The organism is Bacillus sp. 5w2 (assembly GCF_054353775.1).
In genome coordinates this window covers 1-57,671 of record NZ_JBTIWT010000014.1, presented here as the reverse complement: position 1 = coordinate 57,671, position 57,671 = coordinate 1, and the positions used below count along the sequence as shown (strand labels likewise).

Annotated in this window: 55 protein-coding genes and 5 other annotated features (1 of these 60 running past the window's edge); of the genes, 44 read left to right on the top strand and 11 right to left on the bottom strand. The window is 36.6% G+C overall.

Annotation, left to right across the window (positions count from 1 at the left end):
• The 3 genes from pfkA to ACXY7N_RS20815 form a co-directional block, all read left to right on the top strand.
• Positions 1-658, top strand: partial view of a 6-phosphofructokinase gene (gene pfkA / locus ACXY7N_RS20825; protein ID WP_000821161.1) — the 3' portion only. The gene continues 302 nt to the left of window position 1, outside the view; the window shows 658 of its 960 coding nt (coding positions 303-960); the start codon falls outside the window, past its left edge; it ends in the stop codon at positions 656-658.
• Positions 659-711: 53 nt separating this feature from the next.
• Positions 712-2,469, top strand: a complete 1,758-nt coding sequence (gene pyk, locus ACXY7N_RS20820) for a pyruvate kinase (RefSeq protein ID WP_016085997.1) — start codon at positions 712-714, stop codon at positions 2,467-2,469.
• Between the two features lie 196 nt (positions 2,470-2,665).
• Positions 2,666-3,055 (top strand): FxsA family protein, encoded by a 390-nt coding sequence (locus ACXY7N_RS20815; RefSeq protein ID WP_016085998.1) that lies wholly within the window; start codon positions 2,666-2,668, stop codon positions 3,053-3,055.
• 667 nt (positions 3,056-3,722) lie between these two features.
• Here ACXY7N_RS20815 and ytvI read toward each other — a convergent pair.
• Positions 3,723-4,841: a sporulation integral membrane protein YtvI gene (ytvI, locus tag ACXY7N_RS20810; RefSeq protein WP_088084407.1), complete on the bottom strand. Its 1,119-nt coding sequence runs from the start codon at positions 4,839-4,841 to the stop codon at positions 3,723-3,725.
• Positions 4,842-5,405: 564 nt separating this feature from the next.
• Here ytvI and ACXY7N_RS20805 point away from each other — a divergent pair.
• The 5 genes from ACXY7N_RS20805 to ACXY7N_RS20785 all read left to right on the top strand — a co-directional run bounded on the left by ACXY7N_RS20805 (position 5,406) and on the right by ACXY7N_RS20785 (position 10,504).
• The gene (locus ACXY7N_RS20805) at positions 5,406-5,867 is read left to right on the top strand and encodes a DUF441 domain-containing protein (RefSeq protein ID WP_016086000.1); all 462 of its coding nucleotides are present in this window, start codon (positions 5,406-5,408) and stop codon (positions 5,865-5,867) included.
• Between the two features lie 387 nt (positions 5,868-6,254).
• On the top strand, positions 6,255-7,403 hold the full coding sequence (gene citZ / locus ACXY7N_RS20800; protein ID WP_016086001.1) for a citrate synthase: 1,149 nt from the start codon (positions 6,255-6,257) through the stop codon (positions 7,401-7,403).
• A 160-nt stretch (positions 7,404-7,563) separates the two neighbouring features.
• On the top strand, positions 7,564-8,856 hold the full coding sequence (gene icd / locus ACXY7N_RS20795; RefSeq protein WP_016086002.1) for an NADP-dependent isocitrate dehydrogenase: 1,293 nt from the start codon (positions 7,564-7,566) through the stop codon (positions 8,854-8,856).
• 19 nt (positions 8,857-8,875) lie between these two features.
• Complete coding sequence (gene mdh, locus ACXY7N_RS20790) at positions 8,876-9,814, top strand: malate dehydrogenase (protein WP_000153232.1); 939 nt, start codon at positions 8,876-8,878, stop codon at positions 9,812-9,814.
• A gap of 216 nt (positions 9,815-10,030) precedes the next feature.
• Positions 10,031-10,504: a MaoC family dehydratase gene (locus ACXY7N_RS20785; protein WP_016086003.1), complete on the top strand. Its 474-nt coding sequence runs from the start codon at positions 10,031-10,033 to the stop codon at positions 10,502-10,504.
• A gap of 56 nt (positions 10,505-10,560) precedes the next feature.
• Here the strand turns inward: ACXY7N_RS20785 and ACXY7N_RS20780 are convergent, their stop codons facing one another.
• Positions 10,561-10,692 carry a hypothetical protein gene (locus ACXY7N_RS20780; RefSeq protein WP_016086004.1) on the bottom strand — a complete coding sequence of 44 codons (132 nt, stop codon included), beginning with the start codon at positions 10,690-10,692 and terminating at the stop codon, positions 10,561-10,563.
• Between the two features lie 88 nt (positions 10,693-10,780).
• Between ACXY7N_RS20780 and ACXY7N_RS20775 the strand changes: the two genes are divergently transcribed.
• The 19 genes from ACXY7N_RS20775 (at position 10,781) to ACXY7N_RS20685 (ending at position 30,983) form a co-directional block, all read left to right on the top strand.
• Positions 10,781-11,017: a hypothetical protein gene (locus ACXY7N_RS20775; RefSeq protein WP_033659780.1), complete on the top strand. Its 237-nt coding sequence runs from the start codon at positions 10,781-10,783 to the stop codon at positions 11,015-11,017.
• Positions 11,018-11,165: 148 nt separating this feature from the next.
• A complete protein-coding gene (phoP, locus tag ACXY7N_RS20770; RefSeq protein ID WP_016086006.1) occupies positions 11,166-11,885 on the top strand; it encodes a two-component system response regulator PhoP in 720 nt (239 codons plus the stop codon).
• Positions 11,878-13,641 carry a sensory box histidine kinase PhoR gene (gene phoR, locus ACXY7N_RS20765; protein ID WP_016086007.1) on the top strand — a complete coding sequence of 588 codons (1,764 nt, stop codon included), beginning with the start codon at positions 11,878-11,880 and terminating at the stop codon, positions 13,639-13,641. Before phoP ends, phoR begins: the two co-directional genes overlap by 8 nt.
• Before the next feature lie 283 nt (positions 13,642-13,924).
• Positions 13,925-16,558 (top strand): DNA polymerase I, encoded by a 2,634-nt coding sequence (gene polA, locus ACXY7N_RS20760; RefSeq protein WP_488592592.1) that lies wholly within the window; start codon positions 13,925-13,927, stop codon positions 16,556-16,558.
• A 12-nt stretch (positions 16,559-16,570) separates the two neighbouring features.
• Positions 16,571-17,401 (top strand): DNA-formamidopyrimidine glycosylase, encoded by an 831-nt coding sequence (gene mutM, locus ACXY7N_RS20755; protein WP_016135432.1) that lies wholly within the window; start codon positions 16,571-16,573, stop codon positions 17,399-17,401.
• 72 nt (positions 17,402-17,473) lie between these two features.
• Positions 17,474-18,106, top strand: coding sequence for a sporulation membrane protein YtaF (gene ytaF, locus ACXY7N_RS20750; protein WP_016135431.1), 633 nt, complete (start codon positions 17,474-17,476; stop codon positions 18,104-18,106).
• A gap of 53 nt (positions 18,107-18,159) precedes the next feature.
• On the top strand, positions 18,160-18,762 hold the full coding sequence (gene coaE / locus ACXY7N_RS20745) for a dephospho-CoA kinase (RefSeq protein WP_016086010.1): 603 nt from the start codon (positions 18,160-18,162) through the stop codon (positions 18,760-18,762).
• 109 nt (positions 18,763-18,871) lie between these two features.
• Positions 18,872-19,900 (top strand): glyceraldehyde-3-phosphate dehydrogenase, encoded by a 1,029-nt coding sequence (locus ACXY7N_RS20740; protein WP_000198979.1) that lies wholly within the window; start codon positions 18,872-18,874, stop codon positions 19,898-19,900.
• A gap of 387 nt (positions 19,901-20,287) precedes the next feature.
• Positions 20,288-20,671 carry an adenosylmethionine decarboxylase gene (gene speD / locus ACXY7N_RS20735; RefSeq protein WP_002003660.1) on the top strand — a complete coding sequence of 128 codons (384 nt, stop codon included), beginning with the start codon at positions 20,288-20,290 and terminating at the stop codon, positions 20,669-20,671.
• A gap of 284 nt (positions 20,672-20,955) precedes the next feature.
• The gene (nrdR, locus tag ACXY7N_RS20730; RefSeq protein WP_001203687.1) at positions 20,956-21,417 is read left to right on the top strand and encodes a transcriptional regulator NrdR; all 462 of its coding nucleotides are present in this window, start codon (positions 20,956-20,958) and stop codon (positions 21,415-21,417) included.
• Positions 21,418-21,568: 151 nt separating this feature from the next.
• Positions 21,569-22,975, top strand: a complete 1,407-nt coding sequence (locus tag ACXY7N_RS20725) for a replication initiation and membrane attachment family protein (protein ID WP_016135430.1) — start codon at positions 21,569-21,571, stop codon at positions 22,973-22,975.
• 33 nt (positions 22,976-23,008) lie between these two features.
• The gene (gene dnaI, locus ACXY7N_RS20720; RefSeq protein ID WP_016086012.1) at positions 23,009-23,947 is read left to right on the top strand and encodes a primosomal protein DnaI; all 939 of its coding nucleotides are present in this window, start codon (positions 23,009-23,011) and stop codon (positions 23,945-23,947) included.
• Between the two features lie 277 nt (positions 23,948-24,224).
• Complete coding sequence (gene ytxC / locus ACXY7N_RS20715) at positions 24,225-25,106, top strand: putative sporulation protein YtxC (RefSeq protein ID WP_016136839.1); 882 nt, start codon at positions 24,225-24,227, stop codon at positions 25,104-25,106.
• 31 nt (positions 25,107-25,137) lie between these two features.
• Positions 25,138-25,366, top strand: a binding site (T-box leader).
• A gap of 48 nt (positions 25,367-25,414) precedes the next feature.
• Positions 25,415-27,352: a threonine--tRNA ligase gene (gene thrS / locus ACXY7N_RS20710; RefSeq protein ID WP_000786076.1), complete on the top strand. Its 1,938-nt coding sequence runs from the start codon at positions 25,415-25,417 to the stop codon at positions 27,350-27,352.
• A gap of 210 nt (positions 27,353-27,562) precedes the next feature.
• Positions 27,563-27,683: a sequence feature (ribosomal protein L20 leader region), on the top strand.
• A 62-nt stretch (positions 27,684-27,745) separates the two neighbouring features.
• The gene (gene infC / locus ACXY7N_RS20705) at positions 27,746-28,252 is read left to right on the top strand and encodes a translation initiation factor IF-3 (RefSeq protein ID WP_170959974.1); all 507 of its coding nucleotides are present in this window, start codon (positions 27,746-27,748) and stop codon (positions 28,250-28,252) included.
• 18 nt (positions 28,253-28,270) lie between these two features.
• On the top strand, positions 28,271-28,471 hold the full coding sequence (gene rpmI, locus ACXY7N_RS20700; RefSeq protein WP_001125946.1) for a 50S ribosomal protein L35: 201 nt from the start codon (positions 28,271-28,273) through the stop codon (positions 28,469-28,471).
• A 37-nt stretch (positions 28,472-28,508) separates the two neighbouring features.
• On the top strand, positions 28,509-28,865 hold the full coding sequence (gene rplT, locus ACXY7N_RS20695) for a 50S ribosomal protein L20 (protein WP_001138362.1): 357 nt from the start codon (positions 28,509-28,511) through the stop codon (positions 28,863-28,865).
• A 470-nt stretch (positions 28,866-29,335) separates the two neighbouring features.
• On the top strand, positions 29,336-29,827 hold the full coding sequence (locus tag ACXY7N_RS20690; protein WP_000365057.1) for a dUTP diphosphatase: 492 nt from the start codon (positions 29,336-29,338) through the stop codon (positions 29,825-29,827).
• A gap of 70 nt (positions 29,828-29,897) precedes the next feature.
• Positions 29,898-30,983, top strand: a complete 1,086-nt coding sequence (locus tag ACXY7N_RS20685) for a M42 family metallopeptidase (protein WP_016086015.1) — start codon at positions 29,898-29,900, stop codon at positions 30,981-30,983.
• A 40-nt stretch (positions 30,984-31,023) separates the two neighbouring features.
• On the opposite strand, the gene ACXY7N_RS20680 is transcribed toward ACXY7N_RS20685, so the two are convergent.
• Positions 31,024-31,641: a TetR/AcrR family transcriptional regulator gene (locus ACXY7N_RS20680; protein ID WP_000023656.1), complete on the bottom strand. Its 618-nt coding sequence runs from the start codon at positions 31,639-31,641 to the stop codon at positions 31,024-31,026.
• Between the two features lie 297 nt (positions 31,642-31,938).
• Between ACXY7N_RS20680 and ACXY7N_RS20675 the strand changes: the two genes are divergently transcribed.
• Both ACXY7N_RS20675 and ACXY7N_RS20670 read left to right on the top strand, forming a co-directional pair.
• Positions 31,939-32,592, top strand: coding sequence for an HlyD family secretion protein (locus ACXY7N_RS20675; protein WP_016086016.1), 654 nt, complete (start codon positions 31,939-31,941; stop codon positions 32,590-32,592).
• Positions 32,593-32,604: 12 nt separating this feature from the next.
• Positions 32,605-34,404 (top strand): DHA2 family efflux MFS transporter permease subunit, encoded by a 1,800-nt coding sequence (locus ACXY7N_RS20670; protein WP_016136838.1) that lies wholly within the window; start codon positions 32,605-32,607, stop codon positions 34,402-34,404.
• A 39-nt stretch (positions 34,405-34,443) separates the two neighbouring features.
• Here ACXY7N_RS20670 and ACXY7N_RS20665 read toward each other — a convergent pair whose 3' ends face one another.
• Positions 34,444-34,821 (bottom strand): hypothetical protein, encoded by a 378-nt coding sequence (locus ACXY7N_RS20665; RefSeq protein WP_016136837.1) that lies wholly within the window; start codon positions 34,819-34,821, stop codon positions 34,444-34,446.
• 145 nt (positions 34,822-34,966) lie between these two features.
• Between ACXY7N_RS20665 and ACXY7N_RS20660 the strand changes: the two genes are divergently transcribed.
• Both ACXY7N_RS20660 and ACXY7N_RS20655 read left to right on the top strand, forming a co-directional pair.
• Positions 34,967-35,509, top strand: coding sequence for a sigma-70 family RNA polymerase sigma factor (locus ACXY7N_RS20660; RefSeq protein WP_016135429.1), 543 nt, complete (start codon positions 34,967-34,969; stop codon positions 35,507-35,509).
• A gap of 21 nt (positions 35,510-35,530) precedes the next feature.
• Entirely contained in the window at positions 35,531-36,556 is a 1,026-nt protein-coding gene (locus ACXY7N_RS20655; RefSeq protein ID WP_016135428.1) for a DUF4179 domain-containing protein, read from the top strand.
• A 27-nt stretch (positions 36,557-36,583) separates the two neighbouring features.
• Here the strand turns inward: ACXY7N_RS20655 and ACXY7N_RS20650 are convergent, their stop codons facing one another.
• The 4 genes from ACXY7N_RS20650 to sspI form a co-directional block, all read right to left on the bottom strand.
• Positions 36,584-37,258 carry a CPBP family intramembrane glutamic endopeptidase gene (locus tag ACXY7N_RS20650; RefSeq protein ID WP_016086021.1) on the bottom strand — a complete coding sequence of 225 codons (675 nt, stop codon included), beginning with the start codon at positions 37,256-37,258 and terminating at the stop codon, positions 36,584-36,586.
• 247 nt (positions 37,259-37,505) lie between these two features.
• A complete protein-coding gene (locus ACXY7N_RS20645; RefSeq protein ID WP_488592591.1) occupies positions 37,506-38,219 on the bottom strand; it encodes a CPBP family intramembrane glutamic endopeptidase in 714 nt (237 codons plus the stop codon).
• 140 nt (positions 38,220-38,359) lie between these two features.
• On the bottom strand, positions 38,360-38,917 hold the full coding sequence (locus ACXY7N_RS20640; protein ID WP_016086023.1) for an HD domain-containing protein: 558 nt from the start codon (positions 38,915-38,917) through the stop codon (positions 38,360-38,362).
• A gap of 176 nt (positions 38,918-39,093) precedes the next feature.
• Positions 39,094-39,303, bottom strand: a complete 210-nt coding sequence (sspI, locus tag ACXY7N_RS20635; protein ID WP_000009509.1) for a small acid-soluble spore protein SspI — start codon at positions 39,301-39,303, stop codon at positions 39,094-39,096.
• 82 nt (positions 39,304-39,385) lie between these two features.
• On the opposite strand from sspI, the gene ACXY7N_RS20630 reads away from it, so the two are divergent.
• The 5 genes from ACXY7N_RS20630 (at position 39,386) to ACXY7N_RS20610 (ending at position 46,053) form a co-directional block, all read left to right on the top strand.
• Positions 39,386-40,183: a TrmH family RNA methyltransferase gene (locus ACXY7N_RS20630; protein WP_016086024.1), complete on the top strand. Its 798-nt coding sequence runs from the start codon at positions 39,386-39,388 to the stop codon at positions 40,181-40,183.
• Between the two features lie 48 nt (positions 40,184-40,231).
• Positions 40,232-40,460: a binding site (T-box leader), on the top strand.
• A 43-nt stretch (positions 40,461-40,503) separates the two neighbouring features.
• Positions 40,504-41,538, top strand: a complete 1,035-nt coding sequence (gene pheS, locus ACXY7N_RS20625; RefSeq protein WP_000388217.1) for a phenylalanine--tRNA ligase subunit alpha — start codon at positions 40,504-40,506, stop codon at positions 41,536-41,538.
• Between the two features lie 18 nt (positions 41,539-41,556).
• Entirely contained in the window at positions 41,557-43,977 is a 2,421-nt protein-coding gene (pheT, locus tag ACXY7N_RS20620) for a phenylalanine--tRNA ligase subunit beta (protein ID WP_016135427.1), read from the top strand.
• Between the two features lie 153 nt (positions 43,978-44,130).
• Positions 44,131-44,382: a binding site (T-box leader), on the top strand.
• A gap of 52 nt (positions 44,383-44,434) precedes the next feature.
• Positions 44,435-45,826, top strand: coding sequence for an asparagine--tRNA ligase (gene asnS, locus ACXY7N_RS20615; protein ID WP_016086026.1), 1,392 nt, complete (start codon positions 44,435-44,437; stop codon positions 45,824-45,826).
• Positions 45,827-45,918: 92 nt separating this feature from the next.
• Positions 45,919-46,053: a YuzL family protein gene (locus ACXY7N_RS20610; RefSeq protein ID WP_016086027.1), complete on the top strand. Its 135-nt coding sequence runs from the start codon at positions 45,919-45,921 to the stop codon at positions 46,051-46,053.
• Between the two features lie 40 nt (positions 46,054-46,093).
• Here ACXY7N_RS20610 and ACXY7N_RS20605 read toward each other — a convergent pair whose 3' ends face one another.
• The 3 genes from ACXY7N_RS20605 to rnhC all read right to left on the bottom strand — a co-directional run bounded on the left by ACXY7N_RS20605 (position 46,094) and on the right by rnhC (position 47,664).
• Positions 46,094-46,345: a hypothetical protein gene (locus ACXY7N_RS20605; RefSeq protein WP_016086028.1), complete on the bottom strand. Its 252-nt coding sequence runs from the start codon at positions 46,343-46,345 to the stop codon at positions 46,094-46,096.
• Positions 46,342-46,596, bottom strand: coding sequence for a hypothetical protein (locus ACXY7N_RS20600; protein WP_033659778.1), 255 nt, complete (start codon positions 46,594-46,596; stop codon positions 46,342-46,344). The genes ACXY7N_RS20605 and ACXY7N_RS20600 overlap by 4 nt, the downstream gene beginning before the upstream one ends.
• 132 nt (positions 46,597-46,728) lie before the next feature.
• Positions 46,729-47,664: a ribonuclease HIII gene (gene rnhC, locus ACXY7N_RS20595; RefSeq protein ID WP_016135426.1), complete on the bottom strand. Its 936-nt coding sequence runs from the start codon at positions 47,662-47,664 to the stop codon at positions 46,729-46,731.
• 124 nt (positions 47,665-47,788) lie between these two features.
• On the opposite strand from rnhC, the gene zapA reads away from it, so the two are divergent.
• The 8 genes from zapA to ACXY7N_RS20555 all read left to right on the top strand — a co-directional run.
• Entirely contained in the window at positions 47,789-48,058 is a 270-nt protein-coding gene (gene zapA, locus ACXY7N_RS20590; RefSeq protein ID WP_000082701.1) for a cell division protein ZapA, read from the top strand.
• 1 nt (position 48,059) lies between these two features.
• On the top strand, positions 48,060-48,599 hold the full coding sequence (locus ACXY7N_RS20585; protein WP_000565409.1) for a CvpA family protein: 540 nt from the start codon (positions 48,060-48,062) through the stop codon (positions 48,597-48,599).
• 55 nt (positions 48,600-48,654) lie between these two features.
• A complete protein-coding gene (gene polX, locus ACXY7N_RS20580; RefSeq protein ID WP_098486255.1) occupies positions 48,655-50,373 on the top strand; it encodes a DNA polymerase/3'-5' exonuclease PolX in 1,719 nt (572 codons plus the stop codon).
• A 19-nt stretch (positions 50,374-50,392) separates the two neighbouring features.
• Positions 50,393-52,753 (top strand): endonuclease MutS2, encoded by a 2,361-nt coding sequence (locus tag ACXY7N_RS20575; protein ID WP_016086032.1) that lies wholly within the window; start codon positions 50,393-50,395, stop codon positions 52,751-52,753.
• 195 nt (positions 52,754-52,948) lie between these two features.
• Positions 52,949-53,638 (top strand): 23S rRNA pseudouridine(2604) synthase RluF, encoded by a 690-nt coding sequence (locus tag ACXY7N_RS20570; protein ID WP_016086033.1) that lies wholly within the window; start codon positions 52,949-52,951, stop codon positions 53,636-53,638.
• A 108-nt stretch (positions 53,639-53,746) separates the two neighbouring features.
• Positions 53,747-54,002 (top strand) — a binding site (T-box leader).
• A gap of 114 nt (positions 54,003-54,116) precedes the next feature.
• Positions 54,117-55,442, top strand: coding sequence for a branched-chain amino acid transport system II carrier protein BrnQ6 (gene brnQ6, locus ACXY7N_RS20565; RefSeq protein WP_098560936.1), 1,326 nt, complete (start codon positions 54,117-54,119; stop codon positions 55,440-55,442).
• A gap of 500 nt (positions 55,443-55,942) precedes the next feature.
• Entirely contained in the window at positions 55,943-56,653 is a 711-nt protein-coding gene (gene isdC / locus ACXY7N_RS20560; protein WP_488592590.1) for a heme uptake protein IsdC, read from the top strand.
• A gap of 19 nt (positions 56,654-56,672) precedes the next feature.
• Positions 56,673-57,671 (top strand): NEAT domain-containing protein (locus ACXY7N_RS20555; RefSeq protein WP_488592589.1); only part of this gene is annotated, 999 nt, incomplete at its 3' end.

The window sequence follows — 57,671 nt, the reverse complement described above, 5'->3', positions numbered from 1 at the left end:
TGGAGATGGCTCTTACCAAGGTGCTAAAAAATTAACTGAACAAGGATTCCCATGTGTTGGTGTACCAGGTACAATCGACAATGATATTCCTGGAACAGACTTCACAATTGGTTTCGATACAGCTTTAAATACTGTTATTGATGCAATTGATAAAATTCGTGACACAGCTACATCTCATGAACGTACATATGTTATCGAAGTAATGGGGCGTCATGCTGGAGATATCGCATTATGGGCTGGTTTAGCTGATGGTGCTGAAACAATCTTAATTCCAGAAGAAGAGTATGACATGGAAGATGTTATTGCTCGTCTGAAGCGCGGTAGTGAACGTGGTAAAAAACACAGTATTATCATTGTGGCTGAAGGTGTTGGAAGTGCAATTGACATCGGTAAGCACATTGAAGAAGCAACAAACTTTGATACTCGTGTAACTGTATTAGGTCACGTACAACGTGGTGGATCACCAAGTGCGCAAGACCGCGTATTAGCGAGTCGTCTTGGCGCAAGAGCAGTTGAATTATTAATTGCTGGTAAAGGTGGACGTTGTGTAGGTATTCAAGATAATAAACTTGTTGATCATGATATTATCGAAGCGTTAGCTCAAAAGCATACAATCGATAAAGATATGTATCAATTATCTAAAGAATTATCCATCTAATCGGCTTAATGTCGGATATTTGGGAACGGTTTCATAATTTTCGGAGGTGCAATATGCGTAAAACTAAAATTGTATGTACTATAGGTCCTGCTAGTGAAAGTATTGAGAAATTAGAACAATTAATCGAAGCGGGTATGAACGTTGCTCGTTTAAACTTCTCTCATGGTAGCCATGAAGAGCACGGCGCTCGTATTAAAAACATTCGTGAAGCTTCAAAGAAAACTGGTAAAACAGTTGGTATCTTACTTGATACAAAAGGTCCAGAAATTCGTACTCACGACTTCGTAGACGGACAAGCTGAGCTTGTTACAGGTGCAGAAGTAGTTCTTTCTACTGAGCAAGTATTAGGTACTGCAGAGAAGTTCTCTGTATCTTATGCTGGTCTTTATGACGATGTAGACCCAGGTTCTCGTATTCTAATCGATGACGGTCTTATCGAACTAGAAGTAATCGAAAAAGCTGACGGAAACATCCGTACAAAAGTTCTTAACAGCGGAACTGTAAAAAATAAAAAAGGTGTTAACGTACCAAACGTAAGCATTAAGCTTCCTGGTATCACTGAAAAAGACGTAAAAGATATCATCTTCGGTATCGAGCAAAAAGTTGATTTCATCGCAGCTTCATTCGTACGTAAAGCATCTGACGTATTAGAAATCCGTGAATTATTAGAAGGGCATAACGCTCAATACATCCAAATCGTACCAAAAATCGAAAACCAAGAGGGTATCGACAACATCGATTCAATCTTAGAAGTTTCTGACGGTTTAATGGTAGCTCGTGGTGATATGGGTGTAGAAATTCCACCAGAAGAAGTACCATTAGTACAAAAACGTCTAATCAAAAAATGTAACGTGTTAGGTAAACCAGTTATTACTGCGACACAAATGTTAGATTCTATGCAACGTAACCCACGTCCAACTCGTGCGGAAGCAAGTGACGTAGCGAACGCAATCTTCGATGGTACAGATGCAATCATGCTTTCAGGTGAAACAGCTGCTGGTCAATACCCAGTAGAAGCAGTAACAATGATGGCTAACATTGCAGTACGTGTTGAAAAATCATTACAATATGAAGATATGTTCAAAAAACGTATTAAAGAGTTCACGCCAACAATCACAGATGCAATTAGCCAATCTGTTGCGCATACAGCACTTGCTCTTGATGTAGCTGCAATCGTAGCTCCAACAGAAAGTGGACATACTGCGAAAATGATCTCTAAATACCGTCCAAAATCTCCAATCGTAGCTGTAACATCTGACGAGCAAGTAGGACGTCGTCTTGCACTTGTTTGGGGTGTACAAGCATTTATGGCTGGAAAACGTGCAGCGTCTACTGACGAAATGTTAGATACTGCAATTCAAACAGGTATGGATGCAGGTCTAATCGGACTTGGAGACACTGTAGTAATCACTGCTGGTGTACCAGTTGCTGAAACTGGCACAACAAACTTAATGAAAATCCATGTTGTTGGTGAAGAAGTTGCTAAAGGACAAGGAATCGGTCGTAAAGCTGCAAAAGGTAAAGTAGTTGTAGCAAAAACAGCTGCTGAAGCTGTAGCGAACGTAAACGAAGGTGATATCCTTGTTACAACAAGCACTGATAAAGATATGATTCCTGCAATCGAAAAAGCTGCTGCTCTAGTTGTAGAAGAAGGCGGTCTAACAAGCCATGCGGCTGTTGTAGGTGTATCAATCGGTATTCCTGTTATCGTTGGTGTAAACGGCGTAACAGCAACTTTAAAAAATGGCCAAGAAGTAACAGTTGATGCGGCACGCGGAATTGTTTATAATGGACATGCGGAAGTGCTATAAGTAATACGGAGAGAAGGATCGGAGTCCTTCTCTTTTTTTTTACACAAAAACGAGGTAAAACTAGCTTAAAACGCCTGAAATTGCTTCTAAAAGCTGTTTGTTATGAGCTTTAATAGGAAAAGATGTTTAGTTTTTGTATGATGTATATGGGCGCCGTGAGGGCGTTTAAAGTGATGTGTGAGAGGAGTGTGGAACTATGAAGTGGTTACTATTCTTGTTTATTTTAATACCAGCGATTGAGATTACAGTCTTAATTGGATCGAGTCATGTAATAGGTTTATGGTCTACGTTCGCAATGATTATATTTACGGGTATTGTTGGCGTCTATTTGGCGAAAAGGCAAGGATTTAAAGTGCTTGGAGAGATTCAATCTAAGTTAAATAGAGGAGAAATGCCAGGAGGGGCAGTACTGGATGGTATTTTTATCTTTGTAGGAGGTATTCTTTTGGTACTTCCTGGATATGTAACGGATATAATAGGTTTTATCTTTGTTATCCCTATGACGAGGGCTTTGTTGAAGCCGTTTGTTATGAAGTGGATGGAATGGAAGTTTAGAAAGAACTCTACTATTATTGTGCAGAAATAGTGCTTAGATTATAGCGATCTAAGTACTATTTTTTTTGCCTGTAAAAGGATGAGAGGGGGTGGTTAAAGAGCGGTTAATTAAAGTTTTGCTTTACTCTGGCTATTTGAAGGTAAGAAGACGTCTGCCTTGGGATTTGCTGAGTGTGAAGGGGGGGGAATCGGACTACCTATAAAAGTCTGGTTGGTGAAGGGTAATGATCAGTAGTGGACAAATCCCTGCGGATTAAAGTTTTACTTTAATGTATTTGCTGTGTATTTTTCGATTGGATATGTGATTTGAGGAGTTGGTAGCTCTTAATGAGTGTGCTGTAGAAAAATTCTTCTGAGCTCAAGCCTGTTTTTGTATATAAAAAGAATCAATTGGTATGGAATAGCTTAGATAAGAGTAGGAAAATTGTTAGTTTAAGTCTCGTTTTATGTTATTTTGCATATTTATTCATTTACATAAAAAGTAATAAATGTAAGTAATAATTATAAAAATAATAGAATAAATATGTAAAAATACCTCGAAATATGCGTTTTCTATGCAAAAAAATAAGAGAACTATCCTTTTGGGGGGCAATTCTCTTGTTGTATGTAATGAGTGTGAAAAATAAGTACAAGGAATAATCAGTGGGAAATTCCCACTGATTACATGTAAGTTTTTGTTGTATATGAGTTAGAAACTATTATTTTGAAGGTGAGCCTTTAATATATTTCCACAAATCATGGAATACACGAGCTTTGTGCAATGTATTAAGTAGTACTAAGGTGACTGGACCGATGATTAATCCTAAAAAGCCAAAAAGCTTAAAGCCGACAAATAGAGCGATCAGTGTTGCTAATGGATCAAGACCGATATTAGAGGAAAGTACTTTTGGCTCCATAATTTGTCTTTGGACAATCACGACGATGTATAAGATGAGAAGACCGATGGCGAAAGCGGTGTCGCCAGTGAAAAATACGTATATAACCCAAGGAACGAAGACGGCGCCTGTTCCTAAATATGGGAGTAAATCTACAACCCCTGTAATAATCGCGATAGTAATGGCGTAAGGTACGCGTAATATTAACAGCCCGATTAGTACAATAACAGTTGTCATAGATACGAGTGTAAGTTGCGCTTTAACAAAACCAAATAAAGCTTTTCTTAAATCGACAAAAATAGTTTTTCCATAGCCATGAACACGATTGGGCAAAAGATTTCTTACTTTCTGAGCAAGGCGGTGCCAGTCGTAACTAATGAAGAAAGTCGCTAATAAAACGAATACAAGGACAGTTAAAGTTGTTGGTAGTGCACTAATGAAATTTGTTAACCCGCTTATAATAGCTGTTAAAAGTTCTTTCATTTGCGTCGTTGCTTCAGTTCCTAAGTTTTGAATGTTTTGTGTGATCGTATAGCGCTGTGGTTCCCCAAGATGATTAAATTTAGAAATTAAATCATCATAGAGAGGCATAATATGATTAAGTGCAAATTGTTGCGCGAATGTAACGATATCTGGAAACTTTATTGTAACAAGTTGAAGTAAGTATGTTGTGGCAGATATTGCTTCCGTTACAAGATATGTAACAAGTCCAACGATAGCTCCGAATACGAGAATTAAGCTAACGAGTACTGCTAGTGCACGAGGGAATTGTAGTTTTTGGTTAAGGAAATTGACGACAGGATTAATCAAATAAGCAAATGCGAAAGCAATAATAAAAGGGTAGATAAGTCCTGACATATATAGTAATGCATAGAACCCTGCTACCGTCGCTACAATGACGAATATGAGTCGCAATATCATATATAGTAAGTTTCGATTCAAAGATGTATACCTCCCATTCCAATATGGATTATCCTAATTCGTTCAACTTATAACGAGTGTGCTGCACTGATTAAAGTTTCACTTTATCCCGTATTAACGGGCAGTAAATCTCCTACCTGAAGTGCGGCTGGATCAAAGGAGTTAGGTGGAGATAAACTGCCCGTAAATGCCCGATTGGTTCAACTAATAATCAGTGAAAAATGCCCCACTGATTAAAGTTTCACTTTATGTTATAGTGGAATGATGGATTTTTCCTGCTTTTTCAGTACATGAGTGACTGGAAAAGCTTGGTGTTGATGCTTCTACTATATGGTAAAAACTTCATTTTCTCTTCTTTTTATTTTACCTGTTTCTTATTAGAAAAGAAAGGAGAGACAATTGTTTTAAAAAAATGTATACATGCTTAAATTTTTGATGGTAAAAGTCTCAGTTTTTCATTTTAAAATACATAAAAAAATGAAGTGGTTACTGTTGAATATACATCGATATAGCATGTATAACGATAAGTTTAAAGGTATTTTTGTTTGGAAATGAGTTCATTATTTTCAGAAAGGAAGTGCAAACATGATTAGTCAGTCAACGTTATTTTTATTCATACTACTTATTATCGGACTTATTGCGAAAAACCAATCGCTTACTGTAGCTATTGGTGTGTTATTTTTATTGAAGTTTACGTTTCTAGGAGATAAAGTCTTTCCTTATCTACAAACGAAAGGGATTAACCTCGGTGTTACAGTTATTACAATAGCAGTGCTCGTACCGATTGCGACGGGGGAAATAGGTTTTAAACAACTTGGAGAAGCGGCGAAATCGTATTATGCATGGATTGCTTTAGCCTCAGGGGTAGCGGTTGCTTTGTTAGCGAAAGGCGGCGTGCAATTATTGACGACGGATCCTCATATTACAACTGCGCTCGTTTTCGGGACAATTATAGCGGTTGCTTTATTTAATGGAGTTGCTGTCGGTCCATTAATTGGGGCTGGAATTGCCTATGCGATTATGAGTATTATACAGATGTTTAAATAAGGAATTTTATAGTAATATAAAAATTTTGAATTCTTTCTGTTCACAAAAGTCAGATAATTGTTTATAATAGGATTAGAAACTTTGAAAAGTTACATAACAGCAGAGACTTTACACCAGATAAAATAAAAACAACATAAAACAATTTTATAATGATATTGTTTTATGTTGTTTTTATCATAAAACTCTTCGGAATTTATTTTCCTCACTAACTTGTTTTTTTGAGCGTGAGGATTCGGGGAGACATTCACGCTCATGCTTTCCATGTAGACAATGGACAATAAGAGGGGAACATCGCAACAAATTTGCATGATCGTGCATTTTGCTTGCCTAAAGAGTGAACGGGCGTTCATAATTCAAAAGGGGAGCAAATAGATATAAGGAGCAAGGTTGGGAGAATTTTCAGGAAAAGGAGAGAATGTCATGACTGTTATTCGAGGTTTAGAAGGGGTAGTAGCAACAACATCATCTGTGAGCTCTATTATTGATGATACATTAACTTATGTTGGGTATAATATTGATGATTTAGCGGAGAATGCTACATTTGAAGAAGTAGTGTACTTATTATGGCATCGCAAGCTTCCTAACGAACAAGAATTAGCGAAATTTAAAGAAACTGTATCGGAATACTATAAAGTTCCAGGTGAGATTTTAACATATTTGAAACAAGTAGATTTAAAGATCGCACATCCGATGTCTGTTTTACGAACTGCAATTTCCATGCTATCATTATACGATGAGAGCGCTGAAATTATGGATGAAAAGTCCAATTATTTGAAAGCGGTTAAATTGCAGGCTCAAGTGGGAACTTTAGTTGCTGCTTATGCAAGAATTCGTAAAGGTTTAGATGTTGTTGAGCCTAGAAACGATTTATCATTAGCTGCAAACTTCTTGTACATGTTAAATGATCGCGAGCCAAATGAAGTTGAAATTGAAGCTTTTGATAAGGCACTTGTCCTTCACGCAGATCATGAGTTAAACGCTTCTACATTTACTGCACGCGTTTGTGTAGCTACACTTTCAGATGTATATTCTGGTATTACAGCAGCAATCGGTGCGTTAAAAGGTCCTCTTCACGGCGGGGCAAATGAAAATGTAATGAAGATGTTAACTGAAATTGGCGAAGAAGAAAATGTAGAATCATATATTCATAATGCTCTTCAAAATAAAGTGAAAATCATGGGCTTTGGCCACCGTGTATATGAGCAGGGTGATCCGCGAGCAAAACATTTACGCGAAATGTCTAAGAGATTATGCGTGCTTTTAGGAGAAGACAAATGGTATAATATGTCTATCAAAATTGAAGACATTGTAACAAAAGAAAAAGGTCTTCCACCAAATGTTGATTTCTATTCAGCTTCTGTATACCATTGTTTAGGAATTGACCATGACTTATTTACACCTATCTTTGCAATTAGCCGTATGTCAGGCTGGTTAGCTCATATTCTAGAACAATATGAAAACAACCGTTTAATCCGTCCGCGTGCTGATTATAATGGACCAACACATCAAGTGTACGTTCCAATTGCACAACGATAAGCGAAAAACACTATTTCGATAGTGAAAATACGCTTTCAAAAGTCTGATTTTTTTGGGAAGATGTAATGATTAGAATATTTTAATTTGACTAACGGTTTGAACTGAGGGGTTATTCCCTCAGTTTCATACATATGAAATTTCAAACATGGGGGTTATCACATTGACGACAGGTGAAAAAATTACTGTAACTAATGGTGTTATGAATGTACCAAACAATCCGATTATTCCATTTATCGAAGGAGATGGAATTGGTCCTGATATTTGGGCAGCTGCATCTCGTGTACTAGAAGCAGCAGTTGAAAAAGCTTATGATGGTGAGAAGAAAATCGTTTGGAAAGAAGTGCTTGCAGGGGAAAAAGCATTCAACCAAACAGGCGAGTGGTTACCAGAAGAAACTTTAAATTTAATCCGTGAATATTTAATCGCGATTAAAGGTCCACTTACAACTCCAGTTGGCGGTGGTATTCGTTCTCTAAACGTAGCACTTCGTCAAGAATTAGATTTATATGTATGTCTACGTCCAGTTCGTTATTTTGAAGGCGTTCCTTCACCTGTAAAACGTCCGGAAGATACTGATATGGTTATTTTCCGTGAGAATACAGAAGACATTTATGCTGGAATTGAATACGCACAAGGATCTCCAGAAGCAGAAAAAGTTCTTGCTTTCTTAAAAGAAGCAATGGGTGTTAATAAAATCCGCTTCCCAGAAACATCTGGTATTGGTATTAAACCAATCTCAGAAGAAGGGACAAAGCGTCTTGTTCGTGCTGCAATTCAATATGCAATTAACGAAAAACGCTCTTCTGTTACATTAGTTCATAAAGGAAACATTATGAAATTTACAGAAGGTGCTTTCAAAAACTGGGGTTACGAAGTAGCGGAACAAGAATTCGGCGACAAAGTATTCACTTGGGCTGAATATGACCGCATCGTTGAGAAAGATGGCAAAGATGTAGCGAATAAAGCGATGGCAGACGCTGAAGTGGCTGGAAAAATCATCGTAAAAGATTCTATTGCAGACATCTTCTTACAACAAATTTTAACTCGTCCACGTGAGTTCGATGTTGTTGCAACAATGAACTTAAATGGAGACTATATCTCTGATGCACTTGCTGCACAAGTAGGTGGAATTGGTATTGCACCTGGTGCAAACATTAACTATGTAACTGGACATGCTATCTTTGAAGCTACACATGGTACAGCTCCAAAATATGCAGGTTTAGATAAAGTAAACCCATCTTCAGTTCTTCTTTCTGGTGTATTATTATTAGAGCACTTAGGATGGAACGAAGCTGCGAAATTAGTAACTGCTTCAGTTGAGAAAACAATTGCTTCAAAAGTAGTAACTTATGATTTCGCACGCTTAATGGAAGGTGCAACAGAAGTGAAATGTTCTGAGTTCGCTAATGAACTTATTAAAAACATGGATGTAGCGATAATCAAAAACGCATAATTAAAGCGGGGGGTAAATTATGACAATCAAACGCAAGAAAGTTTCAGTCATCGGTGCAGGATTTACAGGAGCAACAACAGCATTCTTATTAGCGCAAAAAGAACTTGCAGATGTTGTATTAGTGGACATTCCACAACTGGAAAATCCAACAAAAGGGAAAGCGTTAGATATGTTAGAAGCGAGCCCAGTACAAGGTTTTGATGCTAACATTATTGGAACATCTGATTACGCAGATACTGCTGATTCTGACGTTGTCGTTATTACAGCAGGTATTGCGCGTAAGCCTGGTATGAGCCGTGATGACTTAGTAGCAACAAACTCTAAAATTATGAAAAGTATTACGCGCGACATTGCAAAACATTCACCAAATGCGATTATTGTTGTATTAACAAATCCAGTTGATGCAATGACATATTCTGTATTTAAAGAAGCTGGATTCCCGAAAGAGCGTGTTATCGGTCAATCGGGCGTATTAGATACAGCTCGTTTCCGTACATTCATCGCGCAAGAATTAAATCTTTCTGTGAAAGACATTACAGGATTTGTTCTTGGTGGACACGGTGACGATATGGTACCTCTTGTACGTTATTCTTATGCAGGTGGCATTCCGTTAGAAACGTTAATTCCGAAAGAGCGTTTAGAAGCAATCGTAGAACGTACCCGTAAAGGTGGCGGCGAGATTGTAGGCTTACTAGGAAACGGTAGTGCATATTACGCACCAGCTGCTTCTTTAGTTGAAATGACAGAAGCAATCTTAAAAGATCAACGCCGTGTATTACCGGCTATTGCGTACCTTGAAGGTGAATACGGTTATAGCGACCTTTACTTAGGGGTACCAGTAATTCTAGGTGGTAACGGAATTGAAAAAATTATTGAATTAGAACTTCTTGCAGATGAAAAAGAAGCGTTAGATCGTTCTGTAGAATCTGTACGTAATGTTATGAAGGTTCTTGTTTAATAATTAAATATAATTGGAAAAAGATTCGGGGCCCCGAATCTTTTTCTACTATTTACTCAAATGTTTTTTTGAAATAACATGAAAACGCTATCATTTAATGTATCCTATAATGAAACTATAGATTTATACTATACATTGCCCTCATCATAGTAAATTTCGGATAAGGTATCGCTTTTAGTAGGATAATAAGGTGAAAAAATCGGAGGGGGTTGTAACATGTTAAAGAAAAAAGTTCAAATTGGTCGTAGAATGGATGAAATTACAGTAGGAGAGAAATTATCTATCACTGAAAAAATTGAGGATAAAGATTTGTTATTGTACTTAGGGTTAACGAATGATGCCAATCCATTATATATTCAGCATGATTACGCATCCCAAACTCCGTATGAAAAGCCGATTGTACCAAGCATTATGCTAACTGGAATGATTACAACGGCAGTTACGAAATATTTACCAGGTCCAGGTAGCCATATTACGAGGAAGGACCTTACGTTCGTGAAGCATGTTCACCATTATGAAACGTTACAAATCCACTTTGAAGTTGTGGCTGTTTCTGAGGAGGAACATACAATTGATATGCTTGTATCTGCTCATGATGAAAAAGGGGAAACGGTTGTAAAAGGTGCTTTAACAGTAACGCCGCCTTTTAAATCAGTTTCTATTATGGAAAAAGCATTAGATAATTTTTAAAACATGAAAATATGAATAGCGCTAGCATACCTTATTATAAGGGGCTAGCGCTATTTTTAGTTGAAAAATCCTTCTTTAAAACCTTCGACAAATTCTGAACAACCTGTTTTAATCGTATCCCAGCTTGGTACGTTAAAAGTAAGGAAACATGTTACTACTAAAGTTAAAATAGGTAGTAATACTCGCATAATAGCCCTCGAATCGTATTTATTTATATATTTAAATTAATAATATATTCATCGGTAATTGAAGTCAATGAAAGAAGTGGTTTTTAAGGTGAGATGGAAAAGAGAGGACGTTTTCTTTGATACGATAAGAGAAGCTGAAGTGTGGGCAGACGGGGTCGTGAATGAAATGTATGGAAGAGTATTTGATGGATATGAAACACTAGATTATAAAATAGCGTATGCTCTTGCGTTTTTTCTAGCGAAAAATCGAGAATTCAATATTCATACGGAAGTAGAATTTAATGAAAATATAGAGGTGTATAAAGTATGGATAACAACACGTTAATTGGAGTGAATGAGTAATAACGATAGAACAATCTGAATCCATGAATAGACAATTATATTGAGAGGGACCTTGTTTTCTAGTATGATGAGAATAACGGGGAAAATACTAGGATGAAGAAGGTTTCAAGTCTATAACTTGGAGGAAAAGAATGAACAATCGTATTTTAGTAGTTGATGATGAGGAGTTTATCTTAACTTTAATTGAATTTAATTTACAACAAGCTGGGTTTGAAGTGATAACAGCTATGGATGGAGAAATGGCGCTTCAAAAAGCGACAACAGAACGCCCAGATTTAATTATATTAGATTTAATGCTTCCGAAAATGGATGGTATGGAAGTGTGTAAAGAATTACGATTGCAGCGCGTTATGACGCCAATTCTAATGTTAACAGCAAAAGATGATGAATTTGATAAGGTGCTAGGTCTTGAACTTGGGGCAGATGATTATATGACGAAGCCATTTAGCCCAAGGGAAGTTGTTGCACGTGTGAAGGCAATTTTGCGCCGCACGAAATTACAACAAGAAGAACAAGTTGCAGAAACGTCAGATGAAGAGAGCATCACACTTGCTGAACTTAAAATTTTGCCGGAATTTTATGAGGCTTATTTCCAAGGAAGAAAGCTTGAATTAACACCAAAAGAATTTGAATTACTTGTTTATCTTGCGAAAAATAAAAGTCGCGTGTTGACACGTGATCAATTATTAAGTGCTGTATGGAACTATGATTTTGCTGGTGATACACGAATTGTTGACGTTCATATTAGCCATTTGCGCGATAAAATTGAACAAAATACGAAAAAACCGACGTACATTAAAACGATACGTGGTTTAGGATATAAATTAGAGGAGCCAAAAGGGGATGAATAAATTTCGTTCCAGGCTTCTTTTTACATTTGTTTCTCTTATTGTGTTTATTTTAGTCGGACTCGGTTTATTGCTGGAAACCGTGTTTGAAAACTACTATATTGATCATGCAAAAGAGAGAATGATAAAAGAGACAGAGTATGTTGCGGTATTAGCAGAAGAACAAGGTTTTGATGATGTTTTAAAAAATCCATATGTATTTGAAAAGTTAGAAGAAAAAATACAGGCTTCTATTGCATTTGTAGATGAAAAAAAGAAAGTTCAATATAGCGGCGGAGAACAGTCTGCGTTTAGCCAAGAGATAATTAAAGAACTTTCTTCTGAAACAATGAAACAAAGGAATAAAGTCATTACGAAAGAAACAGATCAGAATAATGAATTTTACCATGCGGTGTTCGTTCAAGATGTAGCAGGGAAACAAGGGTATATTTTGGTGAAAAGTACAATTGAGCCTTTGAAAGCCGTTCATCAAAAAACGTGGGGATTATTAATTATCGGATTTGTTATCGCGTGTCTCGTCGTCGTATTTTTAGGTATGAAAATTACAGGGCAATATATTAGGCCGATTGAATCGGTTACGAAAGTGGCTATTGAATTAGCGAAGGGCAATTATAAAGCACGCGCTTATGAAAGTCATTCTGATGAAACGGGAATGTTAAGTAAAGCGATTAATATTTTAGCTCGTAATTTACAAGAGATGACACTTGAACAAGAAATGCAACAAGATCGTCTACATACGTTAATTGAAAATATGGGAAGCGGAATGATTTTAATTGATAGCCGCGGTTATATAAACCTTGTAAACCGTTCGTATAAGGAGACTTTCCACGTAACAGATGAAGAATATTTAGATCGTTTATATTATGAGTCGTTTCATCATACAGAAATTATAGAGCTCGTGGAAGAAATCTTTATGACAGAAGTGAAAGTGCGTAAACAAATGTTATTGCCGCTTGGGATTGAGCGAAAGCATTTCGAAGTATATGGAGCACCGATTATTGGGACGAACCATGAATGGAAAGGAATTGTCCTTGTATTCCATGACATTACTGAGCTAAAGAAATTAGAACAAATGAGAAAAGACTTTTTAGCGAATGTTTCTCATGAACTAAAGACACCGATTACTTCTATTAAAGGTTTTTCAGAAACGCTCTTGGATGGAGCGATGGATAATAAGAAATTCTGCGAACATTTCTTACACATTATTTTAAAAGAAAGTGAACGCATGCAAGGATTAATTGAAGATTTATTAGATTTATCAAAGATTGAGCAACAAGGATTTAAATTGAGTATGGGGACCGTTGATATGAAGGGACTTCTTGAAGACATTCATATGGTGCTTGATAACAAAGCGGGAGAAAAAGAAATCTCTTTACAAGTAAATGCGCTAAAACGTGTCTCTGTCATTGGAGATCCAAGTCGTTTGAAGCAAATCTTTATTAATTTAATGAATAACGCAATCGTATATACGCCGGCTGGAGGCGTTGTTTCTGTAGAATTAGCAGAAGATAAATATAATGCTTATATAAAAGTGTCAGATACTGGAATTGGTATTAGTAAAGATGAAATTCCACGTATTTTTGAACGCTTTTACCGAGTGGATAAAGCGAGAAGTAGAAATACTGGTGGTACAGGTCTTGGATTATCGATTGTAAAGCATTTAGTTGAGGCGCATCACGGTATGATTACAGTAGATAGTGAAGTTGGGGAAGGGACAACATTTACAGTTGTTTTACCGAAATCAGCAACTGAAAAATAGGATGAAGGATGTTTACAATATATTAACAATGGCTTAATTAAATATTAATAAAGCTCTGTTAATATAATACATGAAAACCCCTTCATCCAAGGAGTAATTTTGGACGAGAATAGTTATGCTGTTCTCGTCACTTCCCTTTTATGTTAGTAAACGTTTTTATATATGATAGAAAATAGCCGTTATTTTTCTTCTCTCTATTAGTCATGTTAATATAGAGAAAGGAAAGGAACGGTTTTTTTCTGTGAAAAAAACCATTTCAAATTTGTATGGGGAGGTTTCTGATTTGGAAAAAAAAGTCGTATTAGTAGATGGTAATAATATCGCGTATCGTGCTTTCTTTGCACTACCGCTTTTAAATAACGACAAAGGTATACATACGAACGCAATTTACGGTTTTACAATGATGTTAATGAGAATATTAGAGGAAGAAAAACCGACGCATATGTTAGTAGCGTTTGATGCGGGTAAAACAACGTTCCGTCATAAAACGTATAGTGATTATAAAGGAGGACGTCAAAAGACTCCGCCTGAATTATCAGAACAATTCCCGTTTATTCGTGAGATGCTTGATGCATTCAATGTACCGCGTTATGAATTAGAAAATTATGAAGCGGATGACATTATGGGAACGTTAGCGAAAGAAGCGAGTGAACAAGGGGCAAATGTAAAAGTTATTTCAGGAGATAAGGATTTACTTCAACTGGTTTCTGATAACACGCTTGTATGTATTCCTCGAAAAGGGATTACAGAAGTGGATGAATATACGACGGAAGCTTTATTTGAGAAATACAGCTTATCACCAAAGCAAATTATCGATATGAAAGGTTTAATGGGAGACCAGTCAGATAATATTCCGGGTGTACCAGGAGTTGGTGAAAAAACTGCGATTAAATTGTTAACACAGTTTGGAACGGTTGAAGCAGTGTATGAAAATATAGATCAAGTGAGTGGGAAGAAATTAAAAGAAAAACTGGAAGCAAATAAAGACCAAGCTCTTATGAGTAAAGATCTTGCAACGATTATTACAGATGCACCAATTACTGTGCATGTGGATGATATGGAGTATAAAGGGTATGAAGCAAGTGATGTGATTCCAATGTTCGAGAATTTAGGATTTACATCTCTTTTAAATAAATTAGGTGTTACGCCAGAAGAAACGGCTCCAGCGGAATTAGATGATATTACATTTGATATTGTGGAAGAAGTTACAGAAGAAATGCTTCAGCAAGATAGTGCGCTTATTGTTGAAGTACAAGAAGATAACTATCATAAAGCAGATATTCAAGGTTTTGGTATTCAAAATGAAAACGGCTGTTACTTTATTCAGAAGGATATTGCATTTGCATCGGATGCTTTCAAAGCATGGCTTGCAAATGGAGAAATGAGAAAGCATACATTTGATGCGAAGCGTGCGATTGTTGCGCTTAAATGGAATGGGATAGATATGCAAGGGATTGACTTTGATCTATTAATCGCTGCTTATTTACTTGACCCGGCTGACACAGATAAAGATTTCCGTACTGTAGCGAAAATGAAAGAAACGCATGCTGTGAAATCGGATGAAGAAGTTTACGGAAAAGGCGCGAAGCGTGCTGTTCCAGAGTTAGAAGTAGTAGCGGAGCATGTAGCTCGTAAAGTGCATGTATTATATGATGTAAAGCAAACATTCGTTGAAGAGTTAGAAAAGAATGAGCAATATGAACTGTTTACAGAGTTAGAATTACCACTTGCACGTGTATTAGCTGATATGGAAGTAAAAGGTGTAAAAGTTGATACAGAGCGTCTTCGTAATATGGGAGAAGAACTTGCAGGTAGATTAAAGGAAATGGAACAGGAAATTTATAAGCTTGCAGGAACAGAATTTAATATTAATTCACCGAAGCAGCTTGGTGTTATTCTGTTTGAGAACTTAAACTTACCAGTTATTAAAAAGACGAAAACAGGTTATTCTACGTCAGCTGATGTACTAGAAAAGCTTATGGATCGCCATGAAATCATTCCAAACATTTTACATTATCGTCAATTAGGGAAACTAAATTCAACTTATATTGAAGGTTTATTAAAAGTTGTACATGAAGATTCATCTAAAATCCATACTCGTTTCAATCAAGTATTAACGCAAACGGGTCGATTAAGTTCAACGGATCCGAACTTACAAAATATCCCGATTCGATTAGAAGAAGGAAAAAAGATTCGTCAGGCATTTGTTCCATCAGAAGAAGGATGGATTATGTACGCGGCAGATTATTCACAAATTGAACTTCGCGTATTAGCTCATATTGCAAATGATAAAGGGCTAGTTGAAGCGTTCCAACATGATATGGATATTCATACGAAAACAGCGATGGATGTATTTGGCGTTGAAAAAGATGAAGTAACGTCGAATATGAGACGACAAGCGAAAGCTGTTAATTTCGGAATTGTGTATGGTATTAGTGATTATGGTCTTTCAAAAAACTTAGGAATTACAAGAAAAGCAGCAGCGGAATTTATTGAAAAGTATTTAGAAAGTTTCCCTGGTGTACAAGAATACATGAGTGACATCGTAAAAGATGCGAAACAAAAAGGATATGTGGCTACATTATTAAATCGCCGCCGTTATATTCCGGAAATTACGAGTCGTAATTTCAATTTACGAAGCTTTGCTGAGCGTACGGCTATGAATACACCAATTCAAGGGACTGCGGCAGATATTATTAAAAAAGCGATGATTATTATGGCAGACCGTCTAGAAGAAGAAGGATTACAGGCGCGTCTACTTCTGCAAGTACACGATGAATTGATATTTGAAGCACCAAAAGAAGAGATTGAAAAATTAGAGAAGCTTGTACCAGAAGTAATGGAGCATGCGATTGAACTCGTAGTTCCGCTGAAAGTTGATTATTCTTACGGTCCAACTTGGTACGACGCAAAATAAGGAAGTGATGAAATGCCTGAATTACCAGAGGTTGAAAACGTCAGACGGACACTTGAAAATCTTGTGACAGGAAAAACAATTGAAGATGTCATTGTTACTTATCCGAAAATAGTAAAACGACCGGATGATGCAGAAATTTTTAAAGAAATGCTAAGAGGCGAGAAGATTGAAAGTATAAAGCGAAGAGGAAAGTTTTTGCTTTTATATGTAACGAATTATGTTATTGTTTCACACTTGCGTATGGAAGGTAAGTTTTTACTGCATCAAGAGGGTGAACCAATTGATAAGCATACGCACGTCCGTTTCTTATTTACAGATGGAACTGAATTACATTATAAAGATGTGAGAAAGTTTGGTACGATGCATCTCTTTAAGAAAGGTGAAGAGTTGAATCAAATGCCTCTTGCTGACTTAGGTCCGGAGCCGTTTGATGCTGAATTGACACCACAGTATTTACAAGAAAGATTGCAAAAGACGAATCGTAAAATAAAAGTCGTATTATTAGACCAGCGACTTTTAGTAGGGCTTGGAAATATATATGTAGATGAAGTTTTATTCCGTTCTCAAATTCATCCGGAACGAGAAGCTTCGTCTTTAACAGCAGAAGAAATTGAACGAATTTACGAGGCGACTGTTACAACGTTAGGTGAAGCAGTGAAGCGAGGCGGAAGTACAATTCGAACGTATATCAACTCGCAAGGGCAAATTGGTTCGTTCCAAGAACTTCTAAATGTATATGGAAAAAAGGGAGAACCGTGTGTAACTTGCGGTACGATATTAGAAAAAACAGTTGTTGGCGGAAGAGGAACGCATTACTGTCCAATTTGTCAGCCGAGAATATAGAAAAGAGATAACATCGGATAGGCATTTGTCATATACATACAGCAGGGCTATGTATAAGGGAGGAGCTTACCGATGTACCTTTATTTATCTCTTATTTTATTAGCTTTTACATTAAGCTTAGATAGCTGTAGTGTAGGGCTAACATATGGTTTAAGAAGCGTAAGAATTCCACTAAGATCAATTATAATTATCGGAATGTGTTCAGCGGCTGTTATGCTTGTTTCAATGGGAATTGGACATATGATCGCGAAAATATTTTCACCTGCTATCGCAACGCGTATCGGTGGGCTTGTTCTTATTGGAATTGGAATTTGGGTGTTATACCAATTTTTTCGAAGTGAAAAAAAAGAAGAACCGAAGCAAGAGGAGAAGGTTTGGAAATTAGAAATTGCTTCACTCGGGCTAGTGATTCAAATTTTACGGAAACCGACTGTTGCAGATTTTGATAAATCAGGCACCATTTCTGCAGGAGAAGCGTTACTTCTTGGTATCGCTCTTTCTATAGATTCGTTCGGTGCTGGAATTGGTGCATCTTTATTAGGGTATGCACCTGCTATGATGGCGATATTAGTTGCAGTGATGAGTTCTTTGTTTTTATTTATTGGAATGAAACTTGGAACGGTTTTATCAAATATGAAATGGTTACAAAAATTTACATTCCTGCCTGGGGTATTACTCATTATTATTGGAATTTGGAAAATGTAAGTATGGGCGTGGAACATTAGTTTCGCGCCTTTTATATTGTGAGGAGGATTATGATGACAGTAGTAATTGGATTAACGGGAGGCATTGCAAGTGGAAAAAGTACAGTGTCTCAAATGTTTCGTGAACTGAGTATACCAGTTATTGATGCAGATATTATTGCGCGAGAAGTTGTAGAACGAGGAAAACCAGCATATAACAAAATTGTAGAAGTGTTTGGAACGGAAGTATTACAAGAAGATGGAGAACTGGATCGTCCAAAATTAGGAAGTGTCGTTTTCTATAATGAAGAAAAACGATTGCAGTTAAACAAAATTGTTCATCCTGCAGTGCGTGAAGAAATGAATAGGCAAAAGGAAATGTACATAAAAGAAGGTGCGCAAGCGGTTGTTTTAGATATTCCTCTCTTATTTGAAAGTAAATTAACAAGTCTCGTTGACCGCGTTTTAGTTGTAGCAGTTAAGTCGCATACGCAATTAGAACGTTTAATGAAACGAAATAATTTTTCGGAAGAAGAAGCAACAGCTCGTATTCAATCTCAGATGCCATTAGAAGAAAAAGTGAAAAATGCAGATGAAGTGATAAATAATGATGGCACAATTATGGGAACGAAAACACAATTACAGGTGATTTTAAAGAATTGGAACATTATTGACTAAAAAATTGTGAAATTAATGAAAATGCTTAGTGACATATCCTCTTTTTGTGTTATACTATTATTGGGATTGGAGATAAATAGTATAACGCATTCAAGGGGGATAACATATTATGACTCGTGTGGCAATTAATGGATTTGGACGTATTGGGAGAATGGTATTTCGTCAGGCAATAAAAGAAAGCGCATTCGAAATTGTAGCAATCAATGCAAGCTATCCATCTGAAACGTTAGCACATTTAATTAAATATGATACAGTTCACGGCAAGTTTGACGGAACAGTAGAAGCATTTGAAGATCACTTATTAGTTGATGGGAAAATGATTCGCCTTTTAAACAACCGCGATCCAAAGGAATTGCCTTGGACAGATTTAGGTGTTGAAGTTGTAATTGAAGCAACTGGTAAATTTAATTCAAAAGAAAAAGCAATTCTTCATGTTGAAGCTGGAGCGAAAAAAGTTATTTTAACAGCGCCTGGTAAGAATGAAGATGTAACAATTGTAGTTGGTGTGAACGAAGACCAATTAGATATTACAAAACATACTGTTATTTCAAATGCATCTTGTACAACAAACTGTTTAGCGCCTGTTGTTAAGGTGTTAGATGAGCAGTTTGGCATTGAAAACGGTTTAATGACAACTGTTCACGCTTATACAAATGACCAAAAAAATATTGATAACCCACATAAAGATTTAAGAAGAGCACGTGCTTGCGGACAATCAATCATTCCGACAACGACAGGTGCCGCGAAAGCGCTTGCAAAAGTTCTTCCGCACTTAAACGGAAAACTTCATGGTATGGCACTTCGTGTACCAACACCAAACGTGTCTCTTGTTGACTTAGTAGTAGATGTAAAACGTGATGTGACAGTTGAAGCTATTAATGAAGCATTCAAAACTGTTGCAAACGGTGCGTTAAAAGGTATTGTAGAATTCAGTGAAGAACCTTTAGTATCTATTGACTTTAATACAAATACACACTCAGCTATTATTGATGGTTTATCTACAATGGTAATGGGTGATCGTAAAGTGAAAGTACTTGCTTGGTATGATAACGAGTGGGGCTACTCTCGTCGTGTTGTAGATCTTGTAACGCTAGTTGTTGAAGAATTAGCGAAACAAGAAAATGTGCAACATATTTAAGTGAATAAGGGAGAGGGCAAGGGAATATTTGCCCTCTTTTTTTATTTTTTTCTGAAAAGGAAAAAAATTATATAAGTATATTTTTGAAAGTGGACATACCACGAAACGTTGTGATTACTGTATTTGTGAATCGTTTATTTTTTTTAGGGAAAAGTAAAGAGGAAAATATGACAGAAAATCGAAAAAACTGTTGTTGCAAAATGAAAATAAACAAAGTATACTAACACTCGTAAACTTAAGAGCTGAGGTACGTAGTCACTACTTAAAGGGTTAGGACCTCTCTGGACTAACTTTCCCCCGTGGTAGTGGAGCAAGCCAAATTGCAAATTAGTTTTCAATTCGAACAGTTAGAATAAATTTACAAGGGGGAACTGTAGAATGGATACTATGGATACGATGGGTCGTCACGTGATCGCTGAACTTTGGGATTGCGATTTCGACAAGCTTAATGACATGCCGTATATTGAACAATTATTTGTGGATGCAGCACTAAGAGCTGGTGCTGAAGTGCGTGAGGTTGCTTTCCATAAATTTGCACCACAAGGTGTAAGTGGAGTAGTAATTATCTCGGAATCACATTTAACAATTCATAGCTTTCCGGAGCACGGTTACGCAAGTATTGATGTTTATACTTGTGGGGATCGTATTGATCCAAATGTTGCTGCAGAATATATTGCAGAAGGTTTAAACGCGAAAACGCGTGAGAGCATCGAGCTTCCTCGAGGCACTGGTAGCTTCGAAATTAAGCAGAGAGAAACAAAAGCTCTTTAAAAAAGAACATAATTGATTTAAAATGTAAAGAGGTGTATAATGCACCTCTTTTTTAGTTTATAAAAAAGGAAACATATAACGTACTCGTTAGTGAGATAAATTGAGCTCTTACGAATAAGTTATCACCCCATCTACCATCTTATTTTTAAAAACGAGATGTTAAAGTAATGTGCTGAAACTTAAAGTGGTAAGAGAGTTAGAATGAGTTATATAATACTGTATATATATTGTAGATGAAGTAAGTAGAGAAAAAATAAAGAGTATAGTGTAAAGGAGTGAATATATTGCGTTGTCCATCCTGTTCTCATAATGGTACAAGAGTGTTAGATTCGCGTCCGGTAGACGAGGGGCGCTCTATTCGAAGAAGGAGAGAGTGTGAAAGTTGTTTAAGTCGCTTTACGACATTTGAAAGAGTAGAAGAGTCACCTCTTATCGTTGTAAAAAAAGAAGGCACACGAGAAGAGTTTAATAAAGAAAAGATTTTGCGCGGCTTAATTAAAGCGTGTGAAAAAAGACCAGTATCTTTAAGGCAATTAGAAGAAGTAACTCAAAGTGTGGAACGTGAACTTCGTAATTTAGGTATATCAGAAGTGAAAAGTGATATGATTGGTGAAATTGTTATGGAAGAACTGCGTGATATCGACGATGTTGCTTACGTACGTTTTGCTTCTGTATATCGCCAATTTAAAGATTTAAATGTATTTATTGAAGAATTAAAAGATATACTGCAAAAAGAAAGAGAATAGAAGCTGTATTTTATTCTCTTACATACCGTAAGTAATGAGATAAGAGAGCTAGAAGCGAAAGCTAATAGCTCTTTTTCGCTAAGAAATTATATAATGAAGATAGAACGAATGAAGTAGAGTATAGATTGGATGAGAGAAAGGAAAAGCAAGAATGGAAAAACAGTCATGGATGGAGCTATTGCCAATTGATCGTTATAAAGTAAGTGCGAAAGGGTTACTGCATAATTACGACCGAAAAGTATTAACGATGTTGTATCAGCCGTTAATAGGTAGTAGAGCTTTTAGCTTGTACATGACGCTATGGGGAGAGTTAGAGCAAGATCGTGTATTTGGAAAAGAGAATACACATCATTCCCTTATGGTGACCATGCAAATGCAGCTTCCTGAAATATATGAGGAACGAGTAAAGTTAGAGGCAATTGGGCTTTTAAAAGTATATATTAAGAAAGAAAAAGATATTCGAATGTTTATATACGAGCTGCAACCACCTTTATCTCCAAAGCAATTTTTTGATGATATTGTGTTAAGTATCTTTTTATACAATCGATTGAGCCGGACAAAATATAATCAAGTAAAGCAATATTTCTTAGAAGAAGAATTTGATTTTGCTTCTTATGAGAATGTTACGCGTTCTTTCAATGATGTGTTTGGTTCGTTTAATCCAGGACAGCTTGAGCATGCGCAAGAGGACCTTCGTATTCCAAAAACGACAGTGATGCCAAGTAACAAGAAGGGAGACGCTCCAAAAGTTTGGAATGATTTCTTTGATTTCTCCTTATTTGTAGATGGTTTGTCCGCTCTTGTCCCTAAAAAGGCGATTACAGATCAAGTGCGAGAATGTGTCATTACACTCGCTTACGTGTATGATGTAGATGTGTTATCGATGCAAAATATCGTTCTTGGTGCGGTGACAGAGATGCAGACAATTGATATCGAAAGGCTTAGAAAAGGAGCACGTGATTGGTATCAGTTCGAAAATGGTCAAGCGTTACCTGTATTAAGTGAAAGAGTACAGCCTCATGCTGCACGTGTGATGAAAGAGAAAGAGCCTTCTACACAAGAAGAGATGTTAATGCAACAGTTAGAGGAAATCTCACCAAAACAACTATTGAAAGAAATTTCTGGTGGTGCAGAGGCGACGAAGGCTGACTTGCAAATCGTTGAAGATGTAATGATCAATCAAAAGTTAACGCCAGGTGTTGTGAATGTACTTATTTATTACGTTATGCTACGCTCAGATATGAAACTTGCGAAAACGTATGTGGAGAAGATTGCTGGGCATTGGGCACGTAAAAAGGTCGGTACAGTAGCTGAAGCAATGGCGTTAGCGAAAGAAGAAAATCGTCAATATCAAGAATGGGCTGAGACGAAGAAAAAAGGCCGTACCTCGAGGAAAACAGTGCGAAAAGAAATGGTGCCAGATTGGCTGAAAGAAGAGCCGAAAGAACAAGAGAAAGAAACAGTGAAGAAAGATGTAAATAAGAAAAAAGATGCAAGTACGTTAGATGATGAACGAAAACGACTAGAAGAAGTGTTGAAAAAATATAAGCGTGATTAATAGAAGAGAATGAACGCTCTTTGAGGTGAGAAAATGGAGCATATTCAAAATTCATTTGCAAAGTTAATGGAAAATAAAAATTTTAAAAATAGATATGAAGTATTAAAGGCGGAAGTAATGGCACATCCGCGTGTGAAAGAATTTATAGACGAACATAAAGGTGAAGTAACAACTTCTATGATTGAGCGCAGCCTTGTGAAGTTATACGAATATATTGGACAAAGTGTAGGTTGTGCGGATTGTCCGGATCTAGGTTCGTGTAAAAACATGCTGCAAGGATATGAGCCAAAGCTCGTTATTCAAGGGAAGATGATTGATATTCAATACGATCGTTGCGTTAGAAAAGTAGCATATGACGAGAGAAAGAAATATGAAAAACTCGTTCAAAGTGTATATATGCCAACTGACATTTTACAAGCGACGATGGAAAACTTAGACCCTTCAGATTTAGATGCACGTATTGATGCAATTGGTGCAGCTAATGAATTTTTAAGTACATATGAACCTGGTAAAAAAGTGCAAGGTTTGTATTTGTACGGTAAATTTGGTGTAGGGAAAACGTATTTGTTAGGAGCAATTGCGAATGAGCTTGCTCAAAAGAAAATAAGTTCGATGCTCGTATACTTCCCTGAATTTCTACGTGAAATTAAAAGTTCGATTCAAGATAATTCGATTGGGGAAAAGATTGATGCAGTGAAACGCGTACAAGTTTTAATGTTAGATGATATTGGAGCAGAAGCGATGTCAAGCTTTGTGCGTGATGATGTGCTTGGCGCAATTTTGCAATTCCGTATGTTAGAAAACTTACCGACGTTCTTTACGTCTAACTTTGATTTCAAGGAATTGGAACATCATTTAACGTATACACAACGTGGTGAAGCAGAACAAATGAAAGCAGCACGTATTATGGAACGAATTAAATATTTAGCGAAACCAATTCCAATTGGCGGGAAAAACCGACGTCATAAGTAAAAGAGCAAGCTGAGAAGCTTGCTCTTTTTTCGTTTTGAACACTTTTCAGACTAGGTGAATTGTAAAACGAAAAGTTCTTATGGAAAATTCATTGTAGCTTGTATCATTTTTTTCTCCCTCCCTTAATATATATAAAATTAGCAAGCCATATCGAGTGGATTTTCTAGCGATAAGAACTGTAATTCTACTAAGAGTGAACTTCCACGGGACGGACTCTTATAGGATTTGTAACGTATAGATACAGTCCTTTAGAGCAGGGATAAAAGGGGGGACAAGAGTGATTGAAATTTGCTTCGAAGAAAAAAATGATGCTATGCATGTATATAGACAGCTACTGAAAAGAGCGGAACTGTTATATAAGGAAACGAGTGTATATTTACAGGAACAAAAGATTGTAATTCATATACCAGTATGTGAATCGAATTATATTGAAAAGATTTTATTGCCAGTAATGGTATATTTCATTGTGAATGTAAAGCAAAACGAGTGGATTTATACAATCTTAAAAGAAAAGTTTTTTTATGAAGAAGAGGAAGAGTGTCATCAAATATTGCATATGGCACAAGAGATATTAAAGGGAAGAAGAAAAGGGGTTGCTCGTGAATTAACACGTCATGCATTCGAATCATATATTAAGTCTTCTTTAAATAATTGGCTTTGTGATCCGCTTTCGTTCTCGTTTTCATCATATGTTCGTTTTCGTCTTCGTACATATAGGGAAATGGTAGCTAAGATTGCTGAAGTGGCGATTGATGAGTATAAGTTGGAACAAGAATATCAAATGTTTATTGAGACGCTCCGGCAACAAGTACGTAGCCGAAAATCACGGTTGTCCAGTGTGCATCTTATTTTTGATGAAAGTTTTATTTTCTATGATGATAAAGGTAGACGTTTAAAACAAGAGAAATTGGTTCAATATATAGATGAAGACTTATTAAAGCAAAAGGATGTATATATTGATACGAAAGTAATTGCACCACTTCTTTCTATTTCGCCGAAAAAAATTTATTTATATACGAAAGAACAAGACCATAATATGATTATTACTTTGCGAAATGTATTTCAAGAGCGGGTACAATTACATGGATTACATGAGTTTGAGCGCAATGTGAAAAAATTAAAAAATAAAGGTAACGCCCTTGATTTTCTAAGTTTTTGAGCATATAATTACCTACATAAATGAAATATATTGAAATGTCATGATGAGGACATGAGTAGTTTTCTACGATTTTCAGAGAGGGAAGCCTTAGGGTGTGAGCTTCCTAGTACGGGATTATTACTTACCACCTCTAAACTTTAGCAGTGAACGGTTTTTCTAGTAATTGCTAACGGACAACACCGTTATGTTGAACTTGAGCAATTAACAATAAGGTTAATTGGAACAAGGGTGGAACCACGAATTCAACACTCGTCCCTTTTTACGGGATGAGTGTTTTTTATTTTGAAAAAAAAGAGGAGTGACCAGTGATGGCAGATGTAGTTAAAATTACTTTCCCTGATGGAGCTGTGAAGGAGTTTCCAAAAGGCGTAACAACTGAAGAAATCGCAGCTTCTATTAGCCCAGGCTTAAAGAAAAAAGCTGTGGCTGGAAAATTAAACGATGAGATGATTGATCTTGTTACACCAATCGAAGAAGATGGTGCAGTTTCTATTATTACATTAGATTCTGAAGATGGCTTATACATTTTACGCCATTCAACAGCCCACCTATTAGCACAAGCATTAAAACGTTTATATAAAGATGTTAAGCTTGAGCTTGGCATTGGTCCAGTAATTGAAAATGGCTTCTACTACGATATCGATATGGAAGAAGCAATTACGGTTGAAGACTTCAAGAAAATCGAAAAAGAAATGCAAAAAATTGTGAACGAGAACTTAGAAATCGTTCGTCATGAAGTACCACGTGCAGAAGCACTTCGTCGCTTTGAAGAAATCGGCGATGAGTTAAAATTAGATTTAATTAACGATCTTCCAGAAGATGCAGTTATTTCAATCTATGAGCAAGGCGAATTCTTCGACCTTTGCCGTGGTGTTCACCTTCCGTCTACAGGGAAAATTAAAGTATTTAAATTATTAAGCGTTGCGGGTGCTTACTGGCGCGGCGATAGCAATAATAAAATGCTACAACGTATTTACGGTACTGCATTCGTTAAGAAAGCAGAATTAGATGAGCACTTACGTATGCTTGAAGAAGCGAAAGAGCGCGATCACCGTAAATTAGGTAAAGAATTAAAACTATTTACTAATAGCCAAAAAGTAGGGCAAGGTTTACCACTTTGGTTACCAAAAGGTGCAACAATTCGCCGTATTATCGAGCGTTACATCGTTGATAAAGAAGCTAGCTTAGGCTATGATCACGTATACACTCCAGTACTAGGAAGCAGAGAGCTTTATGAAACTTCTGGTCACTGGAATCACTACCGTGATGGTATGTTCCCATCAATGGAAATGGATAATGAAGAATTAGTTCTTCGTCCAATGAACTGCCCTCACCACATGATGGTTTATAAAAACGATATTCACAGCTACCGTGAATTACCAATCCGTATTGCGGAACTTGGAACAATGCACCGCTATGAAATGTCAGGTGCGTTATCTGGATTACAACGTGTACGTGGAATGACTTTAAACGATGCACACATTTTTGTTCGCCCAGATCAAATTAAAGAAGAGTTAAAACGTGTTGTAAACTTAACTCTAGAAGTGTACAAAGATTTCGGTTTAGAGAACTACTCATTCCGTCTATCTTATCGTGACCCAGCAGACACTAAAAAGTATTATGCTGATGACGAGATGTGGGAAAAAGCACAAGGTATGTTAAAAGAAGCTATGGATGAAATGGGTCTTGATTACTATGAAGCTGAAGGTGAAGCGGCATTCTACGGTCCAAAACTTGACGTTCAAGTTCGTACTGCTCTTGGAAAAGACGAAACACTTTCAACTGTACAATTAGACTTCTTACTTCCAGAACGCTTTGAATTAGCTTACGTTGGTGAAGACGGTAAACAACATCGTCCAGTTGTAATTCACCGTGGTGTTGTATCAACTATGGAACGTTTCGTAGCCTTCTTAATTGAAGAATACAAAGGTGCATTCCCAACTTGGTTAGCTCCAGTTCAAGCACAAGTAATTCCAGTTTCTCCGCAAGTACATTTAGACTATGCGAAGAAAGTGCAAGATGAATTACGCCGTGCTGGTATCCGTGTTGAATTAGATACTCGTGAAGAGAAAATTGGTTACAAAATTCGTGAAGCACAAATGCAAAAAATTCCGTACATGCTTGTAGTAGGTGACAATGAAGTAACTGAAAACGGCGTAAACGTACGTAAATATGGTGAACAAAAATCAGAAACAATCGCATTAGATGCTTTTGTTGATATGATTAAAGTAGAAGGAAAACGATAAGAAATTGCCGCGGGATACCGCGGCTTTTCTATGTAATGTAGGTAAGGCGAATTAGAAAAAATAACCATGTAACACTTATCGTAAAAAAGTATTGCAAGTATGTTAGTTGTTTGTTACAATATTTCTTGTTGTTAGTAAAACACATTGCGTCTTCTTGACAGACGTCATGTCCTATGATAAACTCATCAAGGATAATAGAATATTGTTTTGTGGAACAAGTAGAAGCACCCGCTTCTCACCTGATGGACGCATTCGCAGTTTACAGGTAAATGTATTTCTTACTTAAGATTTTACAAGTGTGGGTGTCGTATGCCCGCACTTTTTTTGTCGGGTTCTATGACTACAAAATATGTTCTGAAAAAACCTTGGAGGTGGCTTACTATTAGCAAGGATATGATGATTAACGAGCAAATTCGTGCACGTGAAGTACGTTTAGTTGGTGCAAATGGCGATCAACTTGGAATCAAGTCTCGTAATGACGCTTTAGACTTAGCTGCAAATCTTAATCTTGATTTAGTATTAGTTGCTCCAAATGCGAAACCGCCAGTATGCCGCATTATGGACTACGGTAAATTCCGCTTTGAGCAACAGAAGAAAGAAAAAGAACAGCGCAAAAATCAAAAAGTAATTAGCATGAAAGAAGTTCGTTTAAGTCCAACAATTGATGAACACGACTTTAACACAAAACTTCGTAATGCTATCAAGTTTTTAGAGAAAGGCGACAAGGTTAAAGCGTCAATTCGCTTTAAAGGACGTGCCATTACTCATAAAGAAATCGGTCAACGTGTTTTAGATCGCTTCTCAGAAGCTTGTGCTGAAGTTAGTACAATTGAATCTAAGCCTAAAATGGAAGGACGTAGTATGTTCTTAGTTTTAGCACCGAAAAACGATAAGCAATAGATAGAGGAGGAAATACCTATGCCTAAACAAAAAACTCATCGCGGCTCTGCAAAGCGTTTCAAAAAGACTGGATCAGGTAAACTGAAACGTTCTCACGCTTACACAAGCCATTTATTCGCTAACAAATCTACAAAAGCTAAACGTAAACTACGTAAAGCTGGTGTAGTAAGCGCTGGTGACTTCAAACGCATTCGTCAAATGCTTGACAACTTAAAATAAGTTCGGCTGATATATAGAACAATTAGGAGGTAATATTATGCCAAGAGTAAAAGGTGGTACAGTTACTCGTCAACGTCGTAAAAAAGTAATTAAATTAGCAAAAGGTTACTACGGTTCAAAAAATACATTATTCAAGGTTGCTAACCAACAGGTTATGAAATCTCTAATGTATGCATTCCGTGACCGCCGTCAAAAGAAACGTGACTTCCGTAAATTATGGATCACACGTATCAACGCAGCAGCTCGTATGAATGGTCTTTCTTACAGCCGCTTAATGCACGGTCTTAAAAATGCTGGCATCGAAGTTAACCGCAAGATGCTTGCTGACTTAGCTGTTCATGACGAAAAAGCTTTCGCTGAATTAGCAACAGTTGCAAAAAACAACATTAACTAATTAATTAGTTGAAACCTTAGAAGATTTTTCTTCTAAGGTTTTTTTATTTGTATGCAAAGAGAGGTATGTCGTTACTGATATGACAAAATCAATCTAAAAGCTATAGCAATATAGAAGAATATATATATGAAGTCAGGAGAATCCTCCTGGCTTTTTTTAATTCTACCCCTTTGGAAAGAAGAGTATCTTTCCTACCTGAAACGACACTGCTATAATGGAAAGATGATATGGAACTTTCATCAGATAAAATAAAATTTTTATTAGTGGGCAATCCCCCGATAATGATTAACTATCACCAATCGGAGTGAACAATCTAATCGTGATGATTGAAACGTATTTGTAAATTAAGGACAAGCTATTTTGTAAAGAGATAAATGGCTGACTTATTAATAAGAAATGAAAAATAATAATGAACTTTGAGATGAAACAACATTGTTGCGTAAAATGCGATGTTGGAGGAGGACAATAGAATGGACTTACTACAACTATTTAAATTACAAAAAGAATTAGATGACCGTATTGTGAAAGAGCATGACTTACAACCGAAAAAGTTGTTAAAAGAAAAGATGTTAGCTCTTCTTGTGGAAATTGGAGAACTTGCAAACGAAACACGTTGTTTTAAATATTGGAGCAACAAACCAGCATCAGAACGTGAAGTAATCTTAGAAGAATACGTAGATGGTTTGCATTTTATTTTATCCATCGGAATTGATTTAGGTATTGATAAAAACTTCCTATTCTATAAATGTGCACAGACGAATAAAACACAAGTGGAAATTTTCTTAGACACATATGCAAAAGTAATTCGTTTTACAGATCAACCATCTATTACGAACTATATTGAATTATTTACAAGCTACCTTCGACTTGGACAAGCGCTTGAGTTTGAGCAAGAAGAGATTGAGAAGGCATATTTAGATAAAAATGAAGTAAATCATCAGCGTCAAACACAAGGATACTGATTTAATTTTTGAATATTTCAATTTAATTATTGTATAATGAAGTGACTGAAGAAAAAGGAGGGTGTTGGCAATGACAAAATTAGACACGACATTGACAATGCTAAAAGAATTAACAGATGCACGTGGTATTGCTGGTAACGAGCGTGAACCACGTGAAGTAATGAAGAAATATATCGAGCCGTTTGCAGACGAACTTTCTACTGATAATTTAGGGAGTTTAGTTGCAAAAAAAGTAGGGGAAGAAAACGGCCCGAAAATTATGGTTGCAGGTCATTTAGATGAAGTTGGCTTTATGATTACGCAAATTGATGACAAAGGTTTCCTTCGTTTCCAAACAGTTGGTGGCTGGTGGTCACAAGTTATGCTTGCGCAGCGCGTGACAATTGTAACGCGTAAAGGAGATGTAACAGGTGTAATTGGTTCAAAACCACCGCACATTTTACCTCCAGAAGCACGTAAAAAGCCAGTTGATATTAAGGACATGTTCATCGATATTGGTGCTTCTAGCCAAGAAGAAGCGATGGAGTGGGGCGTACGACCAGGAGATCAAGTTGTACCTTACTTTGAATTCCAAGTGATGAAGAATGAAAAAATGTTACTTGCAAAAGCATGGGATAACCGAATTGGTTGTGCAATTGCAATTGACGTATTAAAACAATTAAAAGATGAAAAGCATCCAAACGTTGTATATGGCGTAGGGACTGTACAAGAAGAAGTCGGTCTTCGTGGCGCGAAAACATCTGCAAACTATATTAAACCAGATATCGCATTCGCAGTAGATGTTGGTATCGCTGGTGACACACCTGGTGTAACGGCAAAAGAAGCGCAAAGTAAAATGGGTGATGGACCACAGATTATTTTATATGATGCGTCTGTTATTGGTCATACTGGTTTACGTGACTTTGTAGTTGATGTTGCTGACGAATTAGAAATTCCGTATCAATATGATTCAGTAGCGGGCGGAGGAACGGATGCAGGTGCAATTCACATTGCTGTAAATGGTATTCCGTCTATGGCAATTACAATTGCAACGCGCTACATTCATTCTCATGCGGCAATGTTACACCGTGATGACTATGAAAATGCAGTGAAGTTAATTGTAGAAGTTATTAAACGTCTTGATAAAGAGGCTGTACATAACATTACATTTAATTAATAGAAAAAGCGAAGGAGCCTCTCCTTCGCTTTTTTATGTTTTAAAAAGGTCTCTCTAATCCAGCGGCAGTATGAGCTCCTAAAATAATTAAACGAGTTAATTGCATGGCCATAAAATGCGGGGTATAAATCATCCCTCTTTTTAACCAGGACATAATCATCCCGATATGAGCTCCTGTCACATAACTAATTAAAATATCACGAGGAACCATAAGGTCTTTATCATCTGGCTGTGAAATAGATAAGCTTAGTGTTAAATGAGTTTGGATTGTTTTCATCATTTTATAAGAGTAGTTCCCGGCTGCCTTATCGCCAAGCATAACGTTATAGAAGTTCACATTTTCTGCAATATGTTCGAATAAAGCTAAAAAGGTTGGATTTGGTGAATCAAATGTAAGTTGAAACTCTTCTTTATTTCTATTTTTTGGTTTAATAACTTCTGTTAATTTCTCTAACATTTCTTCGATGCTTTTGTCTAATAGATCATATTTATCATGGTAATGGCTATAAAACGTAGCGCGGTTTACAGGAGCACGTTCTGCGATATGTTGAACAGTTACATCGTCAAATCCTTTTTCGCCTACTAAAGCGACAAAAGCATCCTGTATGAGTTGTCTCGTCCGCTTTACACGTGGATCATTTGTATTTTTAATAGACATTTTTACTTCTCCTCGTTTAATTTTCTATACTTAAACAACATATTGATATTATATTGTTGTTTAAGCAACATTTCATATGGAAATTGTCGGTTGTAGATTCAAAATAATTATTTATAATTATAAACGATAGTCCTTCAGAAATCAGCACCGCTCGCAGGTAGACATATTTTCGTTTACGCTGTAAATGGTGTGATTTTTTTGTTTAAAGGTTAATATAATTAACAATTAAACAGTCTAAACAATAAGGACGTAAATAGTTTAGAAAAAAATTATATGCGATATAAGGAGAGGAATGCAATGAATCAGTTTCGAAGAATGGTAATTATCAACATTATCACATTAATTGTACTAGTTGGCGGCGGTATTGGCGGTTATTACTATTACAACCAAACGGAAAATTACTTAAAAACAGACAATGCAAAAATTGATGGAAAGGTAATTCCGATTGCTTCACCAGTAGCGGGTAAATTAACGGACTGGAAAGCTGAAGTAGGAAAAAACTACAATGAGAACGATAAATTAGGTGCTGTTACTGTAGCGGCAGCTAATGGAGAACAAACAGTAGATGTAACAATTCCGCAAAATGCAACAGTTGTACAATCAAACGCGACGACAAATGCTTTTGTTGGAGCAGGTAGCCCGATTGCTTACGCATTCGATATGAACAATTTATGGGTAACAGCAAACATTGAAGAAACAGTGATTGACGATGTTCAAAAAGGTCAAACAGTAGATGTATATGTAGATGCATACCCAGATACAACGTTAACAGGGAAAGTAGAACAAGTTGGATTAACAACAGCAAATACATTCTCAATGTTACCATCAAGTAACGCAACAGCGAACTATACAAAAGTAAAGCAAGTTGTACCAGTTAAAATTTCTTTAGATCATAGTAAGTCAGTAAATATTGTTCCTGGAATGAATGTGTCAGTTCGTATTCATAAGTAAGGGGGAGATGAGATGTCCTCAATTGCAATTGTAGGATATGCACTATTTTGTATAATCGTCTTCTTCCTTGTAAATCGTCTTTTACGAAAGAAAAAAACGAACGTGGGAGAAGAACAAGTCCCAGCCGTAAGTAAAATAGAAGTAAGTAAAGAAGAAACAGAAGAGAAAGAAAATGAACGAAAGCAAGAAGTAGAAATTTCTAATGTAGTTGAGTTAGAAACAAGCAAGCAAGAAGAAACAAAAGAAGTAAAAGAAATGCCGAAAAAACAAACGTCTATGCCGATAGAGAATGTAAATGTAAAAGCAGTTGTAACAGTATTAATTCTCGGTATGTTCGTTTCTATTTTAAACCAAACGATCATTAACGTTGCATTACCTCCGTTAATGAATGAATTTAACGTATCAACGTCAACGGCGCAATGGTTAATTACAGGATTCATGCTTGTAAATGGTATTTTAGTACCGATTAGTGCCTTTTTAGTTTCACGATTTACGTATCGTAAATTATTTGTAGCAGCAATGTTATTCTTTACTGTAGGATCTATCATTTGTGCTACATCAGGAAACTTTACAATGATGATGACAGGTCGTATTATTCAAGCGGTCGGTGCAGGTATTTTAATGCCAGTTGGTATGAACATCTTCATGACGTTATTCCCGCCTCATAAGCGCGGGGCAGCGATGGGATTACTAGGCGTTGCGATGATTTTAGCACCAGCTATCGGACCAACTGTAACGGGCTGGGTTATTGAAAACTATAGCTGGAACTTAATGTTCTACGGAATGTTTGTAATTGGTTTAATTATTACGTTCTTATCTTTAAAATTCTTTACACTTGCTCAGCCAGTGTCTAATACAAAATTAGATGTATTTGGTGTGATTAGTTCAAGTATTGGACTAGGTAGCTTACTGTATGGATTTAGTGAAGCTGGAAATAATAGTTGGACTAGTGCCGAAGTTGTTATTTCACTTGTTATCGGTGTAATTGGTTTAGCGTTATTTATTTGGAGAGAATTAACAACGGACAATAAAATGCTTGATTTACAAGTATTTAAATATCCAGTATTTACTTTCACTTTAGTAATTAACGCAATCGTTACGATGGCATTATTCGGAGGCATGTTATTGCTTCCGGTATATCTGCAAAACATTCGCGGTTTCACACCGATAGAATCAGGTCTATTATTACTTCCAGGATCATTAATTATGGGGATTATGGGACCTATTGCAGGTAAACTATTTGATAAGTATGGTATTCGTCCGTTAGCAATTGTCGGATTAGCCATTACAACATTTGCGACATATGAATTCACAACGTTATCGATGGATACACCGTATAGCGTTATTATGACGGATTATATTATACGTTCGATTGGTATGTCATTCATTATGATGCCAATTATGACAGCTGGTATGAACGCACTGCCGATGAAATTAATTTCTCACGGTACAGCAACGCAAAATACGTCAAGACAAGTAGCTGGTTCAATTGGAACGGCGATATTAATTACACTTATGACGCAACAAACGACTGCTCACGTAGCAGATTACGGCAACATGTTAACAACATCAAATCCAATTTTAGTTGATAAAGTACACGGCATGGGGCAAAGCTTAGCGGCCTTAGCTGGATCAGCGCAAGCAGGAGATGCGATGAGCACGCAACTATTATATGGGCAAATTTCAAAACTATCTGCAATTAACGGTATTAACGATGCCTTCTTAATTGCGACGATATTAGCAGGGATTGCTTGGGTGTTATCGTTCTTCTTACCATCAGGCAATAAAACAAATAAAAAAGCAGGGAATTAATTTCCCTGCTTTTTTGTGCTTTTTATAAAAGGAATTCAACTAAATATAGAATGAATCCTCTGCAGAAATGAGTCCCCAAAAAATAACCCCTAATATTCCTGCAATAAAAATAATGAATCCCATATTGCGTATACTTTTAATTTTTGCTTTTAACCCAATGAATCCCGCTAATAATCCAGTTAAAGAAAAAAGGATCCAGTATAGAGAAGTTGGAATAGGAAGGATTGTATCACCATTAATCCCCATGCTCCAAAAAACATAAGGTAGCAAGGTAAAGGATAGGCTGAGTATCCCTGTTAAACAAATGAGCAATTTGCGATGTTTAATTCCTGCAATAATTAAAAAAATACCGCCAAAAAGCCCACATAGAGTAAGAAGTGGTACATAGAAAATCCAAAGTAAGCTCAAAACGTGCATATATAATCTCCCTCTAGTTAATGAGTTATATTTTACTGCATAAGGTTTATTTTGGATATTATTAATGAATATGTATAAATTGATAGAAATGAGTAGTACCGATACGAATTAATAGATGTAGAGTAAGTTAGAGAGGAGGGGGCTCGTGAAAATTACAGAAGAGAACGTTGTGAATCAGCTAAGGAAAAGGAACGAAAAAGCATTATATTTTATTATCGACCAGTACGGCGGACTTATAAAAAGTATTATTCAGAAGCATTTAGCTTCGTTCGAAGATGTGCAAGAGGAATGTATGGATGATGTGTTATTGGCGATTTGGAATCATATTGAAAAGTATGATGAAGAGAAAAATACTTTAAAAAATTGGATTGCGGCTATTACAAAATATAAATCTATCGATTATGCGAGGAAATATGCGAAAACAGTAAATGAAAAAGGATTGGATCAAATAGGTGAAATAGCGATGCATACCGATACGACTAAAAATGAAATTAGTAATGATATGGAACATATATTAGATCATTTAAAGAAGAACGATAAAGAAATCTTTATGAAGCATTACGTGGAAGAAGATAGTGTAGAAAATATTGCAGAGAAAATGGGAGTGAAAACTTCTTTTATATACAATCGTCTATCGAGAGGACGGAAGAAGTTGAGGGCATTATTTTTACATAACCGGATGAAATAAATAAGAGAAGAGGTGAAGGAAATGAAAGATCCATATGAAATGTTAAATGATATAAAAATGGATGAGAATGAATATGAAGAGATTAACTTAACTCATATAGAGAAACAGAAAATGAAAAAGCGAATTCGTAAAAAAATAAAAAAGAACAGAGCTCATACGAAACGGAATGTAGCGATTATAACATCTGCTGCGGCATTATTTATCATAATGATGACTGTAGATATGAGAAGAATGATTGCAGATATACCGTTAATCGGAAGTAAAATGGAAGACTACGTAAACAGTAGAGGCGAACCTTTAAAAGAGTATAAAACGACAATAGGACAAACAGTTTATGATAACGGTGTAGAAGTACGGTTAGATGAAGTGATGATAGATGAAGGGCAGATTATTGTTAATAGTACGTTTAAGTCTAGTCGAATCAATTTAGAGGGTTCTTATCCTAGTCCTGATATTTATATAAATGGAAAACAGTTAAATAGCAGTGGTAGTGGTGGAGACAAGAAAATAAATGAGTACACGTATACATTTTTCTCAAATATAGATTTAAAAGATGATGAAATGAATCCTCTAGAAATTCGTGGAGAATGTGATGTACAAGTTGTATATAGGGATATTTCTTTAAAAGAAGGCAATTCGACATGGAAAGGAGAATGGGGCTTTTCCTTCAAAGCGTCTGGAGACAAAATAAAAGCTGAAACGAAAACAATCCCAATCCATAAGCATTTTAAATTAGAAAATGGTCAAAAAATAGAAGTGGAAGATTTAAAAGTTTCTCCTATATCTGCGAAGTTGAACTATAAGATGTTGAATGGAACAAAATTAGAGGTGAAATTTATCGCGAAAGATCAAGATGGAAAAGAGTTAATACCACATTCAGGCCTTACACTATCGAAAAATAGTTATTGGCGATTTGAAAAACTAGAAGATAGTGTAAAGAAAATTGTTCTGACGCCTGTTCTAACTTCTGGTGAAGAGGGAGAAAAGAAAACGAATTATCGAAAAGTGTTAACGGAAGAAGAGTTTGAAGTTGTGATAAAAGAGTGAAAAGAGGTATCGCGATGATACCTCTTTTTATCCTAAAAAGGCTAACATATTATTCATAATATGAAGTAATATAGCTGGAATAATGGATTTTGTTTTTTTACATAAAATGGCCATAAATAGACCCATGATGAACATACTAAACATCACACCAGTTGAGTATATATGACCTATTCCGAAGAGGAAGCTAGATCCAAGTGCTGCAATCCAAAAGGGGAAGCGCTGTTGTAGGAAGTGAAGAATAATACCGCGGACTATAAGTTCTTCAAAAATAGGTACAAGTATAGCGCCACCTATTAGCAATAACAGTTTGTATTGTTTTAACATTTCTAGGTCTAAAGCGGATGACTGTTCTTTTACCGCATCAGGAAAAATATTATTAATTATAAATGTATCATTAACGATATGTAGTCCGTAAAAAAGGATGATATAGATGTATGTGCTTACTTTTTTTAATGCTGTAAAGTTTAGTGTTGGGACAATTAAATTTCTTAACGGTTTATATGCATAAATTAAAATTAATAAAATGCACAATACAAATAAATGCCTTCCAAAAGTAGTAAGTGATTTTGCTAAAGTAATTTGTTTTGGATCAGTTAGACCTTCTGTATAAATAACGGTAGGAAGGCCTATAAAGAGATCGGCTAGAAATCCTGTTCCCCAAATCGCGAAAACAAGCGAAAATAGAAATTGTGAGAGTGACATAGAGTGCTTTTGTGGGTAAGTTAGTTGCGTGGCTTGTATAATAGTGAATCACCTATCCTTGTTGATTTAATAGTTATATATAAAGATTATAGAATATTTATACAAAAAAGTCATCATTGTAGTAAAAATGATATTTTGAAGCTAATATTTACAGACCTTAATAATTTTACATTGATGTTCTGTGCAAACGGAGGAGTTTGAGGTTGTGATAAAAGAATAAAAAGAGGTATCGCGATGATACCTCTTTCTAACTCAAGAATGCCAACATATTATTCATAATATGAAATAACATAGCTGGAATAATGGATTTTGTTTTTTTACATAAAATGGCCATTAATAATCCCATGAAGAAAGTAATGACCATTACTCCAAGTGAGTATGTATGAACGATACCGAAGAAGAAGCTTGTTAAGATCGCTGCAATCCAAAATGGAAAGCGCTCTGAGAAGAAGCGAAGTATAAAGCCACGGAAAATAAGTTCTTCAAAAATTGGTGTAAGTATAGCGAAACCGAGAAGTAATAATATTTGATACTGCTTAAAAACGTCTAAGTTTAGTGCGGAAGATTGCTGCTTTGTTGCGTCTTGGAACATATAATTTAATAAGATGTAATTGAGTAAAATGTTTATAGCGAAGAAAAGAAGTAAGTATACGTATGTACGCCATTCTTTCAGTGCTTTAAAGTTAAATGATTTTAGTAGTAATTTTTTTGCGGGTTCGAATTTAAAAATGAAGAATAACAACACGGCTAGTTGTAATACGATACTTGCGGTATTTACGATAGATTCATACAGGGCAATTTGTTTTTTATCTGTAAGACCTGCTGTATAAATTGTTAAGGGCATTGCGAGGAACACAGTAATAAGTCCGGTTCCGAAAAAAGCGAATAAAACGGAGCTAATAAATTGTCCCCATGACATAGAGTATTTCTGTTCATTAGAAAGTTGTGTAGCGGGTTGCATTTATAAAATCACCTCTTTACATTTGTATATTTAATTATAAAGTATTTCGTTTTCGGGTGTAATGTTTAAATATTACATACAAAGGTGTATTTTCCATAAAATAATAAAAGAGGTATCACCCTATAGTGATGCCTCTTTTATTATTGATAACTATGTTCTGCCTTATTGTTCGATTTCGATTGCTCTATTTGTAATTCACGCTCTACCAATCGATCTAACTGCTGAATCGCTTTTAGTGCTTTTTCATAAGAAATTGTTCTATAATGGTGCGCTCCGCCCGGTTCTTCATCTGCTTCGTCTGCCCATTTAATAATGTTTTGAAGAGATGTTCTTTCAATTTCTTGTTGTATTAAGAAAGAATCTGTATGAAGAAGAATTGCAATAGAAATTTCTTTTGCTAGTTTCGGATGTTCTCCTAATCTAATAAGCAATTTATGAGCTCTTTCTGCTCCTTTAATTGCGTGTATATCATTCTTTTTATATAAGTCATAGTCCCATTCGCCGCCTGTGTACCACGTATGATGTCCGATATCATGAAGGAAACCGGCTTTTGTCGCAGCATCGACTGAGGCGTGATGCTTTTTAGCTAAGTGAAACGCATGGTAAGCGACAGCAATCGCGTGGACCATCCCAGAACGATTTACGTATTTTTGTGTAATATGGTGTTTGAAAATTTGTTCAAGCGTAATACGGTGCATAAAACATTCACTCCTTTAATCTAATGGTGTATATGAAGAAAAATCGATCGGTTTAAATGTATTTTGAACATTGTACTCCATCGGGGTAGCGTTAGTAAAGTAGAAATGTTTAGGAGAAGAAAAAAATTTTCGTAAAAAAATCACCTTGGCTTATGCGAAGGTGATTTTCAAATTGCTTATTTTTTTAATCCTTGCTCTAGCGTTTCTAACATTTCGTGCTTTTCATTTTCATCAGCGTTTTTCCAAATGACTTCGAATAAAACACCAAGACCTGGCAGCATTTTTTCTTCACCGCTTTGAATTGCATCGACAATCGTTTCTTGTAATTGGTCTTGTGAATTTCCGGATACATTCGCTAATACAGCACCACGTAAATTAAAACTCATAGCTCTCACCTCTTCTTCAGAATTGAAACTGACGTTAGTTTTTGTTCTTTTTTATGTAAATATGTATGAAAAATAGGCTATAATGATAGGACAAGAAAAGAGGGAAATACATATTATGAAAAACATTGATTCAGTACAAAATCCGCGCGTGAAGCAGTGGAAAAAGCTGCAGACGAAAAAAGAGCGCGATAAAAAAGGTTTATTTTTTGTAGAAGGATTCCACTTAGTGGAGGAAGCTTTAAAAGCAGGAGTTGTAACAGAACTTATCGTTTCTGATCAGACAGATCTTCCGAAAGATTGGACAGTTAATGATGTGGAAATGTATATCGTGCCTGAAGCAATCGTAAAAGTACTTCGTGAAACAGAAACGACGCAAGGTGTATTTGCTGTTTGTGAGAAACACGAGAGTGAAGTAGCTCTTGCAGATGGGAAGTTTCTTTTATTAGATGGCCTTCAAGACCCAGGCAACTTAGGGACAATTATTCGTACAGCTGATGCAGCTGGTATTCATGCCGTTGTGCTTGGAGAAGGGTGCGTTGATGCATATAATAGTAAAGTGCTTCGCTCTACACAAGGTTCTATTTTTCATTTACCAGTTGTAAAAGGTAACTTAGAAGAATGGGTAGACAAGCTAAAAGAACAACACGTTCCTGTATATGGAACAGCTCTTGAAAATGGAGTTCCGTATGGTGAAGTAACACCGGTCGGTAGTTTTGCATTAATTGTAGGAAATGAAGGAAGCGGCGTAAGCCAAGAAATTCTTGCGAAAACGGATCAAAACTTGTATATTCCGATTTACGGCGGGGCAGAATCATTAAATGTTGCAGTTGCAGCAGGGATTTTAACGTATTATTTACAAAGCCCAGTTGCGAACAAATAAAAAACTTCTTATAATAAGTTGAAGTATATTATATTAAAAGTTAAATAACGAAAAACGTTGATAGAGAAGAGTAACTTACAAAATCGCCATATAGGGAGAGAATGCCTTAGACTGAAAGCATTCTTATGGTAGACGGAAGTGAATTCACCTCTGGAGTTGGCGCCAGGACCATGTATATGTAAAGGCGTTCCGGTCAGAATTGACCGTTATAACTAATGAGTGGGCAGACATGTTCTGTCAATTTAGGGTGGTACCGCGAATTTACCTCGTCCCTTTTTGGGAGCGGGGTTTTTTTATTTTTAAAATTAGGAGGGTTCCAAATGGAAGCACGTTTAAAAGAGCTAAAGCAAAAAGCGTTAGAGCTTATTGAAGAAGCGAAAGAGCTAAAGGGCTTAAATGACGTACGCGTAGCGTATTTAGGGAAAAAAGGCCCAATTACAGAAGTATTACGCGGCATGGGAAAATTATCAGCAGAAGAGCGTCCACGTATGGGAGCACTAGTAAATGAAGTACGTGAAGCGATTCAAACGCGTCTAGACGACAAAATTGGTAACTTAGAAAAAGCAGTAATTGAAGCGAAATTAGCTACTGAAACAATTGATGTTACACTACCAGGTCGCCCTGTTGAAACAGGTTGTCACCATCCGTTAACAGCTGTTGTTGAGCAAATTGAAGATGTATTCATCGGTATGGGTTATGAAGTAGCTGAAGGAACAGAAGTAGAAAAAGACTACTACAACTTCGAAGCATTAAACTTACCGAAAGATCATCCAGCGCGTGATATGCAAGATACATTCTACATTACAGAAGAAACGTTATTACGTACACATACATCTTCTGTGCAAGCACGTACGATGGAAAATAATAAAGAAAAAGGCCCAATTAAAATTATTTGTCCTGGTAAAGTGTATCGCCGCGATGACGATGATGCGACACATTCACATCAGTTCATGCAAATTGAAGGTCTTGTAATTGATAAAAACATTCGCATGAGTGACTTAAAAGGTACACTACAAGTATTCGTGAAAAAGATGTTCGGTGAAGATCGTGAAATCCGTCTTCGTCCAAGTTTCTTCCCATTCACAGAGCCATCTGTAGAGATGGATATTTCTTGTATGATGTGTCACGGCAAAGGTTGCGGCACTTGTAAAGGAACTGGCTGGATTGAAATTTTAGGCGCAGGTATGGTTCACCCGAACGTACTTGAAATGGCTGGTTATGATTCAAAAGAATATCAAGGTTTCGCATTCGGTATGGGCGCAGAGCGTATCGCAATGTTGAAATACGGCGTAGATGACATTCGTCATTTCTATACAAATGATGTACGTTTCTTACAACAATTCAAACGAGCGTAAGGGAAGGAGAGGATAAGTATGTTCGTATCATATCGTTGGTTACAAGAGTATGTAGATATTAAAGATGTAACAGCACAAGAACTAGCAGACAAAATCACGAAAAGTGGTATTGAAGTAGAAGGTGTTGAAGTATTAAATAAAGGTGTAAAAGGTGTTGTAGTTGGTCACGTATTAGAGTGTGAAAAACACCCAGAAGCTGATAAATTAAGCAAATGCTTAATCGATATCGGTGAAGAAGAGCCAGTTCAAATTATTTGTGGAGCTACGAATATTGCAAAAGGTTTAAAAGTACCAGTTGCAAAAGTTGGCGCTGTACTTCCTGGTAACTTCAAAATTAAAAAAGCAAAACTACGTGGTGAAGCTTCTCACGGTATGGTTTGTGCTCTTCAAGAGCTTGGCATTGATGGGAAATTAGTTTCAAAAGAATATGCAGATGGTATCTTCATCTTCCCAAGTGACGCTGAAGTTGGTGCAGATGCACTTGAAATTTTAAACTTACATGATGAAGTACTTGAGCTTGGTTTAACACCAAACCGTGCTGATTGCTTAAATATGTTAGGTGTTGCATATGAAGTAGCTGCTATTTATGGCCGTGAAGTAAAACTTCCAGCTATCGACTTACAAGAAACTGCAGAAAAAACTTCTGATTACATTTCAGTAAGTGTAGAAGCGAAAGAAGAAAACCCATTATATATTGCAAAAATGGTTAAAAACGTAAAAATTGGTCCATCACCAATGTGGATGCAAACTCGCCTTATGGCAGCTGGCATTCGTCCAATTAGCAACGTAGTTGATATTACAAACTACATTTTAATGGAATACGGTCAACCGTTACATGCATTCGATTACGATAAATTAGGTTCAAAAGAAATCGTTGTTCGTCTTGCAAAAGAAGGCGAAAAAATTGAAACGTTAGATGATCAAGAGCGTACATTACAAAGCCACCACCTTGTAATTACAAACGGCACAAAAGCTTTAGCTGTTGCTGGTGTAATGGGCGGAGCGGATTCTGAAGTTACAAATGAGACAGTAAACGTTTTAATTGAATCTGCATACTTCGCAGGTCAAACAGTGCGCCGTACATCAAAAGACTTAGGTCTTCGCAGTGAATCAAGTGCACGTTTCGAAAAAGGAATCGACCCGACACGTACATTTGAAGCAATTCAACACGCAGCTGCTTTAATGGCGAAATACGCTGGAGGAGAAGCACTTGAAGGTGTAGTAGAAGCTGACAACTTACAAGTACAAGAGCGTACAGTATCTGTTACTGCTGAAAAAGTAAACCGTGTATTAGGTACAAATATTTCTGCAAGTGAAATGGGTACAATGTTCACAAACTTGAAATTCCCATTCACAGAAGTAGAAGGAACATTCCATGTGAATGTACCAGCACGTCGTCCTGATATTACAATTTCAGAAGACTTAGTAGAAGAAGTGGGCCGCTTATACGGTTATGATCACATTCCAGTTACATTACCTTCTGGAACGATGACTCGTGGTAAATTAACAGCAGCACAAACGAAACGTCGTAAAGTACGTCGCTTCCTAGAGGGTGCTGGTTTATATGAAGCGATCACATATTCATTAACAAGCGCTGATAAAGCGAAGCAATATATGGTTGAGCCAAATGAAAAAGCTCCTGTAAACCTTGCACTTCCAATGAGTGAAGAGCGTAGCCAACTTCGTCTAAGCTTAGTGCCACAGTTGTTAGAAGCAGTTTCATACAATGTTGCACGTAAAAACGATAGCGTTGCTTTATACGAAGTAGGTTCTATCTTCTTGCCAACAGAAGCAGGAGAACTTCCGAAAGAAGAACAACATCTTGCAGGTGTAATGACAGGTCTTGCTCTTCACCATGCATGGCAAGGTGAGAAGAAAGTAGTAGACTTCTTCGTTATGAAAGGTGTACTAGAAGGACTATTCGACGTACTTGGCGTTTCAAACCAAATCACATATGCACCAGCAAAACGTGAAGGTATGCACCCAGGTCGTACAGCTGACATCGTATTAGATGGCGAAGTAATTGGTTTCATCGGTCAATTGCATCCTGAAGCAGAAAAACAATTAGATGTGAAAAATACATTCGTATTCGAATTATCTCTTGTAAAAGTATTCGGTGCAGACGCAGAGGAAACTTATTACTCAGCAATTCCACGTTTCCCATCTATGACACGTGATATGGCTGTTGTCGTAACGAAAGAAACAAAAGCTGGTGAAATGAAGCAAGTTATTGCTGAAACTGGCGGAGAACTTCTGAAAGACGTAACGCTATTCGACTTATACGAAGGTGAAAAAATGGAAGAAGGCAAGAAATCACTTGCATTCTCTATGACCTACTTCGATGCAGAACGTACGTTAACAGACGAAGAAGTAACAGAAGCACATAACCGTGTGTTAACAACGGTAGAAGAGAAATTCGGTGCGGAGTTACGTAAGTAATTAGAAAATTGCCGGATTCATTCCGGCAATTTTTTTATTGCACAATCGTCTAAAGATGTCGGTAAGTCGATATATTATAAAAATCGCTTATATATTTTCTGGCATCTTGCATCTTTCTCTCGAATGTAGTACATTAATTTTAGTTTAACAAAACGAAAGACGATGATAAGGAAAAGTAGTATATACTATAATCCAAAGCGAGTCAGGGATGGTGAGAGCCTGATGAGGCGGTATATGTGAAGAACACCTTGGAGTTGCTAACCGAAATTGAATCTTGTATTCAAGAGTAGACTTAGACGGGAATCCGGCCTGTTACAAACCGGGAAGTATGTATTACATACGAGTTAAAGTTGGTCTTTATGACAAATTGGGTGGTACCGCGAAGTTTAACCTTTCGTCCCTTTATGGATGAAAGGTTTTTTTGTATTTAAATATATCAGCAAAGGAGAATTTCACTATGGAAAACACATTAGTAAAAAGTCTGTATAGAGATACAGATAAATACGCAGGTCAAACAGTACAAGTATCAGGGTGGATTCGTAACTTACGTGATTCAAAAGCATTTGGTTTCATCGAATTAAACGACGGTAGCTTCTTCAAAAGCGTTCAAATCGTTTTCGATACAGAATTAGAGAACTTCAAAGAAATTGCAAAACTTCCACTTAGCTCTTCAGTTAAAGTAGAAGGTAAAGTAATTGCAACGCCTGGAGCGAAGCAACCATTTGAAATTAAAGCAGAAAAAATTGATATCGAGGGTTTATCAGATTCTGATTACCCACTTCAAAAGAAACGTCATACGTTTGAATACTTACGTACAATCGCTCACTTACGTCCAAGAACAAATGCATTCTCTGCAACGTTCCGCGTACGTTCTATCGCAGCATTTGCGATTCACCAGTTCTTCCAAGAGCGTGGATTCGTACATGTTCACACACCAATCATCACTGGTAGTGATACAGAAGGTGCTGGCGAAATGTTCCGCGTAACAACGCAAGATTTAAACAACGTACCAAAAGGTGAAGACGGACAAGTTGATGAAGCAAAAGACTTCTTCGGCAAAGAAACAAACTTAACAGTAAGTGGACAGCTGAACGCTGAAGCTTATGCATTAGCATTCCGTGATGTATACACATTCGGACCTACATTCCGTGCAGAAAACTCAAACACAACTCGCCACGCTGCTGAGTTCTGGATGGTTGAGCCTGAGATTGCATTCGCTGAATTAGGTGACGTAATGGATCTTACAGAAGATATGCTGAAATATGCAATGAAATACGTACTAGAGCATGCGCCAGAAGAAATGGAATTCTTCAACAGCTTCGTTGATAAGACAGTTCTAGAGCGTATGAACAATGTGATTAACTCTGACTTCGGTCGTATCACATATACAGAAGCAATTAAAGTACTTCAAGAATCAGGTGCTGACTTCAAATACCCAGTAGAATGGGGTATTGACTTACAAACAGAGCATGAAAGATACTTATCAGAAGAGATCTTCAAACGCCCTGTATTCGTAACTGACTATCCGAAAGACATTAAAGCGTTCTACATGCGTATGAATGAAGATGGAAAAACAGTAGCTGCTACTGACCTTCTAGTTCCTGGCATCGGCGAATTAATCGGCGGAAGTCAACGTGAAGAAAGAATGGACGTTTTAGTAGACAGAATTAAAGAATTAGGTATGAACGAAGAGGACTACTGGTGGTACTTAGAACTTAGAAAATACGGCGGTACAAAACACGCTGGATTCGGTCTAGGTTTCGAGCGCTTCCTAATGTATATCACTGGCATGGCTAACATCCGTGACGTAATTCCATTCCCAAGAACTCCAGGTTCTTCTGAGTTCTAAAATATGAAAAAAGCGAGAGGATTTCCTCTCGCTTTTTATTTTGAATAGTTTAGTACCTCGTAGCAAAAAGTAACGCGAAGGGGTGAATATAAATGAGTAAAAAAGTGAAAAAAGATCATTCAAGATCAAGCCTTGGTTCTCCAGAAATAGAAGGACAAGGAACGACGACACATGAAACAGGTTCTCATAAAGTATCTTCATCAAATAAGAAGCAGAAACGAAGCTAACATAAAAAAGGAGAGTCTTGGCGGCTCTCCTTTTTATGTGTTACATCTTATTATCGTTAATTTCTTTTGTAATGTTATCTACATCTTTGTCTAATCGATCTAAATAGAAAAACCACAGTAAGCTTATGAACACGTAATAGATGGCCATAACGCCAAGATTATCAGATATGTTTTCGAATGTGGATTTAGTAGTGAATAAAACTCCCCAAATGGTAGAAATAATGAAGTAAGAAAGCGGGCCTACGAGGTGTACGAAAACATATAATAACTTTTTCACTTTTACAGCGTTCATATGAAAAACCTCCTTTTTCTAATCATACATTCAAGTTCCTCACAGAAGTGTTGTAGTTTTGCTGGATTATGTATTAACAAGCGGGCATCGTGTTTCCCGATAAATCTTCGGATCCGAAAGTTTAATAAGAAAGATCGGCCATAGCGTTCTATTAAATCGTTGAACTCTCGTTGTTCACTTAGTAGCTGAATGTTTTCTCTAATTTCGAACTGTCTTTCGTGTGGGTCACCTAGTAAGATATTTAGAATCATTTGTAGAAGTAGAAATGGGAATCCCCTTCCTTAATTTGAATAATCTGTATATTTATATTGTAACAAAAATATAAGGTCGATAGTAGGGTGAAACAAAAAACAGGAGTTTGTAGGCTCCTGTTTTTGTCGATACTATTTTAATAAGCGAAACGCCTTCTCCGTATTAGCAAAATGCAGTTTCACAAACTCAGGTAATCGTTCTTTACCAAGTTTTTGAATTAATTTAGCAGCAGCGATATCAACTTGTTTACCAGCACCTTTTGGAAGTGGCATACCAGCTTTTTTACTTAATTCGTCAAACTGTTTTACGAATGAGTAGCGAGCTAAAATAGAAGCAGCGGCTACTGCTAAATGGACGCTTTCGCCTTTCGTCGCGAAGTAAACATTTTCACGCTGTACCTGTTTTTGTTTTGCTAAATATTTGTAGTATGTATCAGGTTGTGTGAATTGGTCGATTAAGATGCCTTCAGGTTTTGTAGGCTCAATTTTAGCTAATAAGTTTGTAATAGCTTTATTATGTAGTAAAGCTTTTAACTTACCTTGGTTGTTTCCTTTATCAAATAGTTCGTTATATTTTTCATTATGAAGGACAAGAGAACTGTAAGGAACAACGTGTAGAAGTTGTTTCGCAATGGCAGTAATTTGATCGTCATTTAAGTTTTTAGAGTCTTTTACACCAAGTTCTTTTAAAAGTGGAATTTGCTTCGCATCCACATATACAGCAACTACTGTCATCGGCCCGAAGAAATCACCAGTACCAACTTCATCTGACCCTACGATAGACATTGTACCAATGGAAGTAGGCGGTGCATAACGGTGTGAATCGACAGATTTTTTTACAGCTGTTTTCGGTGTTTGAGAGACAGTTTGCCAACGAGAAGCCTCTGCTTCAGCACGTCCGCCTTGGAACATTACTTTTCCAGATTTATACGCTGTAATTGTGCAAGATGGTACCTTTGCCATGAAGATCCCGCCTTGCGGGATTTTCGGGCTAAGCGAGTGTTTATATTGTTGTTTCATGTCTTCAATTACTGTAGAATTTGTTTGAATTACGATAGAATTTGACATAATGGTCGCCCCTTTTTTTATATTGTTATTTTTATCATATCGGATTGTTCTTTCTGTTTCCATATTATGAAGGTTCATGGTATGATAAACTTTAGGATTCTGTACGTGATTGGAGGCCGGTGAGTTGTCACAACAAAAGGGAAAGAAAAGTCGAATTAATGTAGAAATCTATGGTCAGCAATATTCAGTTGTTGGCGATGAAAGTACAAGTCATATCCGCATGGTAGCAGCGATTGTGGATGATAAAATGCGCGAACTCAATGCCAAGAATCCTTCGCTTGACACGAGTAGACTAGCGGTATTGACGGCGGTAAACGTCATACACGATTACATAAAATTAAAAGAAGAACATGAGAAATTGAAAGAAAGTATGACAAAAAAAGGAATGGAATAACATGATTGATATTATTATCATTTTACTGCTTGTTATGGGATTTTTCCTCGGCTTACGCAGAGGGTTTATTCTGCAACTTGTAAAGTTAACAAGCTTTATTATCGCATACCTTGTTGCATACTGGTACTGTAAAGATTTAGCGCCAGCACTTGCGAAATTTATTCCGTATCCATTTGATAAAAACGTATCTGTTCCAGAATGGATTGATGCAAATAATATTGAGACAGTATTTTATCAAGCGCTTGCGTTTATCATATTGTTTATTATCACAAAAATTGCACTTTCGTTACTTGGTAATTTGTTAAATATGTTTGCAGAAATACCGGTTTTAAAGCAAGTAAATGCGTTTGCGGGGGCAATCCTCGGATTTTTAGAAGTATATATTATTTTGTTTGTCTTAATTATCATTGGAAACATTCTTCCGATTGAACAAGTACAAACACCATTACAAAAATCATCAATTAGCAAAATAATTGTAGACGATACACCGATTCTCTCTGAAAAGGTGAAGGAACTATGGCAGACAGGTAGCAGAGTATAACTTCTCTTTTTTCGGAAAGAGGAGTTTTTTTCTATGAAAGAAAGGCGGGGTAATGATGAAAGTAAATAAAAAACAAGTTATTAAATTACTAGAGACAATCGGGCTTTTTATGGAACTAAAGGGCGCAAATCCATTTAAAATATCTGCATTTCGTAAGGCGGCAGCAGCATTAGAAAGTGACGATCGCAGTCTTTCTGAAATTGAAGATTTCACGAAGATTCCAGGTATCGGAAAAGGAACAGCGGCAGTTATTCAAGAATATATAGAATCGGGAACATCTGAAGTATTACAAGAGCTTGAAAAAGAAGTGCCAAGTAGCTTATTACCGTTATTAAAATTACCAGGCCTTGGTGGTAAAAAGGTAGCTAAGTTATATAAAGAACTTGGTGTTGTTGATATGGAATCGCTAAAAGCGGTTTGTGAGGAAAATAAAGTACAAGCTTTAGCAGGTTTCGGTAAGAAGACAGAAGAGAAAATATTAGAAGCAATTGATCAAGTAGGCTCTCGTCCAGAGCGTTTACCAATCGCGATGGTATTGCCTATTGCCGGGGAAATAGAGGAGAAATTGTCGAATATTGCTGAAGTAATTCGTTTCTCTCGCGCTGGTAGTTTGCGCCGTGTTCGTGAAACAGTGAAAGATTTAGACTTTATCATTGCAACGACAGAACCAGTAGCAGTACGTGAGCATTTACTGCAATTCGATAATATGATTGAAGTAATCGCAAGTGGAGATACGAAAGTTTCTGTTCGTCTTCAATATGAATATGATATTTCAATCGATTTCCGTTTAGTAAAACCAGAAGAATTTATTACAACGCTTCACCATTTCACAGGATCAAAAGACCATAACGTGAAAATGCGTCAAATCGCAAAAGATAAAGGCGAGAAAATTAGTGAGTACGGTGTAGAAAACTTAGAAACAGGTGAAGTGAAGACGTTTGAAACAGAAGAGGAGTTCTTTGCTCATTTCGGTCTTCCGTTTATCCCGCCAGAAGTGCGTGAAGATGGAAAAGAAATTGAATTAATTAAAGAGTATCCAAACTTAATTCAGTTTTCCGATATACAAGGTGATTTACATATGCATACAACGTGGAGTGACGGTGCTTTTTCTATTGAAGAAATGGTACAAGCGTGCCGCGCTCGTGGATATAAGTTTATGGCAATCACTGATCACTCACAATACTTGAAAGTAGCGAACGGTTTAACGAAAGAGCGCCTTCGTGAACAAGCGAAAGAAATTGAACGTATGAATGAAAAGTATCCAGACATTACAATTTTACGCGGAATTGAAATGGATATTTTACCGGATGCAACACTTGATTTTGATGATGAAGTACTAGCAGAATTAGACTATGTTATTGGAGCGATTCACTCTAGCTTCTCACAAGACCGTGAAACGATTATGAAACGTCTTCGCGCTGCGCTAGAGAATAAGCATGTCACAATGATTGCTCATCCGACAGGACGTCTTCTTGGACGTCGTGAGGGTTATGATGTAGATACAGATTTATTAATTGAACTCGCAAAAGAGACAAATACAGTTTTAGAATTAAATGCGAATCCAAACCGTCTAGATTTAAGCGCGAAATTATTAAAACAAGCACAAGATGCTGGTGTAAAAGTAGCGATTAATACGGATGCTCATACGCTTGAAATGTTAGAAGATATGGAAACAGGTGTAGCAGCGGCACGTAAAGGTTGGATTCAAAAAGATAACGTAATTAACACATGGGATATTGAACGTTTATTAGACTATATTAAACGTAATAAGTAACACAAGGGGGACCTGCAACATGTTAGAAAGAACGTTGCGTGTATTAGAATACAATAAAGTAAAAGAACAATTACTTGAACATACAGCCTCTTCACTTGGCCGTGACAAAGTGAAGCATTTAGTGCCGAGCACTGATTTTGAAGAAATCGTAGAAATGCAAGATACAACGGATGAAGCAGCGAAAGTCATTCGTTTGAAAGGTAATGCACCATTAGGTGGTATTACGGATATTCGCTCAAATGTGAAGCGTGCAAAGATTGGAAGTATGTTAAGCCCGAATGAACTACTGGATATTGCCAATACGATGTATGGTAGTCGCAATATGAAACGTTTCATTGAAGATATGGTTGATAATGGTGTCGAGCTTCCCATTTTAGAAACTCATGTTGCTCAAATTGTATCTTTATATGATTTAGAAAAGAAGATTACAAATTGCATCGGTGATGGCGGTGAAGTAGTCGATAGCGCAAGTGATAAACTGCGTGGTATTCGTACTCAAATTCGTACTGCGGAAAGCCGTATTCGTGAAAAGTTAGAAAACATGACGCGTTCTTCCAACGCGCAAAAGATGCTGTCTGACGCGATTGTAACGATTCGTAACGAACGTTACGTAATCCCAGTAAAACAAGAATACCGCGGCGTATATGGCGGTATTGTTCACGATCAATCAGCTTCTGGACAAACGTTATTTATTGAACCACAAGTCATTGTAGAATTAAATAACGCGCTTCAAGAAGCACGAGTGAAAGAAAAACAAGAGATCGAACGCATCTTATTGATGTTAACAGAAGAAGTGGCAGTAGAAGCGGATATCGTTTTATCGAACGTAGAAGTAGTTGCGAATCTTGACTTCATCTTTGCGAAAGCTTTTTATGCGAAGCGTATTAAAGCAACGAAGCCAATCGTAAATAACGAGCGCTATATGGATTTAAGACAAGCACGTCATCCGCTTATTGATCCGGAAATTATCGTGCCAAATAATATTATGTTAGGTAAAGATTTCACGACAATTGTTATTACAGGACCGAATACAGGTGGTAAAACAGTTACGCTGAAAACAGTTGGTATTTGTGTACTAATGGCACAATCTGGTCTTCATATTCCAGTAATGGATGAATCAGAGATTTGTGTATTCAAAAATATCTTTGCTGATATCGGTGATGAGCAATCGATTGAACAAAGTTTAAGTACGTTCTCCTCACATATGGTGAACATTGTTGATATTTTAGAAAAAGCTGATTTTGAAAGCTTAGTTTTATTCGATGAATTAGGAGCTGGAACAGACCCGCAAGAAGGGGCTGCATTAGCAATTTCAATCTTAGATGAAGTATGTAATCGTGGTGCTCGCGTTGTTGCAACGACGCATTACCCAGAATTAAAAGCATACGGATATAATCGTGAGCAAGTTATTAATGCGAGCGTTGAGTTCGACGTGAACACATTAAGCCCAACGTATAAATTATTAATCGGTGTACCAGGACGTAGTAATGCCTTTGAAATTTCGAAACGCCTTGGATTATCTGATCGCGTGATTGATCAAGCTCGTAACCACATTAGTACAGATACAAACAAAATTGAAAATATGATTGCGAAGTTAGAAGAAAGTCAAAAGAACGCAGAACGTGACTGGAACGAAGCAGAAGCACTTCGTAAGCAATCTGAAAAACTGCATCGCGAATTACAGCGTCAAATTATTGAATTTAATGATGAGCGCGATGAAAAATTATTAAAAGCGCAAAAAGAAGGGGAAGAAAAAGTCGAAGCTGCAAAGAAAGAAGCAGAAGGCATTATTCAAGAACTTCGTCAATTGCGTAAAGCACAGCTTGTAAACGTGAAAGACCATGAGCTTATTGAAGCGAAGAGCCGTCTAGAAGGTGCGGCGCCAGAGCTTGTGAAGAAACAAAAAGTAAACGTGAAAAACACAGCGCCGAAACAACAATTACGCGCAGGTGATGAAGTAAAAGTATTAACGTTCGGTCAAAAAGGTCAATTACTTGAAAAGGTAAGTGATACAGAGTGGAGCGTACAAATTGGTATTCTGAAGATGAAAGTGAAAGAATCCAATATGGAATACATTAATACACCGAAGCAAACTGAGAAAAAAGCAGTTGCAAGTGTGAAGGGAAGAGATTATCACGTTTCCTTAGAGCTTGACCTTCGTGGTGAACGTTATGAAGATGCAATGATGCGTGTTGAAAAATATTTAGACGATGCCCAGCTTGCAAGCTATCCTCGCGTCTCAATTATTCACGGTAAAGGAACAGGAGCGCTTCGCCAAGGTGTACAAGACTACTTGAAGAAACATCGCGGCGTGAAAAACTACCGCTACGGTGACATGGGCGAGGGAGGCCTAGGCGTGACAGTTGTCGAATTAAAATAGAAAACAACGAAACAAAGGGGAAACCATTATATGTTTATGGACAAACTTGCAAAAGTATTGTTAGCTTGTTGCGGAATATTTTTGGTGATTGGGGTTATTTATTTAGTTGTTTTTGCGAAGTGAAAAAGCGTCAATCGTGGCATAATGATATTGCCATAGATTGACGCTTTTAATATATGTGAAAAGGAATAAGACATGAAAATCAACCAATACATAAGCGAAGCAAAATCCTGCTCAAGACGTGAGACAGATCGTCTTATTAAAGCTGGACGCGTGGCTATTAACGGTGAAATATGTACGCACGGTGCACCTGTGAGCGATGGTGATGTCGTGACGATTGATGGACAGGTTATTGCAAAAGAAGAGAAGGAAAAGGTGTATATTGCCTTTCATAAACCAGTAGGCATTACTTGTACAGCAGCCGATCATATTGAAGATAATATTATTGACTATATCAATTACCCAGAGCGTATCTTTCCTGTTGGGCGATTGGATAAAGCGTCAGAAGGACTTATTTTATTAACAAATGATGGTGCGATTGCGAATCAAATTTTACATGGTGATCATGAGCACGAGAAAGAATATGTTGTCACAGTCGATAAACCTTTTACAGATTGGTTTATTGATGAGATGTCCAGCGGTGTAAAGATTAAAGATGGCATGACGAAGCCATGTAAAGTGACGAGAGTTGATCAGTCTACATTTCGCATCGTTTTAACGCAAGGGATGAACAGACAAATTCGTAGAATGAGCCGTGCTTTCGGGTTTACTGTGACAAAACTAAAGCGAGAACGCATTATGAATATAGAGCTAAATGATCTTGAAGTAGGAAAGTGGAGAGACATTACAGCTGAAGAATTAGAATTATTAATAGGGCAGTTATAGGGAGGGGAAATTTTCTCCCTATATTTTTTTGTCAGAAAAAATAAAACTATTGATTTTTTAAAAAATAGCCCATATAATAAAAAACAACAAGTTTCGACAAGATATTTTATAAAAGTAATGATGAGGACATGAGTTGTTTTCTACGATTCTCAGAGAGGGAAGCCTTAGGCTGTGAGCTTCCTAATACGAAAAGACAAGCTTACCACCTCTAAACTTCAAGAGTGAACTGCATGCATGATGCATTGTAATTCTTGGCGGATAAAACCGTTATCAATTTACACGAGCTATAAAATGAGCTTATTTCGTTATAAATTCATTTTATTAGAATAAGGGTGGAACCACGATTTCAACACTCGTCCCTTTGTTAGGGACGGGTGTTTTTTGCGTTCTTTTATGGGGAAGTATGCTTGAAAGAGGATATATGACGGATTTTAATTCAGAATATTTTGTTAAATAAAAAATTAGGAGGTTAGTAGAAATGAAATCATCTTTAAAGTTTTCTGAGATGTTTGCAATAAGTTTAATGTTATTTGCACTATTTTTCGGTGCGGGTAATATGATTTTTCCACCAGCATTAGGACAAGGTGCTGGAACAGATGTATGGATCGCGTTGTTTGGTTTTATTGTAACAGGAGTTGGGCTACCGTTATTAGGGGTAATTGTTATAGCTTTAAAGGGAGATATTAATGAGCTAGCAGGGCGTGTACACCCTATATTCGCACTAGTTTTTATCACTGCAATTTATTTATGTTTAGGCGTATTCGTAAGTGTACCGCGTACAGGAACTGTTGCTTATGAAATGAGTATTGCACCGTTTTTACCAAGTGAGATAGCTGGTCAATCATATCCACTTGTTATCTTTACATTTATTTTCTTTGCCGTAACTTTCTATCTAGCTTTAAATCCGTCGAAATTAGTGGGGCGCATTGGTAAAGTGTTAACTCCAATTTTGTTAGCTGTTATTGCAATTATCGTAGGTAAAGCACTTATTACACCAATTGGAGAATTTGGTGCACCGACAGAAGCGTATAGTGCTCCGCTCTTTAAAGGTTTTATTGATGGATATTTAACTTTAGATGGACTTGCAGCACTTGTTTTCGGAAATGTTGTGATTAATGCGTTAAAAGCAAAAGGTGTTACAAATAAGAACAGCATTGCAAAAGTAACAATCTTTGCAGGATTTATTGCAGCGCTTGGTTTACTACTTGTTTATTTAGCGCTTGCTTATCTGGGAGCTTCTAGTGTGTCTCTTGGAATGGGAGCAAACGGAGGAATTATTTTAACAAACGTTGTAAATCATTTGTTTGGTAGTTATGGAACTTTATTATTAGGAATTGCAATTACAGCAGCATGTTTAACAACTTCTGTAGGTATTGTTGCAGCTTGTGGGGAATATTTTTCTTCCTTATTACCAAAGCTTTCTTATCAAAAGGTCGTTTTCATTTTCTGTGTATTAGCATTTATGGTAGCGAATCTTGGATTAACTCAGTTAAATGCATTAGCATTACCGATTTTAATTGCAATTTACCCAATTGGTATCGTGCTGATTGTATTATCACTTGTTGAAAACTACGTTCGTCTTCCATTAGCGATGTATGTAGGTGGTATTGTAGGAGCATTTGCAATAAGTTTCTTTGATGGATTACACAATGCAAACCTTCAAATCGCAGCGCTAGCCCCTATTTTAGATAAGATTCCATTATATAGTGTAGGCATTGGTTGGCTAGTTCCAGGCATAATCGGTATAGGATTTGGTTATATAGTTTCTAAGTTTCAAAAGCAGGAAATTGCTGTAGAAAAATAGAGGAAAGAGGCTTTCTATGAAAGAAAGCCTCTTTTTTTGTAGAAAAAGCCGTATATAGAGAAATTTAGATATTAAAAATTTTATACGTAATATAGTTGACAAAAAATTTACGAGTAGGCTAAGATTGACTTAGTTGTGGAAATATTGGAAGGAAAGTGAGGAGTGAAAGGTATAAGGTTTTCTATAACGATATCATTTTTGTAGATAGAGGTGATAGAGTAGGAAAATGGATAGTTTTATTTTTTTTGAGTTTCATTGAGAATGATAATCAACAAATAGGATAGGGACTTATGTTAAAATAGGAATCGCTCTTTATACGGAATAGAGAGGGATATTATTTTTAATATCAAGTGAGAATGATAATCAATAATATCTACAGTACATAAAGAAAGTACAATTAAATAATGGTAGAGGATTATTATTTTTTTCTTATAAATTGAGAATAATTATCATTTTCAAAAGAGTGTGGATGAAAGATAAACAAGGAGGAAGTAAGCCAAATGAGAAAGATTTCTGTATTACCCGCTTTTATTATAACGTTCGTATGTATGCTAGCTGTTCTTGTCATGCCATATGGGAAAGCTTCAGCACAACTAGCTGACGGTACTTATGATATTAACTATGTCATTCAAAAAGCGGAAAATGATTCAGCTTCAATGGCAAATGATTATTTTGAAAAACCAGCTAAGTTAGTTGTAAAAAATGGTGAGATGAGAGTACAAATTCCGATGAATCATAGTGCTTGGATTACAGAATTTAAAGCACCTGAGAATGGGAATTTTATTGATGCGAAAGTTGTTAGTAAAGATGAATCAGCAGATAAAAGAACTGTAGAGTTTAAAATAGACGACTTATCTAAACCAGCAGCTGTAAAGATTCATGTTGTTGTACCAGATGTGAATTATGACCATCACTACACAATTCGCTTTGCGTTTGATGCAAATGTAAAAGCGGTAGGTGGCGATAACGGTGTAGCTGCTACAACAAAAAATAATGACCAAGCGAAAACAGATACACAAGTAAAAGAAGAGAAAACAAAAGTAGAGAGTAAGGAAACAGCTAAAGAAGCGAACAAAGAAACAAAAAATGAAAATGGAAAAGCTGAAAAAACAGATAACCCCAAAACAGGCGATGAAGCACGTATTGGATTGTTTGCAGCGCTAATTCTAATTTCAGGTGTTTTCTTAATCCGTAAAGTACGTCAAAACTAAATAAAGGAGCGGTATTCCATTGAATAAATATTTTAAAATGGTTGTTGCGATGTTTTTAATGGTATTTACATTCGTATCAACATTACAACCCCTTGCGGTTCAAGCTGCTAGTCAACTAGCTGACGGTGAATATTCAATTGGTTTCAAAGTTCTTAAAGACAAATCAGATGAAGAATCCATGATGAATCAATACTCTGTAAGTCCAGGAACTTTAAAAGTGAAGGATGGGAAAAAGAAAGTATCCTTTACGTTAACGCATAGTTCATGGATTACGAAATTTGAAACAGAAAAAGCAGGTCAGCTCGTTGAGACAAATGTAATTAGTGAGGATAAAGAAAAAGATACAAGAGTAGTAGAATTTGATGTGGAAGATGTAGAGAAGATATTAAATGCAAAAGTAAAAGTTGATATTGATGCGTTTAATTATCATCATTACTATGACATTCGTATTTCATTCGACCAAAATAGTATTACACCAATTCATGTAGAAAAACCAGATGAAAAAGAGGACCCAGCTAATAAGCCAGATCCAAATGAAACTACGGATCCAGGTCAGAAGCCCGACCAAAAGCCTGACCCAAATCAACAACCAAATTCTAACACAATTGAAGATGGTGCGTACAGTATTCCTTTCAAAGTATTAAAAGATAAAACAGATGAAGAATCTAAAATGAATAGTTACATGAAAAATCCAGGAGTATTGAAAGTAGAAAATGGTAAGAAAAAAGCAATTGTAACGCTAAAGAGTAGCTCATTAATTAAAAATTTCCAAACAGAAAAAGATGGTGCATTTGTTGATGCAAAAGTAGTGAGTGAAGATAAAGAAAAAGATACAAGAGTAGTAGAGTTTGAAGTAGCTGATTTATCAAAAAAACTAAATACAAAAGTATTTATTGAGATGGCATCAAAAAATTATAAACAAACGCATGACGTACAACTTGTATTTGAACAAGACAAACTTGAACCAATTAAAAGTGAAGATAAACAACCAGATGGAGACAAACAGCCGGATGGAGGC

Excerpts from the sequence above, each read along its gene's own strand:
- pyk (WP_016085997.1), top strand. The coding sequence starts at position 712 with ATGCGTAAAACTAAAATTGTATGTACTATAGGTCCTGCTAGTGAAAGT.
- ACXY7N_RS20815 (WP_016085998.1), top strand. The coding sequence starts at position 2,666 with ATGAAGTGGTTACTATTCTTGTTTATTTTAATACCAGCGATTGAGATT.
- ACXY7N_RS20805 (WP_016086000.1), top strand. The coding sequence starts at position 5,406 with ATGATTAGTCAGTCAACGTTATTTTTATTCATACTACTTATTATCGGA.
- mdh (WP_000153232.1), top strand. The coding sequence starts at position 8,876 with ATGACAATCAAACGCAAGAAAGTTTCAGTCATCGGTGCAGGATTTACA.
- ACXY7N_RS20785 (WP_016086003.1), top strand. The coding sequence starts at position 10,031 with ATGTTAAAGAAAAAAGTTCAAATTGGTCGTAGAATGGATGAAATTACA.
- ACXY7N_RS20780 (WP_016086004.1), bottom strand. The coding sequence starts at position 10,692 with ATGCGAGTATTACTACCTATTTTAACTTTAGTAGTAACATGTTTCCTT.
- phoP (WP_016086006.1), top strand. The coding sequence starts at position 11,166 with ATGAACAATCGTATTTTAGTAGTTGATGATGAGGAGTTTATCTTAACT.
- phoR (WP_016086007.1), top strand. The coding sequence starts at position 11,878 with ATGAATAAATTTCGTTCCAGGCTTCTTTTTACATTTGTTTCTCTTATT.
- mutM (WP_016135432.1), top strand. The coding sequence starts at position 16,571 with ATGCCTGAATTACCAGAGGTTGAAAACGTCAGACGGACACTTGAAAAT.
- ytaF (WP_016135431.1), top strand. The coding sequence starts at position 17,474 with ATGTACCTTTATTTATCTCTTATTTTATTAGCTTTTACATTAAGCTTA.
- coaE (WP_016086010.1), top strand. The coding sequence starts at position 18,160 with ATGACAGTAGTAATTGGATTAACGGGAGGCATTGCAAGTGGAAAAAGT.
- ACXY7N_RS20740 (WP_000198979.1), top strand. The coding sequence starts at position 18,872 with ATGACTCGTGTGGCAATTAATGGATTTGGACGTATTGGGAGAATGGTA.
- speD (WP_002003660.1), top strand. The coding sequence starts at position 20,288 with ATGGATACGATGGGTCGTCACGTGATCGCTGAACTTTGGGATTGCGAT.
- ACXY7N_RS20725 (WP_016135430.1), top strand. The coding sequence starts at position 21,569 with ATGGAAAAACAGTCATGGATGGAGCTATTGCCAATTGATCGTTATAAA.
- dnaI (WP_016086012.1), top strand. The coding sequence starts at position 23,009 with ATGGAGCATATTCAAAATTCATTTGCAAAGTTAATGGAAAATAAAAAT.
- thrS (WP_000786076.1), top strand. The coding sequence starts at position 25,415 with ATGGCAGATGTAGTTAAAATTACTTTCCCTGATGGAGCTGTGAAGGAG.
- infC (WP_170959974.1), top strand. The coding sequence starts at position 27,746 with ATGATGATTAACGAGCAAATTCGTGCACGTGAAGTACGTTTAGTTGGT.
- rpmI (WP_001125946.1), top strand. The coding sequence starts at position 28,271 with ATGCCTAAACAAAAAACTCATCGCGGCTCTGCAAAGCGTTTCAAAAAG.
- rplT (WP_001138362.1), top strand. The coding sequence starts at position 28,509 with ATGCCAAGAGTAAAAGGTGGTACAGTTACTCGTCAACGTCGTAAAAAA.
- ACXY7N_RS20690 (WP_000365057.1), top strand. The coding sequence starts at position 29,336 with ATGGACTTACTACAACTATTTAAATTACAAAAAGAATTAGATGACCGT.
- ACXY7N_RS20685 (WP_016086015.1), top strand. The coding sequence starts at position 29,898 with ATGACAAAATTAGACACGACATTGACAATGCTAAAAGAATTAACAGAT.
- ACXY7N_RS20680 (WP_000023656.1), bottom strand. The coding sequence starts at position 31,641 with ATGTCTATTAAAAATACAAATGATCCACGTGTAAAGCGGACGAGACAA.
- ACXY7N_RS20675 (WP_016086016.1), top strand. The coding sequence starts at position 31,939 with ATGAATCAGTTTCGAAGAATGGTAATTATCAACATTATCACATTAATT.
- ACXY7N_RS20670 (WP_016136838.1), top strand. The coding sequence starts at position 32,605 with ATGTCCTCAATTGCAATTGTAGGATATGCACTATTTTGTATAATCGTC.
- ACXY7N_RS20665 (WP_016136837.1), bottom strand. The coding sequence starts at position 34,821 with ATGCACGTTTTGAGCTTACTTTGGATTTTCTATGTACCACTTCTTACT.
- ACXY7N_RS20655 (WP_016135428.1), top strand. The coding sequence starts at position 35,531 with ATGAAAGATCCATATGAAATGTTAAATGATATAAAAATGGATGAGAAT.
- ACXY7N_RS20650 (WP_016086021.1), bottom strand. The coding sequence starts at position 37,258 with ATGTCACTCTCACAATTTCTATTTTCGCTTGTTTTCGCGATTTGGGGA.
- ACXY7N_RS20645 (WP_488592591.1), bottom strand. The coding sequence starts at position 38,219 with ATGCAACCCGCTACACAACTTTCTAATGAACAGAAATACTCTATGTCA.
- ACXY7N_RS20640 (WP_016086023.1), bottom strand. The coding sequence starts at position 38,917 with ATGCACCGTATTACGCTTGAACAAATTTTCAAACACCATATTACACAA.
- sspI (WP_000009509.1), bottom strand. The coding sequence starts at position 39,303 with ATGAGTTTTAATTTACGTGGTGCTGTATTAGCGAATGTATCCGGAAAT.
- ACXY7N_RS20630 (WP_016086024.1), top strand. The coding sequence starts at position 39,386 with ATGATAGGACAAGAAAAGAGGGAAATACATATTATGAAAAACATTGAT.
- pheS (WP_000388217.1), top strand. The coding sequence starts at position 40,504 with ATGGAAGCACGTTTAAAAGAGCTAAAGCAAAAAGCGTTAGAGCTTATT.
- pheT (WP_016135427.1), top strand. The coding sequence starts at position 41,557 with ATGTTCGTATCATATCGTTGGTTACAAGAGTATGTAGATATTAAAGAT.
- asnS (WP_016086026.1), top strand. The coding sequence starts at position 44,435 with ATGGAAAACACATTAGTAAAAAGTCTGTATAGAGATACAGATAAATAC.
- ACXY7N_RS20610 (WP_016086027.1), top strand. The coding sequence starts at position 45,919 with ATGAGTAAAAAAGTGAAAAAAGATCATTCAAGATCAAGCCTTGGTTCT.
- ACXY7N_RS20605 (WP_016086028.1), bottom strand. The coding sequence starts at position 46,345 with ATGAACGCTGTAAAAGTGAAAAAGTTATTATATGTTTTCGTACACCTC.
- ACXY7N_RS20600 (WP_033659778.1), bottom strand. The coding sequence starts at position 46,596 with ATGATTCTAAATATCTTACTAGGTGACCCACACGAAAGACAGTTCGAA.
- rnhC (WP_016135426.1), bottom strand. The coding sequence starts at position 47,664 with ATGTCAAATTCTATCGTAATTCAAACAAATTCTACAGTAATTGAAGAC.
- ACXY7N_RS20585 (WP_000565409.1), top strand. The coding sequence starts at position 48,060 with ATGATTGATATTATTATCATTTTACTGCTTGTTATGGGATTTTTCCTC.
- polX (WP_098486255.1), top strand. The coding sequence starts at position 48,655 with ATGAAAGTAAATAAAAAACAAGTTATTAAATTACTAGAGACAATCGGG.
- ACXY7N_RS20575 (WP_016086032.1), top strand. The coding sequence starts at position 50,393 with ATGTTAGAAAGAACGTTGCGTGTATTAGAATACAATAAAGTAAAAGAA.
- ACXY7N_RS20570 (WP_016086033.1), top strand. The coding sequence starts at position 52,949 with ATGAAAATCAACCAATACATAAGCGAAGCAAAATCCTGCTCAAGACGT.
- brnQ6 (WP_098560936.1), top strand. The coding sequence starts at position 54,117 with ATGAAATCATCTTTAAAGTTTTCTGAGATGTTTGCAATAAGTTTAATG.
- isdC (WP_488592590.1), top strand. The coding sequence starts at position 55,943 with ATGAGAAAGATTTCTGTATTACCCGCTTTTATTATAACGTTCGTATGT.